Annotated in this window: 26 protein-coding genes, 1 tRNA gene and 1 pseudogene (1 of these 28 only partly in view); 20 read left to right on the forward strand and 8 right to left on the reverse strand. The window is 38.7% G+C overall.

Features of this window, described 5'->3' with window-relative positions:
* The 3 genes from ACRD62_RS10600 to ACRD62_RS10610 all read right to left on the reverse strand — a co-directional run.
* Positions 1 to 35, reverse strand: partial view of a glycoside hydrolase family 2 protein gene (locus ACRD62_RS10600; protein ID WP_430820086.1) — the 5' end (the start) only. 2,260 nt of this gene lie to the left of the window's left edge; only the first 35 of its 2,295 coding nucleotides appear in the window; the start codon lies at positions 33 to 35; the stop codon falls past the left edge of the window.
* Between the two features lie 76 nt (positions 36 to 111).
* A complete protein-coding gene (locus tag ACRD62_RS10605; protein ID WP_430820087.1) occupies positions 112 to 2,724 on the reverse strand; it encodes a glycoside hydrolase family 76 protein in 2,613 nt (870 codons plus the stop codon).
* A 168-nt stretch (positions 2,725 to 2,892) separates the two neighbouring features.
* Complete coding sequence (locus ACRD62_RS10610; protein ID WP_430820088.1) at positions 2,893 to 6,297, reverse strand: PA14 domain-containing protein; 3,405 nt, start codon at positions 6,295 to 6,297, stop codon at positions 2,893 to 2,895.
* 470 nt (positions 6,298 to 6,767) lie between these two features.
* On the opposite strand from ACRD62_RS10610, the gene ACRD62_RS10615 reads away from it, so the two are divergent.
* The 3 genes and pseudogenes from ACRD62_RS10615 to ACRD62_RS10625 all read left to right on the forward strand — a co-directional run bounded on the left by ACRD62_RS10615 (position 6,768) and on the right by ACRD62_RS10625 (position 12,340).
* Entirely contained in the window at positions 6,768 to 7,250 is a 483-nt protein-coding gene (locus tag ACRD62_RS10615) for a hypothetical protein (RefSeq protein ID WP_430820089.1), read from the forward strand.
* 1,055 nt (positions 7,251 to 8,305) lie between these two features.
* Positions 8,306 to 12,010, forward strand: a pseudogene (locus tag ACRD62_RS10620) (glycoside hydrolase family 2 TIM barrel-domain containing protein).
* A gap of 6 nt (positions 12,011 to 12,016) precedes the next feature.
* Complete coding sequence (locus ACRD62_RS10625) at positions 12,017 to 12,340, forward strand: discoidin domain-containing protein (protein ID WP_430820090.1); 324 nt, start codon at positions 12,017 to 12,019, stop codon at positions 12,338 to 12,340.
* A 133-nt stretch (positions 12,341 to 12,473) separates the two neighbouring features.
* On the opposite strand, the gene ACRD62_RS10630 is transcribed toward ACRD62_RS10625, so the two are convergent.
* Positions 12,474 to 13,184, reverse strand: a complete 711-nt coding sequence (locus ACRD62_RS10630; protein WP_430820091.1) for a FadR/GntR family transcriptional regulator — start codon at positions 13,182 to 13,184, stop codon at positions 12,474 to 12,476.
* Positions 13,185 to 13,296: 112 nt separating this feature from the next.
* Between ACRD62_RS10630 and ACRD62_RS10635 the strand changes: the two genes are divergently transcribed.
* From ACRD62_RS10635 to ACRD62_RS10675, 9 genes are all read left to right on the forward strand, one after another.
* Positions 13,297 to 16,533 carry a SusC/RagA family TonB-linked outer membrane protein gene (locus tag ACRD62_RS10635; protein ID WP_430820092.1) on the forward strand — a complete coding sequence of 1,079 codons (3,237 nt, stop codon included), beginning with the start codon at positions 13,297 to 13,299 and terminating at the stop codon, positions 16,531 to 16,533.
* An 18-nt stretch (positions 16,534 to 16,551) separates the two neighbouring features.
* Positions 16,552 to 18,039, forward strand: coding sequence for a RagB/SusD family nutrient uptake outer membrane protein (locus ACRD62_RS10640; RefSeq protein WP_430820093.1), 1,488 nt, complete (start codon positions 16,552 to 16,554; stop codon positions 18,037 to 18,039).
* A gap of 157 nt (positions 18,040 to 18,196) precedes the next feature.
* Positions 18,197 to 19,312, forward strand: coding sequence for a sialidase family protein (locus ACRD62_RS10645; RefSeq protein WP_430820094.1), 1,116 nt, complete (start codon positions 18,197 to 18,199; stop codon positions 19,310 to 19,312).
* Between the two features lie 14 nt (positions 19,313 to 19,326).
* Positions 19,327 to 21,360, forward strand: a complete 2,034-nt coding sequence (locus ACRD62_RS10650) for a family 20 glycosylhydrolase (RefSeq protein WP_430820095.1) — start codon at positions 19,327 to 19,329, stop codon at positions 21,358 to 21,360.
* The gene (locus tag ACRD62_RS10655) at positions 21,350 to 23,473 is read left to right on the forward strand and encodes a GDSL-type esterase/lipase family protein (RefSeq protein ID WP_430820096.1); all 2,124 of its coding nucleotides are present in this window, start codon (positions 21,350 to 21,352) and stop codon (positions 23,471 to 23,473) included. The genes ACRD62_RS10650 and ACRD62_RS10655 overlap by 11 nt, the downstream gene beginning before the upstream one ends.
* Before the next feature lie 6 nt (positions 23,474 to 23,479).
* Positions 23,480 to 24,163 carry a GDSL-type esterase/lipase family protein gene (locus tag ACRD62_RS10660; RefSeq protein ID WP_430820097.1) on the forward strand — a complete coding sequence of 228 codons (684 nt, stop codon included), beginning with the start codon at positions 23,480 to 23,482 and terminating at the stop codon, positions 24,161 to 24,163.
* A gap of 56 nt (positions 24,164 to 24,219) precedes the next feature.
* Positions 24,220 to 25,143 carry a dihydrodipicolinate synthase family protein gene (locus tag ACRD62_RS10665; protein WP_430820098.1) on the forward strand — a complete coding sequence of 308 codons (924 nt, stop codon included), beginning with the start codon at positions 24,220 to 24,222 and terminating at the stop codon, positions 25,141 to 25,143.
* A gap of 1 nt (position 25,144) precedes the next feature.
* Positions 25,145 to 27,796 (forward strand): sodium:solute symporter family protein, encoded by a 2,652-nt coding sequence (locus ACRD62_RS10670; protein ID WP_430820099.1) that lies wholly within the window; start codon positions 25,145 to 25,147, stop codon positions 27,794 to 27,796.
* Between the two features lie 2 nt (positions 27,797 to 27,798).
* Complete coding sequence (locus ACRD62_RS10675; RefSeq protein ID WP_430820100.1) at positions 27,799 to 28,995, forward strand: n-acyl-d-glucosamine 2-epimerase; 1,197 nt, start codon at positions 27,799 to 27,801, stop codon at positions 28,993 to 28,995.
* Positions 28,996 to 29,109: 114 nt separating this feature from the next.
* Here the strand turns inward: ACRD62_RS10675 and ACRD62_RS10680 are convergent, their stop codons facing one another.
* A complete protein-coding gene (locus ACRD62_RS10680; RefSeq protein WP_430820101.1) occupies positions 29,110 to 33,234 on the reverse strand; it encodes a two-component regulator propeller domain-containing protein in 4,125 nt (1,374 codons plus the stop codon).
* Positions 33,235 to 33,517: 283 nt separating this feature from the next.
* Between ACRD62_RS10680 and ACRD62_RS10685 the strand changes: the two genes are divergently transcribed.
* The 8 genes from ACRD62_RS10685 (at position 33,518) to ACRD62_RS10720 (ending at position 44,369) form a co-directional block, all read left to right on the forward strand.
* Complete coding sequence (locus tag ACRD62_RS10685; protein ID WP_430820102.1) at positions 33,518 to 36,700, forward strand: glycoside hydrolase family 2 TIM barrel-domain containing protein; 3,183 nt, start codon at positions 33,518 to 33,520, stop codon at positions 36,698 to 36,700.
* Positions 36,701 to 36,858: 158 nt separating this feature from the next.
* On the forward strand, positions 36,859 to 37,815 hold the full coding sequence (locus tag ACRD62_RS10690; protein ID WP_430820103.1) for a sulfatase-like hydrolase/transferase: 957 nt from the start codon (positions 36,859 to 36,861) through the stop codon (positions 37,813 to 37,815).
* Positions 37,778 to 38,413 carry an alpha-galactosidase gene (locus ACRD62_RS10695; RefSeq protein ID WP_430820104.1) on the forward strand — a complete coding sequence of 212 codons (636 nt, stop codon included), beginning with the start codon at positions 37,778 to 37,780 and terminating at the stop codon, positions 38,411 to 38,413. Before ACRD62_RS10690 ends, ACRD62_RS10695 begins: the two co-directional genes overlap by 38 nt.
* A gap of 8 nt (positions 38,414 to 38,421) precedes the next feature.
* Entirely contained in the window at positions 38,422 to 40,722 is a 2,301-nt protein-coding gene (locus ACRD62_RS10700) for a glycoside hydrolase family 20 protein (protein WP_430820105.1), read from the forward strand.
* A gap of 194 nt (positions 40,723 to 40,916) precedes the next feature.
* Entirely contained in the window at positions 40,917 to 41,687 is a 771-nt protein-coding gene (locus ACRD62_RS10705; protein ID WP_430820106.1) for an AAA family ATPase, read from the forward strand.
* Between the two features lie 4 nt (positions 41,688 to 41,691).
* Positions 41,692 to 42,723, forward strand: a complete 1,032-nt coding sequence (locus ACRD62_RS10710) for a hypothetical protein (protein ID WP_430820107.1) — start codon at positions 41,692 to 41,694, stop codon at positions 42,721 to 42,723.
* Between the two features lie 321 nt (positions 42,724 to 43,044).
* The gene (locus ACRD62_RS10715; RefSeq protein ID WP_430820108.1) at positions 43,045 to 43,254 is read left to right on the forward strand and encodes a hypothetical protein; all 210 of its coding nucleotides are present in this window, start codon (positions 43,045 to 43,047) and stop codon (positions 43,252 to 43,254) included.
* A 218-nt stretch (positions 43,255 to 43,472) separates the two neighbouring features.
* A complete protein-coding gene (locus ACRD62_RS10720) occupies positions 43,473 to 44,369 on the forward strand; it encodes an ArdC family protein (protein WP_430820109.1) in 897 nt (298 codons plus the stop codon).
* Between the two features lie 226 nt (positions 44,370 to 44,595).
* Here ACRD62_RS10720 and ACRD62_RS10725 read toward each other — a convergent pair whose 3' ends face one another.
* The 3 genes from ACRD62_RS10725 to ACRD62_RS10735 form a co-directional block, all read right to left on the reverse strand.
* Positions 44,596 to 45,510, reverse strand: a complete 915-nt coding sequence (locus ACRD62_RS10725; protein WP_430820110.1) for a site-specific integrase — start codon at positions 45,508 to 45,510, stop codon at positions 44,596 to 44,598.
* A gap of 47 nt (positions 45,511 to 45,557) precedes the next feature.
* Positions 45,558 to 45,800 carry an Arm DNA-binding domain-containing protein gene (locus ACRD62_RS10730; protein ID WP_430820111.1) on the reverse strand — a complete coding sequence of 81 codons (243 nt, stop codon included), beginning with the start codon at positions 45,798 to 45,800 and terminating at the stop codon, positions 45,558 to 45,560.
* Positions 45,801 to 46,087: 287 nt separating this feature from the next.
* Positions 46,088 to 46,171 (reverse strand) — tRNA-Leu (locus tag ACRD62_RS10735).
* Between the last annotated feature and the right edge of the window lie 10 nt (positions 46,172 to 46,181).

Here is a 46,181-nt window from a genome sequence, read left to right on the forward strand (position 1 = left end):
ATGAAAAGTAATGTTGATAATGATTTTAATTTCATGAAAAAAAGAGTGTATAAGATTAAAAGAACACAAATGTCCTTCGTTCAAATATTTACTTAAATGTTATAGATCAACTTATTTTTTGATGAATTTTATCTTTTGACTCAATTGATTCTTAGTCTGAAGATGAATAATATAAACACCAGCTGATAAATTGCCGATATTAATTTGTAAGCTACTATTATCCATGTTTTTATCAGAGTAAACCACAGAACCATTCATATCTGTTATTAAAACAGAATGAATAGCCTCATTACCCTTGATGTTAATAATCTCGGATGCAGGGTTTGGATAAATTCTGATTTCTTCTATTTTGTTTAAAGAAGAAACATCAGTACTGTTATCTTCAGGAAGGAATAATTGTGAAGAAGGAATGATTTCTTTTACTTGTTGCAGGCTTTCCCATTCTAATTTTATATTAGCTCCACCTACTGCCTCAAAGTATTCTACTTTAATATCATATTTCTGTCCAGCATTAAGTGTTATTTTTCCAGAATATTCAATATCCCAGTCAGATATCCATTTATCGATGATCAGCTGGTTATCAACCCAAACGCGTCGACCATTATCTGATGTAATATAAAATGTGTATTCGTCAGAATAGAGAGGTTCTATTTGACCTGTCCAACGTATCGAGTAATAGTCATTATTAATACCTGAAAGGGGAGAGGCTGTGCCCCAATTAAAGTATATGTTTGGGTCGATACGCTCTGAAATTAGCGTATTGAAGCTACTACCATTGTAATATTCTCCTAAAAGGCCGTTTCCTCTCTCTGGATTTGTTGATTTAATAAAAACAAATTGATTTAAATAACAACTGCTGCCAGTTCCGTTATAAACCAGGTATATATGATGAAGACCTTTAATATTATTCACATTACATGAAATAGTTTCATAAGTGTTGTAATCAGCAGTAGGTGTTATATCAGCAGTTCCGATCAGCTCACCGTTTTCATTATCAAGCCTTATTTCTATGGTTCCTGTATTATTGCCCGAAGCAATATATAAATCAATTTGTGATGGACCGGTTGTTCCAAAGTTCAGATTATGAAAACCTACCCAATTATTGTTTCTTATTTGTAATGATTTGTCACTGGCTGGTCCGTCAACCATAAAAGAACTTGCTATGGCATCAAAATCCTGAGGTAATATTGGTTGATAAGGATCTTGTTCGGTATCTAATGATATAGGACAGTTCATTAGCAATGAAACAGCCGTAGAAGCACTGAAAGCTTTTGGTAAGTCTGTTTCTGAAGTTTTGGTTCCCCACAGTGTATGAATAATACCCTGGCTGTTGCGATTATTGTAGGCTACTTTTGCATTTAGCTGCAACCATGGAATATAATCTGCCCGGTTAAATTCCTGCAGATATTTGCGGGCATATCTCATGTATATTCCTTTGAATCCTTCCAGGTCATTGCCACTTTCGGTGTTAATTACTGAGTTATTAAACATGTTTCGGGTATAATTAGCAATTTGATTGGCATGTTTTAAATATTCAATGTCTTTAGTGTATTGATACAGCATTGTAACTGCCCCCAGATATGTACCCTGGTTATAGGTCGATGCCCAATAATTGGTATTAACCTCACCTGTTTCGTTTACATAATAGGCATCAAAAACATGGCCATCGTTGGTGTCAAACAAACGACCTTTTGACCATTCAAAAAGTTCAATGGCTTTGTCATAGTAGGTGTTGTCGCCCGTTGCCTTTGCCAGGTAGCAGCATGCTACCATTGCCGGGCCATTAATACATGCATTTTTGGTTCGGGTGCCTTGTTTCCATATTAAACCATTTCCTAATAATTCATCTGCAGTATGAGCTCTTTCATACATCATGTCGAAGTTAGCCTTAGCTACATTTAAATAGGTGGTTGTTCCTGTAAAATTATAAGCTCTCAAACAAGCCAAACACATCCATGTTATATCGTCATTATACTCATTCCAACTCCAGTCTGTTCCTTCCCGGGTTACAAATTCATTGTACATTTCCTTGAAAAGAAGTATATAGTCAAAATTACCGGTGACTTCAAAAGCATCATCAACGATCTCAAGCATTTCTGCGTTGCCCCAGAAACCTTCGTTAATAAATACCTCATTGTCGCCTCTTGGTTCGTAATATGTATTTATCCATGCATCAAAAGATTCAGTTGTTGCAACGGTTGAAGGAGCCGAATTAGATGGTTCCTGAATGGTAAATTTCCATTTCTCAGGTGTGGTTAATTGACTTAATTGTACAGGCGAACCTTCAGCTGTTGTCTCTTTTATGCATAAAGAATAAGTTTGAACAGGTTGAAGTTGTATGTAAAACGTATTGTCGTTATTACCAGAATCAGTTATTAGCCATTTTGCAATGCTGCTGCTGAAATCAGCTTTCTGCACTGCACCTCCGCTGTTAGATGTAACAACTAAATTACTTGCCAGATTTACTAAATTGAAAGTGTTATCATCAATCTTTTTTAATTTCCATTTTTGAGCATCTGATTGTGTATCAGTCCAGATTACAATTTTACTACCATCGTTTAATGATGAATTTTCAACACTCATTACTTTACCCGACTTAACAGATTCAATGGTATAAATACTGCCGTCCTGAAGTGGCTGCGTTTGAGCATTTGAATAGCCCCAATAGCATGATTGAAGGATGATAAAGATTAATAATTGAGTAGTAGATTTTTTAAGGATCATAGTAAATGTATTAGCTGTTTAATTCAATATTATTGATATACCCAATACAATATGAGACCTTAATTTGCTCATAAGAAAATGAATAAACGATTGATAAAAAGAAAACCAACCAGATAATCATGTTTGTTGAATATCTGATTGGTTCAATATTAAATATTACTCAACTAATTATTTTTTTATGAATTTGAAGGTTTGCGGTACTTCATCGGAATGAATCATTAAGAAGTACATACCTTTAGCTAGTGATTCTGTATTGATTGATTTTCCGAGTGATTGCAATACCTTACATCCTTGTAGATTGTAAATTTCCAATTGAGTTGGTTCATTCAATGCATCAATAAATAATGTGTTAGAAACCGGATTTGGGTATATTTTTAACCCGGTAGTTGGCTTATTAGAAATTTCTGTAGGTAATTCAGAATATAACTGACTTTGTGGTACTATTTCCTTAACCTCTTTACTACTGCTCCAGTAAAATTTGATATTAGCTCCACCTGTTTCTTCAAAATATTCTAATTTGATATCATATTTTGTCATCTCCTGCAGGTAAATGGTTCCTGTATAAACAGTTCCCCAGTCGCCAATCCATTTATCAATTACCAGCTGATTGTTAACCCATAATCGTCTTCCATTGTCACTGTCGATGTAAAATGTATAAGTTCCCGAATAACGTGGTTCTATATATCCGGTCCATCTTACAGAGAAATTGTCAATACTAACTGGTGCTCCCGGGGTTGATTCACCCCAATCAAATTTAATTTGCGGATCTATTTGGGTGTATTGTAACGATGAGAAATTGGTACCATTAAAATATTCACCTTTCAAACCATTTCCAGTTCCCTCGCGATTTATTGTCTCTTGTAATATCCATTTTCCTAAATCCTGATCAATGTTACTGTTCATCTGAACATTGGCTTCAATGCTATTACTTGCAGCATTAATTACTTTTCCACTATAGATTGAAACAAACTTATATGTATTATCGCCAGCCGGAACAGCAATAAATTTCTGACTTAAAGATCCGAAGTCTTTCCACTGATGAACGTTGGCATTTTCTTCTATACTTGTTTTTGCTATTGAAACCATCATTTTACTGTGGCGAGCCATCAACTCATAAACACCATCTCCTTTATGGAAAAAATGAAAAACCTGGTTGTTGTTATTCAGAAAACTATATTGTTGAATCGTTGTGTTATAGTCGGTTGCAGATTCGCCTCCTCGAACATCCATGTAGTAATTGCTGGATTTATTTTTGAGGAAGAATGCACCTGAGATTGTAGGATCACCATTGGCTCTGATTTTTATTGAACTTGTTCTGTTGTTCCAGTCAGAAGTATTATCACTCATAAGAATAGCTGATAGATCAGCTTCATCAGAAGTGATTTCAATAGAGTCAACGGCAAAGTTATCTTCATCAAACAGAATGGCTTTAAATCCTTCCATTAATTGAATGGATGATATTTCATCAGACGACATACCCAGCTCAGCTAATTGGCTTTCAGTATAGGTTCCGATTTTTAATCCGGCAGAAAATCCATTGTTATTTGTTTCGTCATAAACTGTAACAACACCAGTTGTTGAGATAGGCTGTGCATAGAGCTGCGTGAATGGCACTATTTGACGAAGTTGTGATACGCTTTCCCATTCTAATAAACACATACTGTTACCAGAACCTTCGGCATATTCAATACTGATATCGTATTTTTCGCCGGCTGAAAGTGTTATGTTGCCTGATTTGGTAGTGGTGCTTTCTCCATCTGATGAATCGAATAATACAGAACCATTAACCGTAAGTTTGGTGCCTCCGTCAGAAGTGATGAAGAATGTATAATCATCGGAATATAGAGGTTGAATCTGTCCTGTCCACTTCGCTGAGAATGTTGTTGAATTCGTTGGAGTACTCAATCCCCAGTCAAAATCAATTTTGTTATCGACCTTTGCATCTGTTAAATTTCCAAAAATATTATCGTTATAATACTCAGCATTAAGCCCGTTACCTGTTCCTACTGGCAAACCACCAATATTTTTCTTAATCAGCCAAACGAATTCATCAGGAGCAACAACCCGGATATTAGGATTAAGTTTACTGATAACGTTTGCTACATCATGTGGATTCATTGTCCAGATGTGAACCGGAACCAGACTGTATCCTTCTTCTGAATGGATGTCGGTTGATTGGGTATTTAATAAATCAGCTAATCGTTGAGCAATCACATCCTGAGTTTCTGCGCTACGATCTTCCGAATTACCCCAAAATACATACCGGCCACCTATGCTTGGTTTACCTTTATACCAGCTTATTGCCCCATGCATTCCCTGATATTGTTGTCCGTAGGTATAGTAAAACAATGCGTCAATATTACTTTGCTTAAGATATTCATCGGGATTATGGGCGCCATCATCTGTATCAATCACATTAACAATGTTCATGTCGGCTTTTCTCATAAACTTGTTAAGTTCAGCGCAATGATCAGGATTATTCGGACTTAAGCTGGGAAAATAATAGCCCAAACCGGATGGAGAAGCAATAGCTACATTACGTCCTTCAAGTGTAGTTTGAAGTCCCTGCACCAAGTCATTATAAATAATCGGGGTTAATTCAGTCAGGGCAGGAGAGAGAGTCCAACCTAAATTAATATGACTTTGATTTTCATTTTTCCAGGTCCATAAGTCCCAATAAGCGGAACCAACTGGCCACGAAATATTATCCCCATCCGAAATTACGAAACAAACGGTGTGAACATCTTCTTTTGATTCATATGGAGTGATCACTTCCTTCTGTTTCTTAATGGGAACATCAATATTTGTAAAGGTTGCCAGGTTTTTCAATCCTCCTGAAGGGATTATTTTATATGAATTTTCAGATATTCGGCCTACTGAACCATCTTCGGAAACCCACCAGCCATAAAACATTGCTCCCGGGTTTAGAAAATTATATACACTGTCGGTCAAACTTCCGTTAATGTTAGAATCATAAAAACGAATTCCACCAGTATAAGCAGTGTAATCAACCAAACCAGTCCAATCGTCTGGCGAAAGAAAGAAGGCAACATCTTTGTTATAAAGATCTTTATAATTCATATAAGCCCATAGTTCATTTTTGCCGGTGACATCCAAAACTTTAGTTAGACCTGCAGTAATGGCTTTTGATTCAATATCTGTTGGAATGGCAACTGCATTAAAAATACCTGAAAGCGAAGCCGCAACATTAGAACTTCTACTTTGTGGATCACATAAGATGTAACCGTCCAATTTGCTTTTAAAAAACCTTAGGATATTAGTAAGATTATTACTGGTTATGGAATAATATTTAATGTCTAAATCTGAATTTTTAACAATCTCTTCATGAAAATATTGTTGTTGCAAAATCATCGGTTTGGTTCTGGCCAGAATACCACTTAGTGATCCAACAGTGAACTGTTCCGAAGCCGACATATTTCTATCAGCAATAAAAAGTGTGTCGGGCATGCTACTTGCCTTAAAAGGACTGCCCTCAACCCTGTCTATGGTTTGAGCAAAACTAATGGATGATAATATTAAGCTGAATAAAAGGGTAATTGTGATTTTTTGCATATAAGTGGTTGTTTTAAATAAATATTGACAATGCTGTCACTTAAAATCTAACTTATATACACTTAGAGCTTAATATATACTCATTCAACAAGAGAGTATTTTCTAAAATGGATTTTACATTTTTGATCTATGAGAAACAAAAAAAGCGCTTAAAACTTTCGTTTAAAGCGCTTTTGTACCCGAGGCGGGACTTGAACCTATCTCTTAATTCGCTTAATACCAATGTTATATTATTGTCAAAATAATGGGTCTCGTTATGGTCTCATTAATATTATTTGACTTTAAACAAATATATTTAAAATTTAGGCTTACGCAACATTTGAATCAGATGACAATAATAAAAGAAAAATAAAATTTATTAAAAATAAATTTTTTTGTAGCACTCATGGTATAGACCTTACTTCTGGGCTGAAATACTTGAAAAAGTAAGACAAACTGATGAAACTGGAATAGATAATGGGCAATTACAGATGAATTTTGTTAAAAATACTTGTGATGCACTGCAATATGACTTAAGTGATTTCTTTATTAAAACAGGGATGCTTAAGGTGATTGATAAATCAATAGATGATTATGGAATTGCACAAAAAACGATTACTCAAGCTATGATCGATGATGTTATAAACTATGCTTCCCAATATTCAAAGCCTGATTGTGATAACATATTCTATATCAGTGGCAATTCCATTGATGCATTTAAATATAGACGTCAAGTTGAAGGGGCGTATAATGTAGGGGTTAGTGGAACAACTACCAAATCAATTTCCCATTCAAACTGGCAAAATGTAGTAGTCTTTGAAACCTATGCTGACAATAGGCTTACAAACATAACCATGGTTGGTACAGGAAGTGCAAGTAACATTATTTCCAAAGTGCCTTACCCATCTGGTTCAACACGGATTGAAGCTATAGGCTATGATGGGGAAAAAGTTTTAGTAACTGGTGCTAGATAACCTCAGTAACATTGGTCTTCATATGGATACAATAAAATTATTGAAGAAAGAAAATGAAAAAAATAAACCTTACCTTATTTGTTTAAAGGGTGCATGGTAGTTTTGTACATCTTAGCACTCCAGTATTTGTCCTGGTGAGTTTAGACAACTAGTTGCATTTCTATGTAATGACTGGTTTTATTGGATTGATATAACCGATAACCGATTAGCTTTTGATACAGCCGGAGCGCTTTACTGATAGGAAGAGTATTAGACCCTTAAAGTTTATTTTCGAACTTAGTAATTAGGAGATGTCAAACTGGATTTGTGGTATAAGAACCTAATGAACCGGCAGGTGTTAATCTGCTTTGTTGGCTAAAAAGGTATTTGTAGTTAAGAAAATTAGTTGATAAATAAATATTTATGCAAGCAATTGATAAACCGAGATATGCCAATGAGATTTTAAAAATTCCCTCAAAAAAGGAGTAAGCGAAAGCTTTAACTGGATTGGCATCATCACAAAGTTTAATGACAATTTTGGGATTTTATCACCTCGTTAACATGTGGTGGAGTGGAATTACAAAACCAGCAGGTTCCTTCAGACTCTAAAAAGTGTGAATATTTATATTAAGCGTAATTAAGTGCTTTGCTCAAAAGTAGACTTTAAAGTAGCTTGCCTTTGGACACAATGTGGCGGATGACATCAAAATGAAAGAATTAAAAGAGAAATTTACTCCTAAGTTTTTAAATGATTTGGTGAGATGGCAATCAGGTAGGAGTCCATGGCGAACTACAACTTTTATGACAACAGGGAATCTAAAAATTAATGACTGAGAGTGCTATATATATGGTTAATAGTTATATTATAATTGGATCAATGTATGCATGACTCACACCTGAAATGAAAAGGATATTTAAGATTGACATATTGTACTAATTAAGTATGACAGGCCATTAACCGTAAATGCTTTTTTGATTATAAAAAAAACTGAATAAAAGTTTCTGTGTTTGATGTTTGCAGGTGTTTGCATGAAAATGAGTGGATTTATGATTAATAAAAGACATAATAATATTTTATGAAAACAATTGTAATCGGATTGATTGTGTGCTTGTTTGCGCAATATAACAAAGCCTCGGCACAGCTTGAGGGGTACATTTATGGTGATAAAAATGCACCTTCTGGTAAAGAGTGGGAATCACCAGCGCATATTGCCCATAATAAAGAACAACCCCGAGCTACTTTTTATACATTTAAAAACGTTCAAAATGCACGTAAGGTGTTACCTGAAAATTCAACGTATTGGAAATCTCTTGATGGAGTCTGGAATTTTAATTGGGTTGAAAGACCGGATTTACGACCTGTAGATTTTTACAAGGTTGATTATGATGTGAGTAAATGGGATGAAATTCCAGTTCCTTCTAATTGGGATGTTGTGGGTATTGGTAAAGATGGTAGTCAAAAATATGGAACGCCTATCTATTGCAACCAGCCTGTTATTTTTAAGCATACTGTAAAAGTCGACGACTGGAAAGGAGGGGTGATGCGTGAGCCAGCTAAAGATTGGGTGACCTATAATGCGCGTAATGAAGTGGGTTCTTACCGACGTGAATTTGAAATTCCGGAAAATTGGGATGGACGTGAGATTTTTGTTCAATTTGATGGCGTTGATTCTTTTTTCTATCTCTGGGTCAATGGAAAATATGTGGGATTTTCAAAAAACTCACGTAATGTAGCAATTTTCGATATTAGCAAATACCTATCTAAAGGTAGTAATGTTATTGCTGTTGAAGTTTACCGTAACTCTGATGGATCTTTTCTGGAGGCGCAGGATATGTTCCGCTTGCCTGGTATTTTCCTTACTGTACAATTATATTCTACTCCAAAGGTGCAGGTTCGTGATTTGTTCGTCCTGCCGGTATTAGATGATAATTATGAAGATGGTTCTCTAAAGATTTCTGTGGATATTCGTAATTTTAATAAAAAGGCGGCTAAAGGTTATAGAGTCGATTATTCATTATTTGCTAATAAGCTTTATTCAGATGATAACGAATTGGTTGAAGGAGCAGTGGCATCAGTATCGATTCCGGTAGTAAATGCTATAGCTCAAACGACTGTTACAACAGTAATGCAGGTGTCTTCGCCTAAGCAATGGTCAGCAGAAAATCCTCATCGCTATACTCATGTTGCCGAGTTAAAAGATAATAAGGGTAAAGTTGTAGAAACCGTATCGACTTATACCGGTTTTCGAGAAGTGATTATTCAAAACACCTCAGCTGAAGATGATGAATTCGGGTTGGCTGGTCGTTATTATTATATTAATGGAAAGACGGTCAAACTAAAAGGAGTTAACCGTCATGAAACACACCCTGAAACCGGGCATGCGCTAACGCGTGAGAAGATGAAGAACGAAGTAATGTTAATGAAACGTGCTAATATTAATCATGTTCGAAATTCGCATTACCCACCAGCTCCTTATTGGTACTATCTTTGCGATAAATACGGTATTTATCTTGAAGATGAAGCCAATATTGAATCGCATGAATATTATTATGGCGAAGCCTCACTTTCGCATCCCCTAGAGTGGAAAAATGCGCATATTGGTCGTGTGATAGAAATGGTTCAACAGAATAAAAACTATCCATCTATCGTCATTTGGTCGCTTGGTAATGAAGCCGGCCCGGGTAAAAATTTTATATATGCATACGATGCTCTGAAAGAAGTCGATTTGTCGCGACCTGTTCAATATGAACGTAACAACAGTATTGTTGATATGGGTTCTAATCAGTATCCATCTATCGGTTGGATGAAAAGTGCGGTAACTGGTAAGATGAATATTAAGTATCCGTTTCACATTTCTGAATATGCTCACTCAATGGGTAATGCCTGTGGTAACCTTATTGATTATTGAGAGGCCATTGAGTCGACTAACTTTTTCTGTGGTGGAGCCATTTGGGATTGGGTTGATCAGGCTATTTATAATTATAGACCAGACGGTACTCGTTATCTCGCCTATGGTGGTGACTTCGGTGACAGACCTAACAGCGGACAGTTTGTAATGAATGGAATCCTGTTTGCTGAGCGAGATTTGAAACCCCAGTATTATGAAGTAAAAAAAGTATATCAGAATATTGAAGTGAAAGTATCCGATATCAAAAAAGGGACTTTTGAAATATTCAATAAATATTATTTTAAATCGCTGGCTGACTTTGATTTAAAATGGTCAATCTGGGAGAATGGTAATCAAATTAAAGAAGAACAGCTTGATTTAACACCCATAGCTGCAAGAACCAAAGAAATCATTAACCTTCCTTTTAATGTTGAAGATTTAAAAGCTCATTCCGAATATTTCATAAAGCTTCAGTTTGTTCTGAAGAAGGATCAGCCCTGGGCTGAGGGTGGCTATGTTCAGGCAGAAGAGCAATTTTTACTAAAAGAAAAAAGTAATGTGCTTTCTATTGCAGATGTTGTTTTATCTAATGTAGATGATAAACGTTTGAACATTGAAAATGAAAACCATATTATGCTTGTTAAAGGGGAAAACTTTACTGCTAAATTTAATTATAAAGATGGTTCACTATATGGTCTGATATATGATGAAATTACAATCATTAAAGATGGAAACGGGCCGAAGCTTGATGCATTCAGAGCTTATGTTAATAACGATACCTGGGGATATAGTAAATGGTATGAAAAAGGTCTTCATAATTTGAATCATAGGGCAGTTGGTTCAAAAGTCTGGGCTAATGAAGATGGGAGTTTGACGGTTTCTTTTACCGTAATTTCACAAGCTCCCAATGCTGCTCGTCAGCATGGTGGTACAAGTGGTAATAGTCTGTCTGTTGAGGAAATTTTAGATCATAAATTTGGTGAGAACGTCTTTCATTTTGTAACAAATCAGATTTGGACAGTCTATCAGGATGGATCAGTGGAGCTTCAGTCAAATATTACCAGTAATGAACCCCAGTTTGTGCTCCCTCGACTTGGTTATTCAATGACTATTCCTAAAGAATATTCGAAATTTACATATTACGGTCGTGGACCAATAGGTAATTATAACGATCGTAAGACAGCTCAGAATATTCAGAAATATAAAAGGACTGTTGGTGAAGAATTTGTTATTTTTCCTAAACCACAGGATATGGCTAATCACGAAGAAACACGCTGGTGTGCCTTAACTAAAGATACAATGCAGGGTATCAGAGGAGTCGTATTTATTGCCACAGGCGATATGACTGTTAGTGCGCTTCCATATAGAGCACAAGTGATGGCAACTGCGGCTCATATTTATGAACTTCCTGAACCAGGTGATATCACACTTCATCTTGATGCTAAAGTTACCGGCCTTGGAGGTGCAAGTTGTGGACAAGGTGGCCCATTGAAGCACGATCGTGTTTATGCCGGTCAGCACAACTTTGGATTCATTATTCGACCTGCAGGTTTAAATTTGGATCAAATAGCTAATGTGTCCTCTTCGGGTGAAGTACCAATTGCCATTACCCGTTCAAGTACCGGGGTTGTAAAAATATATTCAAGTAAAAAGGATGCAATAATTTGTTATTCTGTTAATAATGGCATCATATGGGATTACAATGAAGAAATGCCATTGCGAGAAGGGGGAATAGTTAAAGCATGGTATAAAAATCATAAGAACTCAGAAGTGTCTATGCATTTTAATAAAATTGAAAATATTGAAACAACAGTAGTTTTTGCCAGTAGTGAAGAGCCAGGGAGTGCAAATGCAGCTAAGAATTTGGTTGATAGCAACCATTTAACAATGTAGCATACCATGTATTCTGTTACTGTTGCTCAGTATCCGCATTGGGTTGACTTAGATTGTGGGGAAGTAAAATCAATCAAAGGGTTTACTTATTTACCTCGTCAGGATGGAGGGAGAAATGGTGATATTAAGGATTATACAATTCATGTGAGTGAAGATGGCAAAGAGTGGGGGGAACCTTTATTTAAAGGTAGTTTCTCAATAGATAAAAAAGAGAAACGTGTTCTTATTAATAAACCTGTAAAAGCACGTTTCATCCGTTTTGCAGGTTTAAGTTCTCAGAACGGACAAGATTTTTCTGGTGGGGCTGAATTTAGAGTTCTTGCCGAATAATAGACATTTAAATCAGGTATTGATTGGTTAAAAATGGTTAAGATAATTTATTAGTTGATCGGTAATATAGTTAATGATGGAAACAGGAGAGGTTAATTTTAGAGTTAACCTCTTTGTTTACTTTCGTCTCGATTTATTTAAAATACCCTCTAAAATGTCTGTCAAGGTGTTTTCTCATTGCATTTCTTAATTTTGTTGCACTTCCATTTTTTAAAATTTTTACTAAATCTTGATGAGAAACCCATTTAGAGTCATGTTCAGGACTTTCAATTAACCGAGAATCATAAACATATCTAAACGCAGGCAAAAGAATTGTTTGAAAATCCAATAATGTATTATTGCCAGAGATTTGATATAGTTTTCCATGAAACTTGACTTCATGATCGATATCAAACAATACCTCTTTGGTAGAATCAGGTTCGAACTTAACAATTTCTTCCAATTCTTTAATATCATCTGGTGTTGCTCTTTCAAATATTAAATCACTCATCCCAATTTCTATTACTAGTCGAAGTTCAAATATATCTTTTAAAGTTGCTTGATCCAGGATATTGGGGATTAAGCTTTTCCTTAATAAAAAAAGTAAGTCAGGACTTTTTATAGTCGATCCTTTTCGTTTGGTTGATTCTATTAGTCCAATTGTCTTAAGTCTATTAAGCGCCTCTCGAATTACTGTTCTTGAAACGCCTAACATTTTTGTTAACTCTAATTCTTTTGGTATTTGATCTCCAGGATTTAATTTTTCAGAAATTAATAAATCAATCAATATCTGTTCAACTTTATCTACAAGACTGCTTGAATCTACTGCTGTTATATTAAGACTTTTTTTATAGGTATCAGTCATTCTATTTATTTCTAATTTTTTTTACAAATTTTAATAAAAACTTTGAATAAAAAAATAAAAAGTATATTTTTGAAATGAATTATGTATGACATAATGCATTAAATTTGAATTTATGAAAAAGAAATTTATTAAAAAAAGAGTAGGTTTAGTTATACTGCTTTTCCTTTTGATTGGGAGTAGTATAGGGGCGCAAAACCTGATAACAGGTGTGGTAAAAGATGCAGGAGGTGAACTTTTACCTGGTGTTTCGGTGTATGTAGAAAACACCACAAACGGAACAATTACTGGTATTGATGGGACATACCAGATCTCAGCTAATGCAAATGAGTCACTTGTTTTCTCATTTATTGGCTTTCAAACGCAGGTTATTGCGGTGGGTACACAGCAAACCATTAATGTCACTTTAGTGGAAGAGTTGAAACGATTGGATGAAGTGGTGGTAACTGGTTATACTACTCAGTCAAGAGCTGAAATGACCACATCAATCGCAAAATTGGATACTAAGGTGTTGGAAAGTGCGCCGCGTTCAAATGCTGCAACTGCGTTGCAGGGTACCATTGCTGGTTTGCAGGTTACTCAGACAACAGGACAGCCTGGCTCAACTCCAAGTCTGGTGTTACGCGGGGGAACCAGTTTCGACGGAAAAGGAACGCCACTGATTTTAATTGATGGTGTACCAGGTTCATTCTATGCCTTGAACGCCGATGATATTGAATCAATGGAAGTGCTTAAGGATGCAGCTTCAACAGCTGTGTATGGAGCGCGCGCTGCCAATGGTGTTATTTTGGTGACGACTAAAAAAGGAAAGAAAGGTAAGTCAAATGTGACGTTCAGATCCAAATTCACAACCAATAAGCGTCGCGAAGATCCAATGGAGTATCTGGGTGCGGCCGATTATGTGAAGTTTAATCGTTTAGGCGTACGAGCAGCTCAGGATGTAATGGGTTATGCATGGCTGAACCAGTTTTTGACCGGCGCTCATGCTGCTGCTACTGGCAACAATGCTACCAACTCTATTTATACAACTATGTATCTGACAGATGATAACAAATACTTGTTGAATTATGATGGATGGCAAACCATGGATGATCCATTAGAGCCGGGGAAAACGCTGCTTTTCCAGGAGAATAAAATGAACGAACTGTTTTACCAGGAAAGCTACGGACAGGATTACAGTTTGTCGTTTGATGGAGGTAATGACAAAGGAACGTATTACCTGGGCCTTGGTATGCTCGATGACAAAGGATTGGTATTTGGTTCTGCTTTTAAGCGTTACTCAGGAACGTTTAATGCATCTTATAATATTTCTGATAATTTTAAAGTGTCATCTAATATTATCTATGCGCATTCTAATCAAAACTTGCCATACGATAGCGAATACAATTTATTTCAACGTACTGCAGGTTTAGCACCAACTTCTCGTATTTATAATAACAATCCTGATGGAAGCTTGTCTGACGAATACCAGCCAGGTACTTATTTGGGCTTTGGTAATCCACTGTATTACAAAGATAAGTTTGTACGCACCAACCTTGAGCAGCGTTTAACAGCATCTGTTCAGATGGACTACAAGTTTCTGAATGATTTTACATTGACAGTTCGTGGCAGTCATTTCACGATCAATAACTCCAATGAGGCGTTTAACAAAGCTTACTTAAGTTCTGGCCGATTAAATACCGATCGTAAATCGTCAGTGTCTCATGATAGAATGATGCGTAATCAGGTGACCTCAATGCTAAACTATAAAAAGCGTATTAACGATGTACATAACATTAATGCGTTAGTTGGCTTCGAATATTTTAAGGAGAAGGAATTTGAGTTTGATGCCGCCACACGCTTGTCGCCAACAGACCTGATTTATACCATGAATGTGGGTTCTGAAGCTTCAGGTATACCTTATTCGTATCATACAGGATATGAGATTGCCTCTGTTTTTGGACAGGTTAACTACGATTACGATTATAAGTACTTACTGGGCTTAACCTTCCGTCGCGATGGAGCCAGCCGATTGGGAAATAACAAGTATGATTTTTTCCCGGGCGTATCGGTGGGATGGAATGTACACAACGAAGAGTTTTACAAAGACTCTAAAATGAAATCGATTGTGAGCAGCCTGAAGCCACGCTTGAGTTATGGAGTAAATGGTAACATTGAGGTGCTATCTAACTTTGGCGTGTTCGGAACCTATGCTACATCAAATGTTTATGATACTCAGGCAGGTTATGTAAACAACCGTTTGCCTTTATTAGATCTGAAATGGGAGCGTTCAACAACTTTCAATATCGGATTGGATGCAGGGTTTCTTAATAACCGCATCACGTTGATGGCGGACTATTTCGTAAGAGATGTCAAAGATAAATTAGCAGGATTGACCTTGCCTTTATGGACAGGTTTCTCATCTATTACTACTAATAATGGAACACTTCGCAATAAAGGTTTGGAATTGCAACTCAATGCCGATGTGATTAAAAACAAAGATTTCAACTGGAATTTAGGAGTAACCTACTATTCAGTTAGAAATTACGCACACAAATTACCAGCTAATGGAGTTGATAATAACCGTCAGGGAGGAACAGAGATTTACGATGCAGCAACTGGCGAAACAAAATATGTTGGTGGACTACAAGAAGGTCAGCGCGTTGGTTACGATTTGATTACAGCGTATGTATTTGATGGCGTTTATCAAACGCAGGAGGATATTGATGAACATGCCGATCGAACTGTTGAATTCGCTTATCGCAAAGACACGCGTTTTCTGGGTGATGCACGTTGGAAGGATTTGAATAACGATGGCGTTATCAACCATTTGGACCGTAAAGTGATTGGCCGCACAACTCCTGATTTTGTTGGGGGTATGACATCGAACTTGAGTTATAAGAACTTTAACCTGTTTGTTAAAACTGATTTTGCTGTTGGGCATTACATTATTAACGGCCGCCGTGTTAAAGGGATAGCTCAAACTCAGGGTAACCAAAATGGACCGATTGAAATACGTGACTCGTGGACACCAGAAAATCCTACTTCAAATATTCCGATTTTCACTTTAGTGGATCGTCAGCGTAATCACATGGCTGCAGGTGGCGATCAGGGGTCTATTGACAACAGTAGTTCACGAATGTGGGAAAAAGGAGATTACCTGGCATTGCGCGAAGTGACATTGAGCTATAATCTTAGCGGAGCTATCGCCAATAATGTATTCCAGAATATTCGTCTGTACGTAACCGGAGCCAACCTGGCCTATTTCAATGGTTTTTCTGGCAGCTCACCTGAAGTAACCAGCGGAGGAATTGATTCGGGTCGCTTCCCGCTACCTCGTACTTATACTTTAGGTTTAAATGTTACTTTCTAACTTTTAATACAGTTTAAAATGAAGCAATTAAAATATATAGCACTACTTCTGGTTGTGACCTTGTTGGGCTCATGTGAGTTGGATATGCAACCTGAAAGTGAATTAACCTATAATGGTTTTTGGGATACGGAAGAAGCGGCTCGTGCTGCTCATGTGGGAATTTTCTCTAAATACAGGGATTATGCCTACACGCTTTGGCAAATGGGTGAATTACGCTCTGATGTTTGGGGTGGTAAAACAATTGAATCGCCATCCGGCCAGGACTTGATTGATAATAACATTAGCACAACTATTGTACACTTTAATAACTGGGCCAATTTTTATGGTTTGATGCACTATATCAACGATTTCATTGTTAATGCGCCTAAAGCTCCATTTAAGGATGAAGCTGAACTGAATCATTTACTTGGGCAGGTGTATGGTTTACGAGCTCAGGTATATTATACTATGCTAAAAGCCTGGGGCGATGTGCCAATTACTACAGAGCCATTGCTAGAGGTGGATTTGGAAAAACTTAAGAAGCCCCGTTCACCTAAAGCAGAGGTGATGAGCCAGGTAAAGTCGGATATCGAAAGTTCGTTGGAACATTTTGGAAGTGACAATAGCCAGTGGAATGGCAAGAATGTATATTGGTCCAAGGCAGCAACTTTAGTACTAAAAGGTGATGTATACTTGTGGTCGGGTAAGGTACTTGGAGGTGGCGATGCTGATTTTACAACAGCTAAAACGGCTTTATCGCAAATTACAGGACACGAACTGGTTCCATTTGAACAACTGTGGGGACAGGGTAATGAGTTTAATAACGAGTTTATATTTGCATTTGATTATCAGCAGGATCAAGCAGGTAACTTCTACGGTAGTTTTACAGGCCGTATGGTTGATGTAGCCGGCTTATTTGATGAAACAGGTGCTTCTTTGTCTGATTTTGTAGTGAATGGAGCCAGTCGTTTCGGACCATCAGATAAAACCAATCTCATTTTAGAAGATTTGGATGATATGCGCCGAACTACTTTTATTAAATTGTATGATGATGGCACCAACCATATTCCGTTTACGCCAGACAATGCTAATTACCAGGCTGCTATTCTGAAAAAGTTCCTTGGCATTATTGGTGACGATGGCTCACGTTTTAACTACAACAATGTGCCACTTTATCGCTATGCCGATGCTTTATTATTATTGGCCGAAGCAAAGAATAACCTGGGAGAAGATCCTTCAAACGAGATGAATCTGGTTCGTCAGAGGGCTTATGGCGACAACTTCAGTGGACATGAATTTGCAAATGGTACAAAAGCAGAAAATGCCAAAGCTATCTTGGATGAGCGCTACAAAGAGTTCATTGGCGAAGGTAAACGCTGGTGGGATTTGGTTCGAGCTGGTGGATCGTATGTATTTGATGAGGTGGCCTCATTGGATGCCTCGGAAGCCTATAAAATATACTATTCAATTTCTGAAAGTATGTTGGCCAACGACGATCAATTAAAACAGACCGAAGGTTATAATTAAAAGTGTGTGGGTAAATTGCCCTGTAAGTCTCATTTGGCTTATGGGGCAGTTTTAATCATTCAGGAGGTTTTTAAAGCTAGTATTAGTATCTTGATAGTTATTAAAACAACTAACGAAAGACGATAGCAGACTATACATCTCTCTAAAATCAATTTCAATGAATAAAATATTAACATTTGCTCTGGTGTTGTTGGTAATCAATGCATGTGCACAGTCCAGCGATAAAGAAACCAGGAATACCATTATCAATAATGTTGACCTTTTTAATGCCACAGCAAACGAAAGCGTGGCCTGTTATCGCATACCAGCACTAGTAACTGCACCTAATGGTGATTTGATTGCAGCCATTGACGAGCGTGTGCCTTCATGTGGCGACTTGAAGTGGAGCCGCGATATCAACATTGTACTTCGTCGTAGCGTTGACAACGGAAAGACCTGGTCTGATATTGAAACCGTAGTGGACTTTCCATTGGGACGGTCAGCTTCTGATCCATCCATGATTGTTGATGAAGTGACAGGTGAAATCTTCTTGTTTTACAACTATATGGACTTAGATAAGGAGAAGGACGTGTACTATTTTCATGTTGTGAAAAGTAAGGATGATGGAAAAACGTGGAGTGAACCCGAAGACATCACTTCACAAATTGCATTGGATGGATGGGAAAGTGATTTTAAGTTTATCACCTCAGGAAGAGGTATTCAAACGACTGATGGAACATTGCTGCACACCATTGTTAACCTTCAAAAAGGTGGACACGTCTTTGGCTCAAAGGATCATGGAAAATCATGGTTTGTCATCGATAATACCATCCTGCCTTTTGATGAGTCAAAGATTGTTGAGTTGGCCGATGGGCGCTGGATGATTAACAGCCGGGTTCAGAAACTGGGACATCGTTACGTACATATATCAGATGACGAGGGACTATCATGGGAGAGTTATCCGGATACCTCACTCATTGATCCGGCCTGTAATGCATCCATTATTCGTTATTCATCGGTGAAAAATAGCGATGATAAAAACCGTCTGTTATTTAGTAACGCGAAAAGTAAAGAAGGGCGTGTGAATTTGACCGTACGAGTTAGCTACGATGAGGGTAAAACATGGACAGAAGGGAAAACAATCTATGAAGGAGGTTCAGCCTATTCATCATTAACGGTACTCGAAAATGGCGATATCGCTGTATTCTTCGAAAAAGATGAGCATAAAGAAAATCCGTTTGTCAGCTTCTCACTCGAATGGCTGACCGATGGTGAAGATTCAGTTACAAAATAGGCAATACCATTGGGATGAAGAGAGCTTTGTTATTCACCTTGAGTTGCTTTGTGCTACACCTTGTTTATGCGCAGTACGAAAGGCCAGATTTACTGCCATTCCCTCAAAAAGTGGAGTGGAAAGATGGATTTGTTAATTTGGCTGGTACAACATTGAGTCTGCCTGATTCTTTGATGAATATGGTGCAACAGCAACTTAATGAGCTAGGTTGTACGGTAGAGCAGAAGAGTGATAGGCATCTTGAAATAAAGATGGTTGAAGCATTGAAGGATGTTCCACTTAATCAGGATGAAGCTTATCATCTTACTATCAATGAGACTAACATTTCTATTAGGGCAGTTACAAAAACAGGTATTTACAGAGCTTTACAAACCTTAAATCAATTGGTGGTCAAACAGGGAGCAGATCTTATCGCACCTAATTGTCACATTGTTGACTGGCCCGCATTCAAGATTCGTGGTTTTATGCACGATGTGGGGCGCAGTTATATTCCTGTTGAAGAATTGAAGAAGCAAATTGCATTGCTGTCACAATTCAAGATCAATGTTTTTCACTGGCACCTGACCGAAGATATTGCCTGGCGATTGGAAAGTAAAGTTTTTCCACAGCTTAATGATAGTTCCAATTTTGAACGTCAGGCAGGAAAATACTACACCATTGAAGAGGTCAAAGACCTGGTGAAATTCTGCCAGGAGCATCATGTGTTATTGATTCCCGAAATTGATATGCCTGGGCACAGTGCGGCTTTTACTCGTGCTTTAGGTCACGATATGCAATCGCCTGAAGGCATGAAGCTACTCAAACAGTTGATGGATGAAGTATGCGAGGTGTTTGCCGATGTGCCTTACATTCATATTGGCACGGATGAGGTGAAATTCACGAACCCGGATTTTGTACCGGAGATGGTGGGGTATATCCGAAGTAAGGGAAAGAAAGTAATCAGCTGGAATCCGGGATGGAACTATAAACAGGGCGAGATAGACATGTTGCAAATGTGGAGTGCACGTGGTAAAGTGCATCCGGGTATTCCGGCCATTGATTCCCGTCTGCACTACATCAATCATTTCGATACGTTTGCTGATATCATCGCCTTATACCATAGTAATGTGGCGGGCGTTAGTGAAGCCAACGCAGATGTCGTTGGTTCGATAGTTGCCATTTGGAATGACCGTTATGTGGATGAAACAAAACAGGTTATTGCTGAGAATGGTTTTTACCCTAGTATGCTGGCATTGGCTGAATCCACCTGGCAAGGAGGACGAGACAAGTACTTCTATGAGCAAGGAACTTTACTGGGGGCTGTTAATAGTGAAGACTTCAAAGTGTTTAAGGATTTTGAAGAACGCATGCTCCACTTTAAAAAGAATGTTTTTAGTGAAGAGCCTTTTGCTTATGTGAAGCAAACCAATGTAAAATGGCGCATAACAGATGCTTTTCCAAATAATGGGAATTTATCACAGGTATTTCCACCGGAGAAGAAGTTGCAAAAAGCATATGAATATCGGGAGAATGTTTATTCAACGCATGAGGTAACAGGTGCCGGAATATACCTGCGTCATGTTTGGGGAACATTAATTCCTGGTTTTTATGCTAATCCTCAGCCAAATCATACTGCTTATGCTTACACCTGGGTTTATTCACCCATTCAGCAGGAAGCTGGTATTTACGTGCGGTTCCAGAATTACGGACGATCCGAAAAAGACCTGCCACCACCTCAAGGTAAATGGGATTACAAAGGAAGTCGTATTTGGTTGAATGATAAAGAGATTCAGCCACCTGTTTGGGAAAACACGCATACCATAAAGTCCAACGAAATATCCCTGCGAAATGAAAATTGGGAGGGACGTCCTCCAATACAGGTGCAATTAAATAAGGGTTGGAACAAATTATTATTGAAATTACCGATAGGAGAATTTAAATCACCGGAAGTGCGATTGGTGAAGTGGATGTTTAATGCAGTAATTGTGACAACAGATGGTCGTCAGGCTCTTGACAATATTTTTTATTCACCTGATAAGGATTTTAAAACTGTTGAACATGAGCAATAGAGATGGACATAGAATCAATTGGGTGCTGAAATTAAGCATGCTGGCCATTCTGTTATTGATTTTTGAATCAGCCGGCTATGCTCAAAAAACTAAAGTGGCTTGTGTCGGCAATAGTGTGACATTTGGTTACCATATTGAACAGCGAGAGACAAATTGTTACCCCGCTCAACTTCAGGCTTTGTTGGGAGAGGATTACGAAGTTGGTAATTTTGGTAAGAGTGGTGCAACTTTACTGCGTAAAGGACATCGTCCATATATGGAGCAAGCCGAATTTCAGGATGCTGTTGATTTTCAGCCAGATATATTAATTGTTTCATTGGGATTGAACGATACGGATCCACGCAATTGGCCAAACTATCGTGACGATTTCATCGAAGATTATAGCGCCTTGCTGGAAAGCTTTCGGAAAGCAGATGGTTCGATGCCTGAGATATGGATTGGCCGCATGACACCCATTTTTCATACGCATCCACGATTCAACTCTGGAACGCGCGATTGGTTTTGGCAGATTCAGGCAACAATTGAGCAAGTAGCAAAAAACTGGAATGCGCGGCTTATCGATTGGCATACACCATTACATGCACGACCAGATCTGTTCCCAGACGCTTTGCACCCAACTAAAGAGGGGGCAACAATCATGGCCAAGTTGGCCTATCAACACATTACAGGCGATTTTGGTGGTTTGCAAATGGCCTCAGAGTTCAGCGATCATATGGTGTTGCAACGTGATGCGTTGATTCCGATATGGGGAACGGCTAATAGGGGTGAGCGTGTTACAGTGCAATTTAACGACACTAGTATGGACGTTGAAGCTGTATTCGACGGAAAATGGGAAGTGGAATTGCCGTCAATGCAATGGGGTGGACCTTATGCTTTAACTATTAAAACAGAAACGAAACAAATTACTATCAAGGATGTCATGTTAGGCGATGTATGGTTATGTTCCGGTCAGTCTAATATGGCATTTACGGTAAAGCAATCCAATAGAGGTCCAGAAGCTTTAAATCAAGCATTACCAAGCAATATCCGCTTGTTGAATTATCATCCATTGGCAGAAACAAATAATACTGCCTGGGATTCCATCACCTTACAAAGGGTGAATGAGTTGGAGTATCTATCAGGAAAATGGGAGTTGCCAAATAATCAGTCGGTTGGTGATTTTTCGGCTATCGGTTGGTACTTTGGAACACAGTTGGAGCAAGAGCTTAATATACCTATTGGCTTGATACAATTGGCTGTTGGAGGAAGTCCGACCGAAGCCTGGATTGACCGGAAAACGTTGGAACATCATCCGCAATTGGTGGATATGCTTTATAATTGGCAAAATAACGATCATACCATGCAATGGTGCCGTGAACGTGCAGGAGTTAATATTCAAGGTGCAAAATCAGCTTTTCAGCGCCATCCGTATCAACCGGCTTATTTATATGAATCAGGAATCAGTCAGATTGAAGGATTGGCAATAAAAGGCATATTGTGGTACCAGGGTGAATCCAATGCCCATAATGTGGAATTACATGAAGTGTTATTTCCCACAATGGTGCAATCCTGGCGCGATAGCTGGAACCAACCAGATTTACCTGTTTTATTTGCACAACTATCATCCTTGAACAGAGCAAGCTGGCCACATTTTCGCGATAGTCAGCGACGATTGGCTCAACAGCTGCCCCATGTTTCTATGGTGGTGACCAGCGATTGGGGGGATGAAACGGATGTACATCCTAAGAATAAGTATCCGGTGGCCGAACGATTTGCTAATACAGCTTTACGTGAGGTTTATGGAGAAAATGATGTGCCATTTGGAAATGTGGAGATTGAGAGCGTGAATGCAGGTAAGGATCGAATAGAAATTGTTTTTAATCATACGCAAAAGCTCCAAACAACAGGTGGAGAAAATATATGGGAACTGGAAGTAGCCGGTGAGGATGGTATATTTCATCCGGCTGATGCTACTGTAAAGAAAAATACGCTTGCCATTAAAGCTGAAAATAAATCTGTTAAAGCGATTCGATATGCCTGGAAGCCTTATTCTCAGGCTAATTTGACCAACGAAAACGGAACTCCGGTTTCTACTTTTCGAATAGATGCTCCATTTGATAACAAGACTAAATAACAGACCATGATACGCAATTCAACAAATACACGATGGTTCAGCATGCTGGGCCTAATGATTATACTGACAACTGTGCAGGGGTTGGCGCAGGAGTCTCGTTTTGGTACTTATTACCAGCAACGAAAGACATTGTTTGAAAAGTTACCAAATACTAAAAAGGAAATTATCTTTCTGGGGAACAGTATTACTGATGGCTGCGAATGGAGCGAGTTATTGCAGAATAAGCGTGTAAAAAACCGCGGAATAAGTGGCGATATTACTGAAGGAGTGCTGCATCGATTGGCCGAAGTAACCGAATCGAAACCTGCCAAAGTGTTTTTGCTGATTGGTGTTAATGACTTGGCGCGGGGCATTTCGAACGATACCATTTTCTCGAATATCTGCAGAATAGCTCAGCTAATAAATGAGCAATCGCCTAAAACAAAAGTATATATTCAGAGCATTCTGCCGGTGAATCCTGATTTTGGAAAATTTACCGGACATTGCTCCAAAACCGATGATATTTTGTGGATAAATGAACAGCTGGTCAAGTGGTGCGAACATGAGCCAGCTGAATTTATTGACCTGTTTTCACACTTCAGAAATACCACTGACAACCTGATGAATCCTTCATACACAAATGATGGGCTGCATCTGACTGGTGAAGGCTATTTGCTGTGGGCCAAGATTATTAAGCCATATTTAAAATGATGTAGCTATTGACTGCTTATTAAAAAGAGAGATAAAACGAACAGATATAATTAACGATGGAAAAGATTAAAGGACTTGTAGCAGCACCTTTCACGCCAATGACGACTGATGGTGCCATTAATTTGAATATTATCCCTTCTTACTACCAATTTTTGAAACAAAATGGCGTGGCCGGTGCGTTTATTAACGGAAGTACCGGTGAAGGGGTGTCACAAACAATGCAGGAGCGCAAGCAGGTGACTGAAGCCTGGGCCAATGAAATTAAGCAGGATGCTTCGCCTATGAAGCTGATTAATTTAGTGGGAGGAACGTCTTACCAGGAATGCATTGAGCTAGCCAAACATTCACAGTCAGTAGGCGTTGATGCCATTGCCATACTAGCACCTTTTTACTTCAAGCCGCCAAGCGTTAAGGAGCTGGCTGAATTTGTAAAAATGATCGGACAAGCAGTGCCTGAATTGCCGGTATATTTCTATCATATCCCGGTGTTGACAGGTGTAGGATTTGCCATGATTGATTTAATGAAAGAACTGCATGGGCAGATGCCAAATTTTGCCGGAATTAAATACACTCATGAGGATTTCATGGATTACCTCTCATGTCTGCACTTTGCCGATGGCCAGTACGATATGCTGTGGGGAAGAGATGAGAATATGCTGTCTGCCTTAGTTTTAGGAGCCGAAGGTAGTGTTGGAAGCACATTTAACTATGCAGCTCCGCTTTATCATCAACTGATGGCAGCATACGAGAAAGGAGAAATTAAGGAAGCCCGTCTACTGCAACAGCAGTCCATCGATATGATTCGCTTATTGGGGAAATATGGAGGCATTGGCACAGGTAAAGCCTTTATGCGCTATGTTGGTATTGAATGCGGCGGATTCCGTTTGCCAGTTAAAGCCATGGCAGAAGAAGCGTATCAACAATTTGTTCAGGATGTGAAAGCGCTGGAAATGGAAGCGTTGTTTTCAAAAGGAGAGTAGCATGAGACATACAGCATTTTTTGTACTACTTTTATTATCAACGCTGCTTGGGTCTGTTAAGGCTCAACAGCATCTGACTCAGTCATCGCTGGATGTTTTACCCGCCATTAGTAAAGGCCATCCTCATCATGGTTGGGCCGGTGCCTTTATAGGTCAACATAACGATGTAGTAGTGCTGGCAGGAGGTTCTGCTTTTCCAGATGCCAAACCATGGGAAGATGGTCAAAAACAATATTCCAATGAGGTATTATTGGGGTGGGAAGAAAACGGGCAATTCACCTGGCATTTAGATAAAAATCAGTTGCCCGAATCAGCTGCAGGAGGAGCAGCTGTGTCTTTGCCAGAAGGAATTCTATGCACAGGTGGAGCCAATGAAAAGGGAATATTGGCTGAAGCATCTCTTATCAAAGTAACGAGTCAGTCTACTGAAATTTTGCCTTTTACCAATCTGCCATTTCCATTGAAAGATCACGGGATGGCCGTTATAGGTCGTGAGGTATTCATCATTGGGGGCATGACCCCTCAAGGCTACAACATGAAAGTGTTGGTGTTAAATTTGGATGCTCCAGAAAAGGGCTGGCGGATGCAAGCCGGATTGCCATATGGTATTACCAATGCCGTTGTGGAAAGCCAAATGGATGGAAACGAGCAGTGTTTATATGTGATTGGTGGCCGGTACAAGCAGGAAGGGGAGTCTATTACTACCTTTAGTGGAGAAGTATGGAAGTACATTCCATCACAACAGAAATGGGAACAAAAGAATCCGATTACGATAGCAGGGCAACGTTCCATGAAATTGGCCGCAGCAGCTGGTGTTAAGATGGGTGCTTCACACATTGTTCTAGTAGGAGGTGACAGTGGTGATGTGTTTAACCAGGTAGAAAAAGTCATTGGAATGATGGCTTCGGATAATGATTCTGTTCGTCAAAAGGCATTGGAGGAACGCAATCAGTTGTGGTTAAATCACAGTGGATTCAATAAAAAAATATTGGTTTATAATACCATTACCGATAGCTGGTTTAGTGCCGGAGAGTTGGATAGTAATGCTCCGGCTGTAACTTCAGCCGTCATTTGGAAAAATAAAGTGCTGGTGCCTTCAGGGGAGATTCGTCCGGGTATTCGCACTGACCAGGTTATTGCGTTGGATTTTGAATCGAATGGCGGATTCGGCTGGTTGAATTACCTCGTGTTGGTACTCTACTTAATAGCGATGTTGCTACTTGGCTTCTATTTTATGAAGCGTGAAGGTGATGATCAGGACTTTTTTAAAGCAGGTGGTCGTATTCCATGGTGGGCAGCTGGTATCAGTATTTTTGCCACTACCTTAAGTGCCATTACTTTTATCGCCATTCCGGCTAAAGCCTATGCTACCGACTGGCGTATGCTGATATTCAACTTTACCATTATCATGGTGGTACCGATCATTATTCGTTATTACCTGCCGTTTTTCAGGCGTTTAAATATCGGAACTGCCTATGAATATCTGGAGATGCGCTTTAACCGGACCGTGCGTTGGGTGGCGTCGGTGCTGTTTATCCTGTTTATGATCACGCGCATTGCCATTGTATTGTTTCTACCTTCATTGGCTTTACATACGGTAACTGGGTTTAGTGTTTACTGGTCTATCATCATTATGGGTGTGGTGACTATAGTGTACTGCACCAGTGGTGGTATTGAAGCAGTTGTATGGGGCGATGTTATACAGGGATTCATCCTCATGGCAGGTGCCTTATTTGCGTTGGTTTTTATGATTGGCGGAGTGGATGGCGGTTTGGGTGGTTTCATCCAGTTATCGCTTGACCAGGATAAGTTGTATTTGTTCGATACCAGCCTGGATTGGTCCAAACCGGTTATGTGGGTGGTACTTTTAGGCGGCTTTGCCAATAGTTTAATTGCCTATACCAGTGACCAATCGGTGGTACAACGCTATATGACTACCAAGGATGAGCGTGCTACGGCCAGGAGTATCTGGTTAAACGGAATTATCAGTGTGCCGGTATCGATTATTTTCTTCTTGTTAGGTACAGGCTTATACGCCTTTTATACATCCAATCCGGAAGCGATTTCCATTACGATTCCAAAACTGGATGCCGTCTTTCCGCATTTTATTGTGAGTGAGATGCCGGCAGGATTAGCAGGTTTGTTAATTGCAGCGGTTTTTGCTGCAGCTATGTCCACTTTGTCATCCAACATTAACTCGGTAGCTGCTGTGATTACATCTGATTTTTACAAAGTGCTGAAATTGAATGTGTCTGCCAAAAGTACCTTGCTGGTGGCGCGTTGGTCCGGTATCATCGTCGGAGTGTTGGGTATTGGCATGGCTTTGGTATTAGCCACCTGGGATATTGCTTCGTTATGGGATCAGTTCAATACCTTCCTGGGATTATTAACCGGAGGATTAGCAGCTTTCTTTATGATGGGTATCTTCTTTAAGCGTATTTCTGGTATTGCAGCCTTAATTGGTGTGGCAGTTGGTTTGGTGGCTTTACTTTATCTGCGTAATGCTTCCGATATGTCGTTTCTGTTGTATGGTGCAGCCGGCATTACAGTGAGCGTGTTGGTAGGATGGCTATTAAGTTTTATCTGGCCTGCTAAATTTGTAGAAAGTCAGTTAGTTTATGAAGGAATTAAAAAGAATCGGGAAAGGATTTAGTGATGAATAATAGAAAAGTTAGTAAAGAACGCATCGAACAATTAATCAACCAATATCGGAATGAATTGGAGAGTAGCGTGATTCCTTTCTGGATGAATCACTCAAAAGACACAACTCATGGTGGTTATTTTACCTGCCTGACCAGGGAAGGAGAGGTATATGATACCGACAAGTTTATCTGGTTGCAGGCCCGTGAGGTATGGCAGTTTGCTAAATTGTACAACACCTACGAACAAAGGGAAGAGTGGCTTGAAATGGCCTTGCATGGTGCCCGTTTTTTGCAGAAGCATGGCGCAGATGAGAAAGGGCAATGGTATTTTTCATTGAATCAGCAAGGTGAGCCTTTGGTTCAACCATACAATATTTTTTCGGATTGCTTTGCAACAATGGCGTTTGGCCAGTTATACAAGGCGACAGGAGATGAGGAATATGGACAGCTGGCCCGTGATACGTTTTACTCAATTCTAAAACGTCAGGATAATCCCAAAGGAACCTACAGCAAAGCGTATCCAGGAACACGGGTACTAAAGAATTTTGCATTGCCCATGATTTTATCCAATCTGGCTTTGGAAATCGAATCCCTATTACCGCAGGAAATGATTCAGGAGACATTGGACAAAATCATTCATGAGGTGATGGATGTGTTCTATTTTCCAGAAGAGGGGCTTGTTTTGGAGAACGTGAGTCCGGAAGGACAATTTGTAGATTGCTTTGAGGGGCGATTATTGAATCCGGGGCATGCCATCGAGGCCATGTGGTTTATGATGGATTTGGGCGAAAAGCTGAATCGACCTGAATTAATAGAGAAAGCCGTTAAAATCACCTTAGATACTTTGGAATATGGTTGGGATAAAGAACATGGAGGAATCGTTTATTTCATGGATTTAAAGGGCCATCCAAACCAACAGCTCGAATGGGATCAGAAGCTTTGGTGGGTACATCTGGAGACTTTGGTAGCATTGCTGAAAGGCTATTATCATACCGGAAATGAGGCTTGTTGGGAATGGTTTGAAAAAGTACATGATTATGCCTGGAATCACTTTTCAGATCCGGAGCATGGAGAATGGTTTGGCTACCTTAACCGAGAAGGAAAAGTATTGCTGTCACTAAAAGGCGGCAAGTGGAAAGGTTGCTTTCATGTGCCCAGAGGTTTGATGTTTTGTTTACAAACTTTGGAACGCATTAATGATAGGAAATAGTTTTTCCTGTTTGTATATATTTTTGAGGCCGGTTGTTACCGGCCTTTTTTGTTAAGAGTCTATTGTCAATTAAGTTTACGATAAGAGGAATGTATGCAATGGTACATTATTTTGTTATTGCATGTTTGATGTGTTATCCCCTTTATACTTCGATGGTGTTGTCCCAAATTGTTCAACAAAACACTTGCGAAAATATGCTGCATCATTAAAACCAACTTTGGTGGCCGTTTCGCTAACCGAATAGTTTCCTGATTTCAATAATTGAGCCGCATACCTGATTCGGATGGAGCGGATAAAGGTGGCAATATTATCACCGGTGAAGGTTTTAATACGCCGATAAAGCGTGGGTTGGCTCATATGCATTTTTTCAGCCAACAAGGCGGTATTGAATTGGGGATTGGTCAGGTTTTTCTCAACGATTTCAATCGCTTGTCTGATAAACTGTTCATTTTGCGGTTCAATTTCAATATTAGACGGCGATAGTGTGACTTTCTGACTGTAATATTGCTTTAAATGAGCTCTGTTTTTAAGTATGTTATCAACTTTTGTTAATAGGATTTCAGAAGTGAATGGTTTCGTAATGTAGTCATCGGCACCTGTTTCCAATCCTTCCAGCATATCACGTTCTTCACTTTTAGCCGTGAGCATTATCACTGGAATGTGGCAAAGATTGTCGTCTGTTTTAATTGTCTCGCAGAGCTGGTGTCCATCCATTAAGGGCATCATCACATCTGTAATGATTAGGTCCGGCTGTTCTTTTTCAATCTGTATTAAAGCTTCTTTTCCATTGGCAGCTTGTTGGATGGCATACTTGCTGCCAAGCAACAAGCCTAGATATTGGCGCAATTCATCGTGATCCTCAACAATCAGTACTTTAAAACTATTGGGCTCTTCATTTTGTGAAATAGTTGCTGCTGGTTGCTTTGTGGCTTCAGGAATCAAAGGCTCTTTAGTGGTTTGGCCTTCTCCTTTTTCTTTATTGCTCAAATGCTGATGGCCTAATGGTAATATTATAGTAAATTTCGCTCCTTTGCCCGGTTTACTTTTGACTGCAATGCTTCCATGATGCAGTTGTACAAGCTCTTTTACCAGTGAAAGACCAATGCCTGAGCCACTAATGTTCTTGACTGTCTGATTTTTACTTTGATAAAAGCGTTCAAATACTTTTTCGTGTTCAACTTTGGGAATTCCGGGACCACTGTCTTTAACTGAGATTAGGCACTCGTCATTCTTGCATTTAACATGGATGGATACGTTGGTTTTTTCGGGAGAGAATTTAATGGCATTTGATAGCAGGTTAGATACCACAATTTGCAGCTTCTCAACATCAAACCAAACTTTAGCAGAGGATTGATCAGAGTCAAAAATGAGCTGTACATTTCTCATTTGCGCAAAAGCTTTAAAACGCTCTGTCAACTTTTCAATGAACTCGACAATATCATTTTCGGAAGCCTGGATCTGCATTTGTCCCACTTCTACTTTGCGTAAATCGAGCAGTTGTGAGATTAAATCGTACAAATGTGTAGCCTGTTGATGAACCGTCTCCAACTGGTTTTTTGCAAATTCTGGCAGCGATGAACTTTTTAGCAAATCTTTAACAGGTGCCAGTATCAATGTGAGAGGCGTTCGTAACTCATGAGATATATTGGTGAAAAAGCGCGATTTCATCTCGGCCAGCTCATGCTCTTTGTCCTTTTCTATTCGGGCGATGTTCAACTCATGTTCCAGCTCTTTACTCTGCAGCTCTAAATCTTTGGTCCGGTAGATTTGCTTCATGCGGTAGCGGTAGAAACCTGTTAATAGCAATACGATAGCTGTCACTATCAGTAATTGTCCCCACCAGCTGGCATACCAGGCCGGATAAATTGTTACTGCAAGTTGGGCCGGTTGCTCATTCCAAACTTCATCGCAGTTGGCAGCCAAAACCTCGAACCTGTATCTGCCCGGTTTCAAGTTGTTGAAGGTCACAGCTCCTTGCGTTCCATCAACCGTTGTCCAGGTATCCTCAAATCCTGACAAACGGTACATGTACCTATTGGATTTTTGATTGAGGTATGATAATCCAACGAAGTTGACGGCAAAGCTGTTTATGGGATGATGCAGTTCGATGGCAGACGTATATGGTGCAGCTTTGGTCAGAAGCACCTTCTTATTCACAGTCTCCATCATACGAACAGGATGGTTTTGTATCTCAATTTCGGTGATATAAACAGGCGTTGAATAGTCCCTTTGCTGAATACTATCCGGATGAAAGTATAACAGGCCTTTGTTGTTGCCAAAAATGAGTTGTCCATCGGGCGTTTTAAAAACAGCGCGCAGGTTATTGGCAATATAGTAGTTGGTAAACGTTTTTGTTTGGGTATTGAACTTTGAAATGCCTGAGTTGGTGCCAATCCATAGGTCATTAACTTGAGAAGTCAAACAAGCCACAAAATTATGGCATAAGCCATCACGCTTGTCAAAAAAGTGAATGGTTGAATGCATGGCATCGTAATAGCCCAGGGCACTTCTGTAACCAATCCAGATTCGGCCATCCGGCATCTGATGAAGTGCCCACACCTCTTTATTTCCCAAAATATCGGATGAGGTGTGTAAATCGTTGAACTGGTTGAAACGAAATGAATCAAGCTCCTGATAGATGAGCTTATTAAGTCCATTTTCTGAACCTATCCATAAGGCCTTCTCCTGATCTTCCAGTATGGCCCTGATGTTGTTTCCTGATAGTTGATACTTAATCTTTGAATTAGCTTGTGTCAGATGAAATTCATTATTGTCTCTGTCATAGAGGATTAAGCCATTGCTGGTTCCTAACCAAAAACGACCTTGACTGTCAATGGTTAAAGCTTGAATTCGTCCTTCCCAATTTTCTTTTTTTGCTGGTTTGATTTCAATTTCCCGAACGATATCCTGTTCAGGTTGATAAAACAATAGCGACGATTCCAATGTACCAAACCAAATATTTCCAGACTCATCGGTAACGGATGAAAGAACAATGTCTGAAGGGATGAATCGCTTGCCTTTGCCGGAGGTAGAAAATTGTTCGATGCTGTTTGTTTGTTCAGTTGAAAGAGGCAGTTTTGTTTTCTTGATTCCCCCATGATAAAGGGCTATGTAGAGATTGTTCTGCCAATCTGAGCTGAAGCTTTTTACCTCGTATAGACTATTAAAGCGGATACGGCTGAAAAACTGTTTCTCCAGGTTGATTTTAACTGCTCCACCACCGTGCGTGCCAATCCAGATAACGCCCGAAGGGTCCGCTAAAATCGAAATCACTCGGTTCTCCAGTTTATCTTTAAACAGCGGATGATCCCAATTATAGTGTTGACTCCTGGTTTTGTTATTTAGTATGTGGACTTGGTCTAAACCATCCCAGGTGGCAATCCAGTAGTCTCCACTATAATCCTTCACAACACCGTAAACATCCTTGTGGCTGATAATCGTATTGTCATTGGATTGATGGGCTATAACCACTGTTTCTCCCGTGGACGGGTCTAAAATATAGATACCATGGCCAATGGTGGATATGATCAAATGATTGTCGATAAATGACAGGTTAGTAACAATGAACATGGGGTGCTCAGCATTGGAGCGTTCGAGTGGAAAGGAACGAAATGTATCGCTTGTAGGGTTGTAGCTAACAACCATGTTGGTATTGGTACCCATCCATAATTGGCTATCAGGCGCTTTGGCAATGCAGGAAAAAGTATCGTATAATAGGCCTCGGCTATTGGTTTTATTTCGCCATACAACATTGTAATCTTCAATCCTGCTGGCAAAATTAGCAAACTTTAGAATAGCTAGTCCCGAAGATGTGGATAGAATAAACCCCTTGTTAAAATCACCCGAAACTCCATTCACAGGGATAGAGTTAAAAGTGTCGTCAGGAGCAGGATTGATTTTGATATGCGCCAGGAATGATTCAGTTGTTGGATCAAATACATACAATCCATTGGGAGAGCCAATCCATAAATAGCCATTGGGGCATTGGTAAAGACTGAGCACTTGAAGCGAACTTTTTTCAGGATAGTAGGATTTGATATTGAATCCATCATAACGATTGAGTCCGTCTGAAGTGCCAAACCATATAAAGCCAGCTTGATCTTTAAGGATAGCGTTGACATTGTTGTCCGATAAACCTTCCTGCAAGGTAATGTACTCTGCATTGATGGAGTAGTCGGTGGCAGCTACATACTGTATGAAGTATCCTAAAATAATGATCGCAAGAAGTCTTGAACGCATTGATGGCCCCTTTTAGATAGTTGTAGTCCAAAAATACGAAAATCTATTCACCTGTTTTATTGATTTAATAAGTGAGGAGTGCAGGCTTTGTAAGTGTCAGGTAATCAGTGTTAAGAATTGGGGGTTGATTAATTAATCCATATTAATTGAATAATCTGTCCATGTGATGCCTGCACGAAAAACCATTGATTGTTGATGATTTCACCGCTGTCAGGTCGCAGCGAGGGCTGATAAATTTGTAATTGATGTATTCGCATAAAAATAACAGTCAAAATAACGTCAGATGATCAAAGGTGGTTTAATAGCTTGTATGCTGTTTATTGTTTTTAGCATCAACAGCCAAAACAATAAATGGGAAAATCAGCACATTATTCAGGAGAATAAAATGGATGCAAGGGCAACTTCATACTCTTACAGAAGTGTGAGTTCTGCCCAAAACATGGATCGGGAGCGCTCCGAAATTCAGTTATTAAATGGAGACTGGCAATTTCGTTTTACGCCAGATAGTAAAAATCGTTCTACTGATTTTGTAACTATTGATTATGATGCACATTTGTGGGATACTATTTCGGTGCCATCATGCTGGGAAATGGAAGGTTACGGAACACCTATTTATACCAATGAAGTTTATCCGTTTACGCCCAATGCCCCTTTCATCGACAGGACAAATCCTGTAGGTTCTTATATAAAAGAATTTGAATTGCCTGAAAAATGGCAGGATGAGCAGGTGATCATCCATTTCGGAGGAGTGTCATCTGCATTCTATTGCTGGTTAAACGGAGAATACGTTGGTTATAGCCAGGGCAGTCGCTTGCCAGCTGAGTTTGATTTAACCAATCACCTTCAACCGGGAAAGAATAAGCTGGCGGTTCAGGTGATTCGCTGGTCTGATGGAAGTTACCTCGAAGATCAGGATCACTGGCGAATGAGCGGTATTCATCGTGAGGTGTATTTAATGGCCCAACCAAAGATTCATGTTAATGATTTTGCCATCCGCACGCCTCTTGATAATGATTATCAAAGTGCGCTGTTTCAGATACGCCCTGAAGTGGTTGTAACTGACGGTAACAGTAAAGGTTGGATGCTGGAAGTAAACTTGCTGGACCAAAATGGAAGTTCAGTATTGGATAGCGCTATGCAGCTACCTGTAAATAGCATTATTAACGAGTGGTATCCGGCCCGTGATAATGTTTATTTCGGAAAGATGGAAGCTCGCATCGACCAACCGCGTCTTTGGAGCGATGAGGATCCTTACTTGTACACGGCCATTATTACACTGTTGGATAATGGCGGAAAGGTAGTTGAGGCGCGCAGCAGTTTTGTTGGTTTTCGTGAATACACATACAGCGATAAAGGTGCTTTTTTAGTTAACGGCAAGCCTGTAAAGCTAAAAGGAGTAAACCGCCACGACCACAGTGAGACAGGTGGTAAAACAATGACGCGAGAAGAGATGAAGCGCGATATTGAACTGATGAAAATGTACAATCTGAATGCAGTTCGTACAGCGCATTACCCTAATGATCCATATGTGTATGAGTTGTGCGATCGCTATGGTATTTACGTGATGGACGAAGCGAATATTGAGTCACACGGCTATGGAGGTAAACTGGCTAATGCTCCTTCCTGGAATCAATCATTTATGGATCGGGTGATTCTCATGGTGGAGCGCGACAAAAACCATGCATCTATTTTCTCATGGTCGCTTGGTAACGAGTCGGGATGTGGGCCTAATCATGCGGCGGCAGCTGGCTGGATTCGTGATTTCGATCCAACACGTTTAATTCATTATGAAGGAGCACAGGGTGTTCCAACACATCCTGATTACATCCCGCTCAACTCTAAGGAATGGGGTGTCAGATACCATTCAAAGATGGCCAACCCAACCGATCCGGCTTATGTGGACATGCTCAGTCGCATGTATCCTTCATTGGAACAGCTGGAAGCATTGGGAAGCAATCCTGATTTAAAAAGGCCCGTTGTGATGTGCGAATATGCGCATGCGATAGGTAATTCACTTGGACATTTAAAAGAGTACTGGGACATCGTTTACGAGCATCCGATTATTGCGGGTGGGTTTATTTGGGACTGGATTGACCAGGGTATTCGTGCTGAAGATGAAGATGGAACAGTTTTTTGGAAATATGGAGGGGACTTCGGTGATCAACCTAATCTGGGTAATTTCTGCCTCAATGGTATCGTAGGTCCGGATCGTTCTGTAAAGCCTCAATTGCAAGAATGTAAGTATGTGTTTCAGCCCATACGTTTCAAGAGCATTAATGTTAAAGAGGGACAAATTGCCATTGAAAGCTTATACAATTTCATTTCAACAAACGAGTACTATTTTAAGTGGTCGGTGTCAAAAGAAGGAAAGGAACTGCGTTCAGGCTCCATCAATGATATAGTGATTGAGCCAGGCCAGGTGCATCAATTGGTCTTGCCTCTAAATAAGATAAAGCTACAGGATGATAGTGAATATGTGGTACGTGTGAGCATGCATCATAAACACGAAACGGCCTATTCAGCAGCAGGCTATGAGGTAGCCAAACAGCAGTTCATTGTTACACCGGAGAAAATCACGGCTGATGTGTCTCCCAAAGGCAATAAAGGACTGATACTGACGCAGACGGATCAGCAGATTACGATTGCCAACAAACAGTTTGAAGTGCAGTGGTCGAAGATAAGCGGGCAACTGACGAGCTATTCAGTTAAAGGACAAAAATATATTGAGGCTGGTCCCCAGGCGAACTTCTGGCGTCCGCAAACCGATAACGATTTCCGGGGATGGAAATCACATAAGCAATCGGGCTTCTGGAAAGACATTAAAAACCTTGAACCTGAAGTAAAAGTATCTGTTGAGCAAAACGCAGCTTCATGTTACCGGGTGTATGTGGAGCAGGTATATAGTGACTCGTTGATCGTGAAAACGAAATACGATGTGGACAACCAGGCCAATGTGTTGGTGGAGATGGCTGTTGAAATGAAAGGACAATTACCGATGCCTTTAAGAATTGGCTCGGAACTGAACATTAGCCAATCACTTCAGAGTATGAAGTTCTATGGTAAAGGGCCATGGGAAAACTATAATGACAGAGCTTTTTCGGCGGAGTTGGGTGTTCATCAGGGGACAGTTAAAGATTTCATCCATCACTATGTAACGCCTCAGGAGTGCAGTAATCACACCGAGGTACGATGGCTTGAACTGACCAATGCACAAGGCAAAGGTATTCGCATTACAGGGGCACAACCATTAAGCACTTCGGTTTGGCCGTGGTCGGCTAAGAATCTGGAAGCTGCTAAGCACATTAATGAGCTGAAAACAGCACAGCATTTAACCCTTAACGTGGATCTATTGCAAGTTGGAGTAGGCGGAACAAATACCTGGTCAGAGAAATCAAAAACGATTGAAAAGTACCAGATTCAGCCAGGCAACTATACTTATTCCTATCAGATATCAGTGATTAAATAACAAAACCCAGGCATCTAAAGCAGATACTAACTACATATCTAATGAAAAAACAATATATACAGATGGCTTTATGTATAGCGCTTGTCGCCATACTGTTCGCCGGCTGTCAACCAGCAAAGAACCAGCAAGACCAAACGAAGCCAAATATCCTTTTCATCATGGCGGATGATCATTCGTTGCAGACTTTCAGTGCATACGATAATCGTTTTATTGAAACGCCTAATCTGGACAGGATTGGCGAAGAAGGTGCGATTTTCAGAAATAGTTTCGTGACGAATTCGATTTGCGGACCAAGCCGTGCCGTTATGCTCACGGGTAAACACAGTCATAAAAACGGGCACATCAATAATTCATTGACCTTTGATGGAAGTCAGGTGACTTTTCCAAAGCTATTGCGTGCAAATGGTTATCAAACCAGCATTGTGGGTAAATGGCACCTGAGAAGTTTGCCTACCGGATTCGATAACTACGAGGTGTTGATTGGTCAGGGTGATTACTATAATTCTGATTTTATTACCAATGGAGATACGATTCCTTCAGAAGGCTATGTGACCAATGTGATTACAGATAAAAGCATCAACTGGCTTGCAAATCGTGATGCTGAAAAACCCTTCTGCCTGTTAGTGCACCATAAGGCTACACACCGTATCTGGCAACCCGACACAGCTTTGTTTAAGCTGTTTAAAAACCAGGAGTTTGATGTGCCTGAAACATTCTTTGATGATTATCAGAACCGTCAGGCAGCGGCAGAACAGCGCATGCACATCGCCAATGATATGGATCTGGTATATGACCTTAAATTATTGGATGAAGAAGGGGAGATTCAAACTAAGTATCGTAAGAACTACGAACACATGATCGCCCAGCTGACACCTGAACAACGCGAGGCCTGGGACAAAGAATATGATCCTATTATTGAAGATTTCAAATCGAGAAACCTCGAAGGCAAAGAGCTGGCACTATACAAATATCAGCGATATATGCAGGATTACCTGCGTTGTGTGGCGTCGGTTGACAATAATATCGGGCGTTTATTAGACTATCTGGAGGAAAAAGGTGAGTTGGATAATACATTGATTGTCTATACTTCCGATCAGGGCTTCATCTATAGCTGATTCCTGGCGTATATCTGGAGATATAGATAATAAGTTTCATTCAATTTTGCATATTATTGATTTAAATGCCGATTTATGGAAATACGCTTCTCCAGGTCATTTTAATGATATGGATATGTCACAAGTAGGAAGGGGAATGAGTTATGAAGAAGATAAAGCCCACTTTTCTATGTGGTGTATGATGAATTCCCCATTGATGTCAGGAAACGATTTGAGTACCATATCAAAAGAAACACTTGACATATTAACCAACAAAGAAATAATAGCCTTAAATCAGGATCCACTTTGCTACCAGGCACGTAGAATAATTGACCAGGGTGATTTGGAAATTTGGGGTAAACCCCTGGGGTCAACAATGAGTGGTGAAGTGGCCGTGGCTTTACTTAACCGTAGTGAAACAGACCAGTCTATTGAATTTGATTTAGAAGCAGTGGGGATAGATGCAGAAAAAGGATATTCATATAGGGATATTTGGGCTTCATATACTTCGGAGCAAATGAAAGATACTAAACTATGTTTTGAAGTACCTGCGCATGGTGTTGTTGTTTTGCGTATCAAAGGGCACTCATTGCCATTTAACTTTTATCAATACAAATAATAATATAAATGATGAAGAGGATAATAATTATACTAGTTGCGATGATTATTGGTGTTGAATTGTTCGCTCAAAAACCGATAAGTATTATACCAAAACCGGTTTTTATTCAACAGCATACAGGAACATTTGAAATTGATGAAAAAACATCTGTTCACTTTGATACTGATCAGCTTGAATTAAAAGATGCTGTTTCTTTTTTTAAGCAAGCCATAAAAAGTATATCAGGCTATGAGCTGGCAGAAAATGGTGACTCAAAATCTATAATCCAATTCATTTTAGATACTCAAAGTGGTATCTATCCTGAGGGTTATAATCTGGTTGTGGAAGATAATTTAATAACACTAAAGGCTGGTGATAAGGCTGGTTTAGTATATGGAATACAATCTTTGTTGCAAATATTACCACCTGTTCGAACAAATGCAGCATTGGAAATTCCCTGCATGACAATCGACGATTATCCGCGTTTTAAATGGCGAGGTATGCATTTGGATGTAAGTCGTCATTTTTTCGGACCTGAAGTAATCAAAGAGTATATAGACCTGATGGCCTCTTATAAATTAAATGTATTTCACTGGCATTTAGTAGATGATACAGGATGGCGTATTGAAATAAAGAAATATCCAAAATTAACCAGCGTTGGTGCCTGGAGAGTAGATTATAACCATATTCCGTGGAGTCAACGTCCGCAGGCTAAACCAGGAGAAACACCTGATTATGGCGGCTATTATACACAGGAACAAATTAAGGAAATTGTTGAGTATGCGGCTCTTAGAAATATAACCATAGTTCCTGAAATAGAAATGCCCGGACATATCGCATCTGCAATTGCTGCCTATCCTGAGTTATCGTGTAATCAAAAAGCACAATTACCTTTAACAGGAGGTGATTATACAGGTATTTCATCAAACTATTGTGCGGGTAACGATTCAGTTTTTGATTTTCTTGAAAATATCTTAACAGAAGTAATTGATTTGTTTCCTTCTACTTATATTCATATTGGGGGAGATGAAGTAAATAAAACTTCATGGGAAAAATGTGAACGTTGTCAAAAAAGAATACATGATGAAGGTTTGAAAGATGAGCATGAACTTCAAAGCTACTTTATTAAAAGGATTGAAAAGTTTTTGTTAAGTAAGAATCGTAAATTAATTGGCTGGGACGAAATACTTGAAGGTGGTTTAGCTCCCCAGGCAACCGTGATGAGCTGGCGTGGAGAATCCGGAGGAGTCGAAGCAGCAAAGATGGGACACGATGTTGTGATGACTCCCGGAAAACCTTGTTATTTTGATCACTATCAGGCTGGACCGGCAGGAGAACCTTTGGCTATTGGTGGTTTTAATACCCTAAAAACAGTTTACGATTATGAGCCTATACCTGCTGCCCTTCCTACAGATAGTAAACAACATGTTTTAGGTGCACAGGCCAATGTGTGGACTGAGTATATTCCAACAGTATCTCATTTAGAATATATGGTATTGCCTCGTATGGCAGCTTTGGCAGAAGTAGTATGGTCACCTGCAGAAAATAAAGATTGGATTGATTTTAACAAGCGTATACAGCAACACTTTAAGACGTATGAGCAAAAAGGTTTGAATTATTGTGCAGGAAATGCAACAGTTGCTATTAAACCTGTTTCCAGCAATGGGAGTTTGCAGGTTGAGCTTTCAACAGAACTCCCTAGTGCTGAAATTTACTATACTATAGATGGAAGTGAACCAGGTAATAAAAGTTCAAAGTATTCAGAACCAGTGAATATAACCTCGTCAGCCTATTTAAAAGCTGTTTCTGTTGTAAATGGCAAAGTGATGGGGCAGGAAGCTGCAAGTCAGCATTTCGTTGTTCACCAGGCTGTAGGTCATAATGTTGATTATTTAAATCCAGTTAGCAGATATTACCAGGCTGATGGACCAAACTCGTTAACAGATGGAGTTAGAGGTACAGGAAATGTTGGAAAGTATTGGCATGGTATTGTCGGAAAAGACCTTGTAGCTACTATAGATCTTGGAGAGGTAAAAGATGTGGGTAGTATTGCTTTAGGGTGTTTGCAGAAGTATGTTGATTGGATTTTTATGCCTGAGAAAGTTGTATTTGAAACGTCTGTTAATGGACGAAAATATAAGCAGGTTGGAGAAGTCCTTAACCCGGTAGCTCCAGGAGAAGCAGAAAAGATTTACGATTTTAAAGTGTCTGTTGAAGCATTAAAGGCTCGTTTTATAAGGGTAAGTGCAGTCAGTACCGTGTGTCCTGAGGGCCATAGTGGAGCAGGCAAGCCAGCCTGGATATTTGCTGATGAAATTATTGTGGAATAAAATATATCTTCAATATATGGCAAACAAGTACGAATGATGTATAACTTTTTGACCGCACATGAAGGAATCTGAATATAGCCTTATTTTTTGGTGTCTTCGAACACTCACAAAGTGAATAGATGGAAATTACAAATTAATTGAGATTAACATGAAATGATATTGAAATAAGGCCTGATAATTATACAAAGAAGTTTTTGTTGCTAAGGAATAATGAGAATGCTTCAAATCTAAGTGAAGGAGAAAAGACTGCTATTGCATTTTCTCATTTTCTTGTTTCAATTAAAGCACTTGAATCAAAAGGTAAGTTTAAAGACTATGTTGTTTTCGTTGATGACCCAATTTCAAGTTTGGATGGGAATCATATTTTCCAAATAAATTCCCTGTTGAAAGAAGTATTTTTCACAAATGACAATCCAGGAAATGAATGGAAACTAAAATGTTATCAACTTTTTTTATCGACACATAATTTTGAATTTTTCAATCTTTTACGTGAATTACCAATGGACAAACCAACAAAAGAATCAAAATATTATATAGAAAGGTCTTTCGTCGATAATAGTTCAACATTAAAGCCATTACCACTAGTATTAGATAAATTCAAATCAGAATATCATTTTCTTTTTAAAGAAATTTTTGATTTTAGTTTACTGAAAAAACCACTTAAATCCGAGAAATTATTATTGATCCCAAACATATTAAGGAGATTTTTAGAAATGTATACACTTACAAAATATCCAAGTACGGATAATGTAGATAGAAGATCAGATAAAATCTTCACTTCTGAAATTTCTAAGAGAATATGTAAACCTTTCCATTATTTTAGCCATTTGGATAACATTGATAGAATTGGCAAACAGAGTGAATTTGTTGCTGATATTCCTGTAGCTTGTAAGGAATTAATTAATCAAATTAAAAGAAAAGACAAATTACATTTTGAAGCCTTGAAAAATGCAGTAAACAATTAAAACTATGTCTACAATAAAAATAAATCAACAACTCAAACGAATCGAAATAAAAGAATTTGAAATTGAAAATCAAGTTGTATTTAATTATTTCGATAATCTGCCTGCAAATCAACGTGATGAAAAATTACTACGAGCAATTTATATTGGAGTACTAGCTTTAATGGAAGATAGAATTTCATCATTCCTTTCAAAGACTTCGAATGAACTTGGTACCGAATTAGAAAGTCTGAAGATGATTTTTGAAATGAAAAAAGAGCTTTTTTATAAGTCAACAATCAAAGGCACCTTGGCAGAAGATGAAATTGCAGAGTTTCTCAATCAATATTTCACTGATAAAAGATTAAAAGATCGTGCATATCTGACTGGAAATACTGCAGGTAATTTACCTAAAAATAAGACTGGTGATATAATTTGCGAGGTTAATGGCACTCCAGATTTAAAAATCGCAATTGAATGTAAATTCGATAAAAGTGTTAGATTGGGCGACATAGAAAGCAAAGAAATTTTTACTCGTAAATCAGATACGGCATGGAGTCAGTTAATTGAAGCACAAGCTAACAGAGACAGTAAAGTAAGCTTGATAGTATTTGATATTTCATTAATAGAAAATTCAATTTTAAGGAATTTTGAAAATGTCGGTTATATTTCGGGAATTGGTTTTATTGCGATAATTGATTCTCAAAAAGGAAGCTATTCTAATTTAGCAATAGCTTATATGTTGGCTAGAGACATCGCATTAAATGCGAAAGAAATGGAGTTGGATAAAGATATTTTAGGAATGATTATCAACAGAATTATTAAAGATATTAATGAAGTTCTTTCAATAAAATCTTTGGTTTTAAATAATATTGATAATAACAAAGCTGTTCTAAAGCAACTTGAAAAATCTATGCTTTTAATGGAATTTAATCAAGAATATCTAAAGAGGTTTTTAAATCAAGGAACATTGACAAAAAAAGACTTGTTGGATTTTTACACTGGTGAAGATATTAAAGATAAATACAGATTAATAGGAAAAGACATAGAATCAATATGAGCTTCTCTGCATCCAAACTCATTGCCAAGTCGCTCAAAAGTGTCAACACACAAACCAAAACCTGTCAAAGAGTGTGTCTGTCCAAATCTAATAGGTACTGCAAAGTTGATATCTAATTGGTAGAAAATGAACAAATTACAATTGACACATAATTTAAGATATTTGCCGGGAAGTACTAATTTTAAGAGCGGTACATTTAATAAACAACGCAACGGGTTGATTGGTTATCGCTTTGAAATACCAAACGTTTTATATACCCACCCATAAGGATCTGTAAGCGTCTCTTTAAACACACATTAATAACTTTAAAAAGTCAGCATTATGAGTAAGTATGTAATAGGTCAAATTGTTAATCTAATAGGTCACATAGGTGATTATGAAATTAAAGCAAGTAAAAGTAGTCCATTAAAGTTTGAAAATGGATTAACCTTACCTCCAAAAGGTATAGATTATTCTTTTAAAAGAGTTGATGGTCACATGGAAAAAGATTTTGAGCCTTTTCTTAATCTCAATGAAAATATGATTAAATAGTCTCATCATACGCATAATCTAAGAGATATGCGATAATTCACCCCAACTAAATCCTGTCAAAGTTATTAATCGCTGTCTGGAAAAGTCAAGTGCGGCTGAAACAGTCTGTTTTTTAATGTCAGCCGTCCTTCGGAAACGTTCAGATTCTTTGAAAACAAAAATCTGACATGCACACTTGACCAGATTCCATCCATCTCAATGGTCAACGCCAAAATTTAATGGCGTGCCAGAGGCCCATAAAAATCCGCAGGGCAGCGGTGGATTCTATGAAAGGTTTTGATATTTATGAAACAGTCACCAAATTAATTATTGACCGTCTTGAGAAAGGAGTTATTCCATGGGCAATGCCATGGAAAACCGGCAACTCAATGCCTCGAAATCTGATAACCAATAAACCTTACAGAGGCTTTAACTTTTGGTATCTTCTTAGTTTTGGTTTTGAGCAACCTTATTTTCTTACATTTAACCAGGCAAAAGAACTTGGAGCCTCAATAAAAAAAGGGGCCAAATCATATATGGTGATCTTCTGGAAGATACTTGAATATGAAAAAGAAGATGATATAAAAAAGATGCCAATGTTAAGGTATTATCGTGTATTCCATATAAATGATGTTGAGGGGATATCAACTGACCGAATCCCAAATGATGATAAGTATGACCATCAATTTAATCCAATAGAGACCTGTGAACAATTGATCGAATCATGGAATGATATTCCACAAATCAAATTAGGTAAGAATAGTGCCTGCTATTTTCCATCATTAGACGAAGTTCATATGCCGGATCCTAAAACATTTTATAAGGATGAGGAATACTATTCAACCATATTCCATGAACTGGTTCATAGCACAGGGCACAGAAAAAGGTTAAATCGCCATGAGAAATTTTCAAACCATCATTTTGGTAGCCCTGATTACAGCCAGGAAGAATTGGTTGCAGAAATGGGTGCAGCATATCTTTGTGGAATTTGCGGCATTGAGAAGGCAACGATTGATAACAGTGCAGCCTATATAAATGGTTGGTTGAGCAAACTAAAAAGCGATAATCGTTTTATCATCTCAGCATCTGCTTTAGCTCAACATGCTGTTGATTATATTTTGGACCATCACAGTTAATGAAATGTCATAAAATTGTTGGATGAAATGAAAAAATCTGATAATAAATCACTAAATTGATGGTGCAGCAACGGTTGTGAGTTATCAATGGCATATTAATTTATCAGATTCTTAAACTTTCAAATAGCCATTGTGAAAAAGAATTAAAATCCAATCTTGGGTTTAAGAAAGCAACCAATTAATTACTAATCTTTCCGATTGTAATAATGTTGGTTGCTTTGTTTTTTTACATGCCTAATTTGTTTTTTAATGTCATCATATCCTCAGATATTTTGTTTTCCAGTACCCTTGCATAAATCTGGGTTACCTTAAGTGAGTTGTGACCTAGGACCTTTGAAACAGTTTCAATCGGAACTCCATTGGAGAGAGTCACAGTTGTGGCAAAAGTATGACGGGCCATATGCATAGTCAGGTTTTTATTAATTCCACAGATTTCTGCCAGCTCTTTCAAGTAACTGTTAAGCTTTTGATTTGATCCAACTGGTAGGATTCGGCCTTTGAGTAAAGCTTCTGGATAAAACCTGTATTTAGCCATAATATTTAGAGCATTAGGGAAAAGTGGGATGTAACATTTAGATTTTGTTTTAGTTCGATGAATGATAATCCATTGATTTCCATCATCCCTCAAATGTATATGCTCTGAATTAAGCTTTGATATATCAGAATAAGACAACCCGGTATAACATGCAAAAACAAAAATATCTCTAACTGTTGATAGTCTGTCCAATTCAATTTGTTTTGACTCTAACCTTTGTAATTCTTCCTTAGTTAGAAAATCCCTATGTGCTTCCTCCAATTTTACTTTAAATTTAGAATAAGGGTTCTTCTTTATTTTGTCCATTGATATAGCCAAATTGAGGACCCTTTTTAAATGTTTATGATAATTCCAGGCAGTATTTTGGTGAATGTTGTATTCTGATTTTAGATACATGTCAAATCTATTTAAGAAGTCATAATTGACTTCATTGACAGGAAAATCTTTGTAGGAAAGTTCATTATTAATATATTCTGCAAGTTTCTTTCTGGAAACCCTGTAATGTTTCAATGTTCTATAGGCATAACCTTTCCCAATATTATTTTCGATGGTTTTTAGGTAATAGTCAAATACCTTAAGAAAACCAATGGAATCATTGACTCCCAAATAGCGACTTTTGATAATATTAATATCAAATGGTTTGCCGATGGAAACTAACTGATATAGATATCATTTATATCAGTTGTTATTTTATTTAACCTGTTGTTAAAGGTTTGAGCTCCATTAGCAAAAGGTTCTAGTTTCTGTGTTACTTCATTCCACTCGCAAGGAAGAATGAAAATGCCAGTTGATAACTCAATTCTTTTTTGGTTTAGAGTCACTCTGATATAGAGAGGACAGGAGCCATCTTTTTTTGCTTTCCCTTTTTTAAAAGTAAAACTGCTTATTAGTCTCATATTCAATAGTTTTAAGGTGGCGAGACCTGGTCTCGGCAATATTGTTAAATAAAAGCCAATTTGGTCTCTTCGCCAAGTTCATAAATCATTAAAATGAGTCAAATAATATTTTGTCTGTCAGTGAGATATGATTTGCCGAGACCTATTTCTTTAGAAAAGTCAATAGGTCTCGATTTAGTCCCTTTTTTACCCTATTTTCTTGCTTTTTTATGAAATTTTGCTCAAATAAAAAAGCGCCTAAAACATTAGTTTTAAGCGCTTTTGGGTTGTTTTGAAGGTGTCCCCAGTACCCGAGGCGGGACTTGAACCCGCACGACCTAATGGTCACAGGATTTTAAGTCCTGCGTGTCTACCAATTCCACCACTCGGGCATCCTTGTGA

It is taken from the genome of Carboxylicivirga caseinilyticus, from assembly GCF_050589785.1.
GTDB classification, from domain to species: Bacteria; Bacteroidota; Bacteroidia; order Bacteroidales; family Marinilabiliaceae; genus Carboxylicivirga; species Carboxylicivirga caseinilyticus.

Bases quoted from the DNA above. Each gene is read 5' to 3' on its own strand.
- ACRD62_RS10715 (WP_430820108.1), top strand. From the start codon at position 43,045: ATGAGTAAGTATGTAATAGGTCAAATTGTTAATCTAATAGGTCACATA.
- ACRD62_RS10685 (WP_430820102.1), top strand. From the start codon at position 33,518: ATGATCAAAGGTGGTTTAATAGCTTGTATGCTGTTTATTGTTTTTAGC.
- ACRD62_RS10650 (WP_430820095.1), top strand. From the start codon at position 19,327: ATGAAGAGAGCTTTGTTATTCACCTTGAGTTGCTTTGTGCTACACCTT.
- ACRD62_RS10680 (WP_430820101.1), bottom strand. From the start codon at position 33,234: ATGCGTTCAAGACTTCTTGCGATCATTATTTTAGGATACTTCATACAG.
- ACRD62_RS10655 (WP_430820096.1), top strand. From the start codon at position 21,350: ATGAGCAATAGAGATGGACATAGAATCAATTGGGTGCTGAAATTAAGC.
- ACRD62_RS10675 (WP_430820100.1), top strand. From the start codon at position 27,799: ATGAATAATAGAAAAGTTAGTAAAGAACGCATCGAACAATTAATCAAC.
- ACRD62_RS10635 (WP_430820092.1), top strand. From the start codon at position 13,297: ATGAAAAAGAAATTTATTAAAAAAAGAGTAGGTTTAGTTATACTGCTT.
- ACRD62_RS10690 (WP_430820103.1), top strand. From the start codon at position 36,859: ATGGCGGATGATCATTCGTTGCAGACTTTCAGTGCATACGATAATCGT.
- ACRD62_RS10730 (WP_430820111.1), bottom strand. From the start codon at position 45,800: ATGAGACTAATAAGCAGTTTTACTTTTAAAAAAGGGAAAGCAAAAAAA.
- ACRD62_RS10700 (WP_430820105.1), top strand. From the start codon at position 38,422: ATGATGAAGAGGATAATAATTATACTAGTTGCGATGATTATTGGTGTT.
- ACRD62_RS10665 (WP_430820098.1), top strand. From the start codon at position 24,220: ATGGAAAAGATTAAAGGACTTGTAGCAGCACCTTTCACGCCAATGACG.
- ACRD62_RS10625 (WP_430820090.1), top strand. From the start codon at position 12,017: ATGTATTCTGTTACTGTTGCTCAGTATCCGCATTGGGTTGACTTAGAT.
- ACRD62_RS10660 (WP_430820097.1), top strand. From the start codon at position 23,480: ATGATACGCAATTCAACAAATACACGATGGTTCAGCATGCTGGGCCTA.
- ACRD62_RS10615 (WP_430820089.1), top strand. From the start codon at position 6,768: ATGAATTTTGTTAAAAATACTTGTGATGCACTGCAATATGACTTAAGT.
- ACRD62_RS10630 (WP_430820091.1), bottom strand. From the start codon at position 13,184: ATGACTGATACCTATAAAAAAAGTCTTAATATAACAGCAGTAGATTCA.
- ACRD62_RS10605 (WP_430820087.1), bottom strand. From the start codon at position 2,724: ATGATCCTTAAAAAATCTACTACTCAATTATTAATCTTTATCATCCTT.
- ACRD62_RS10640 (WP_430820093.1), top strand. From the start codon at position 16,552: ATGAAGCAATTAAAATATATAGCACTACTTCTGGTTGTGACCTTGTTG.
- ACRD62_RS10710 (WP_430820107.1), top strand. From the start codon at position 41,692: ATGTCTACAATAAAAATAAATCAACAACTCAAACGAATCGAAATAAAA.
- ACRD62_RS10720 (WP_430820109.1), top strand. From the start codon at position 43,473: ATGGCGTGCCAGAGGCCCATAAAAATCCGCAGGGCAGCGGTGGATTCT.
- ACRD62_RS10645 (WP_430820094.1), top strand. From the start codon at position 18,197: ATGAATAAAATATTAACATTTGCTCTGGTGTTGTTGGTAATCAATGCA.
- ACRD62_RS10610 (WP_430820088.1), bottom strand. From the start codon at position 6,297: ATGCAAAAAATCACAATTACCCTTTTATTCAGCTTAATATTATCATCC.
- ACRD62_RS10670 (WP_430820099.1), top strand. From the start codon at position 25,145: ATGAGACATACAGCATTTTTTGTACTACTTTTATTATCAACGCTGCTT.